Origin of the sequence: Chryseobacterium cheonjiense (genome assembly GCF_012927265.1) — a bacterium.
Taxonomy (GTDB): Bacteria; Bacteroidota; Bacteroidia; order Flavobacteriales; family Weeksellaceae; genus Chryseobacterium; species Chryseobacterium cheonjiense.
In genome coordinates this window covers 1-57671 of sequence record NZ_JABBGF010000005.1, presented here as the reverse complement: position 1 = coordinate 57671, position 57671 = coordinate 1, and the positions used below count along the sequence as shown (strand labels likewise).

The following is a 57671-nucleotide window of genomic DNA, read 5'->3' as shown; positions in this document are numbered from 1 at the left end:
TTTAATTTAAATTGAAAATATTAAGAAGGGCAGGAATATTATTGATTCCGAGCTTCTCAAAAATTCTTGTTTTATAGGTGCTTACGGTAGATTTATGGATATAAAGTTTGGCAGCAATTTCATTATTGGATAATCCGGCAACCAGAAGCCTTGCGATTTCCAGCTCACGGATGGAAAGCATTTCGATAGGTGATGCATTGCTTTTCCGGATCATATTGTCAAGAAGCCTTTCTTTAAGCTCTTCACTTAAATATTTACCCGATTCAAAAAATTTACTGAAAGCTCTTACAATTTCTTCCTGTTCAGAAAGTTTGCTTAAAAACCCGTGCGCTCCTGCCTTTATAAAGTTGAAGGCGTAAATCGTTTCTTCAAGCGCAGAAAAAATAAGTATCTTGATGCTGTCACCATATTCTATGGAGAGATTTTCAACAAAATTGAGACTATTACCTTCAGGAAAGTTGATATCCAGAATGATGAAATTTATTCCTCCTTTTTTGATGATTGCTTTCCCGTCATTTAAAGTAGAAGCTTCAAATATATCGGTATTGGCAAAATGCTTTCTGATAAGCAGATAGACTCCCTGCCTCACAATACTGTGATCATCAATAATCAGTACGCTTTTTTTGTTGGTCTCCATTATATAGTTTTCATCATGTTTATATATTCAAATATATTAATATTTTTTCTAAATCTTGTGAATCTTTGATTTTCTGTATGAATGAATCTCCTAACGATGGCAGAATATAAATAAGGTATATCTAATTAAAATCATAGGATCTGTGTGCTTTCTTTAATGCTGTTCATCACAAAAATACTTTTGGTCTGCCCGATTCCCTCAATTTCAGAGAGTTTATTCACAAAAAATTCATGGAACTCGTCCATATTGGGCGCCAGGATCTTCAGCATAAAATCAAAGTCCCCGCTGATGTTATAAAACTCAACCACTTCTTTCAGTTTTCCGACCTCTTCAATGAATTTTCCTGCTGTCTTCTTATTATGGACATTCAAAGCGATCATACAGATCACCATCATTCCTTTATTCACTTTTTTGCGGTCTACCACGGTCGTATATTCCCGGATGATTCCCAGTCTTTCCATTCTTTTAATGCGTTCGTGTGTCGGTGTAGGGCTTAGGTTAATTCTTCCTGCGATATCCCGAACACTCAGCTTAGCATCTTTCTGAAGAATTTTCAGAATGGAAAGATCTTTTTCATCGGGCGTATAATTTTCTGTTGTCATTTGTTCTGTTTTAGGCATTAATTTTTTAAATATAAGAGTAAATGTACTTTAAAAAATTTAATAATATAATATTTGTTCTAAAATTAACACTAAATTTTAACAAACGTTCTAATAATTGTAATTTTGCAGCATAAATGAACTATATGGATAGAAAAAAACTCATCTTGATGATAGCATCTGCAGGAACTTTTGTAGAAGCGTTGGATATTGCTATTGTTAATCTTTCTATTCCTTCTATTCAGGGGCAATTCGGTATCGGTACAGAGACGGTGCAATGGCTTCAGACGCTGTATGTGCTTTTTTTCGGAGGATTTCTTATTATTGGCGGAAAGCTTTCCGACCAGCTCGGGCGCCGGAAGATTTTTCTTCTGGGATCATTAATTTTCATGCTGACTTCGTTAGGAGCAGGATTATCATCCGGATTTGAAATGCTGGCGGTATTTCGTGCTTTGCAGGGACTGGGTGCGGCATTCATCATGCCTTCCGCGATGTCTATTGTTACCAATACCTTCACAGGAGATCAGGAAAGAAACCGTGCGGTGGGAATCTTCAGTTCATTTGCGGCAATCGGTTCCGGAAGCGGGCTTTCACTGGGAGGAATTATCAGTACATACCTCAGCTGGCATTGGGTTTTTCTGATTAATGTTCCCATTTTGGCTGTCACGCTTATTTTAGCTTATTATTATCTTCCGAAGGACACAGCAGTCTCAGAAAAGTCAAAGAAAACAGATGTCTTATCAGGTATTTTGCTTGTATTGGGGCTGTTGAGCCTTACTTACGGAGCACATGACCTCATTCATATTAAAGAACAGACCGTAACTGTTGTTTCTTCTTTTTTACTGGCGTTTTCATTATTAGCAATTTTATTTTATCGTTTAAAATCAACAGCTCAGCCATTGATAGACCTGTCATTAATGAAACACAGATCCCTTAAAGTTTCAGGAATAAGTTTCGTTGCACTGGGTGCATTTTTTATAGGATTTCTATTTCTTATTTCACTGATGCTCCAGAAAGATATGAATCATAGTGCGGCTTCGGCGGGATTAATGCTGGTTCCGTTCAGTGTCATGTCTGCGTTGGTTGCTAAATTTGCTTTACCGCATATTTCAAAAAGACTGGATTCTGCTCAGATGGCTGTTTTCGGGTGGAGCTTTATGTTGGCCGGCGCTTTACTACTGCTGATCTCGGTGTATACCGGACATCCTTTACCATTGGTTTTAATTGGGGCAGCCTGTATTTCCGGAATAGGAATGACATTTTGTTTTACCTCACAGTCTGTGTTGGGCGTTCAGGATATTGAAGCTTCAGATTACGGAGTAGCTTCAAGTGTGAGTTCCACAAGCTACTTTTTAGGAGCAGGAATTGGGTTATCTTTCATGACATTAATGAGCCAGGTTTTTCCTTCGGAATGGGCAGTGGGAAATTTAAGCTTATTTATTTTGCTTGGTTATGCTCTATCTGCGCTGGGAATATTGTTTTATTTTATCGTCAGAACTTTAAAAATCAGAGAAGCTGAAATCGCTGTTTCCTAAATTGACCTTCTTTAATTAAATTATATGAAAGAACCGGAAAAAACGCCGGTTCTTTTTTATTTTAGCAGAATGAAAATACAAGTCATCAGTGATCTGCACCAGGAATTTGGAACAACCGATCTGTTTTTTGATAATTCTGATGTTGTTGTGCTGGCCGGAGATGTGAATCTGGGAACGAAGGGAATTGACTGGATTAAAACTTATATTCCTAATAAGCCTGTAATCTATGTGCTCGGAAATCATGAATATTATAAAGACTCCTATCCGAAAACATTGAATAAGATAAAACAAGCAGCTGTAAAGTCCAATATTTTTGTTCTGGAAGACAGCTTTGTGGATATTGAAGGCATACGTTTTCACGGATCCACTTTATGGACGGACTTTTCAATTTTCGGAGATCCCAGATATTACGGATTTCTCTGTCAGAATGGAATGAACGACTATAAAATGATTCGCCGCGATCCTTCCTATTCAAAAATGAGATCGATTGATATTTTTAAAATTCATCAGTTTTCAAGAGCCTGGCTCACAGAAAGTCTGGAGGAATCTAAAGAGATGCGGAATATAGTTGTGACCCATCATGCGCCGAGCCTCAAATCGGTACCGGAACATTTTAAAAAAGATTCGCTGACCGCAGCGTACGCGTCAGACATAGAATATTTAATTCTAAAATATCAACCATTATACTGGATTCACGGGCATATTCATACGCCTTGCAGATACAAAATTGGTAGGACTGAAATTATTTGTAATCCGCACGGATATGTTACGGAAAAATACAACGGATACGAGAAGGAACTGATTATAGAAGTTTAAAATTATAATTAAAAATCATATCTTTGATAGTATCAAATGATACTATCATACTTTGAAACCGCCTTATATTACAAAAAAGATATTAAAATTAATTGCTTCTATTTCCGAGAAAATAGGAGAAATTAACGCGAATCATCTTCACAAACCCAATACTGAACTCAGAAAGAAGAATAGAATTAAAACGATTCAGTCTTCACTTGAAATTGAAGGGAATACACTTACGGAAGAACAGATAACTGCTTTGCTGGAGAATAAAAGAATTATTGCTCCGGCAAAAGACATTTTGGAAGTTCAAAATGCAATTGAAGTTTATAATGATTTAAAAATTTTTAATCCCAATAAAATTAAAGATTTAGAATCAGCACATTCAGTATTGATGAAAAACCTGGTTGAGAATGCGGGGAAATTTAGAACAACCAATGTTGGAATTGTAAAAGGGTCAAAGGTTGAACACCTCGCTCCAGGTGGGGCAATGGTAAAAGGATTGATGAATGATCTTTTTAACTATTTAAAAAATGATAAAGATTTGATCCTGATTAAGAGCTGTGTTTTTCATTACGAATTTGAATTTATACACCCTTTTACTGACGGAAACGGAAGAATGGGAAGGCTTTGGCAGACCTTGATTTTAATGCAGCAATATCCTGTTTTTGAATATTTGCCGGTTGAAAGTCTGATCAAAGAAAACCAGCAGGAATATTACAACAAACTTTCAGAATCTGATAAAGCCGGGCAATCGACTCCATTTATTGAGTTTATGTTGTCTATTATTTTACAATCTTTAGAACAGGTTCTACAATCACAAAATATCATCTTAAGCGTAAAAGACAGAATATTTTTATTCAAAGAAAAAATTGGAAATAAAAAGTTCAGCAGAAAAGACTATTTACAAAATTTTAAAAATATTTCGGCTCCCACCGCAAGCAGGGATCTGAAATGGGCGGCTGATGAGAACATTTTGATGAAATCAGGAGAGCAAAGAACAACAGAATATCAATTTAAATAATTATTGAGCCGCAAAAATATTAAACATAGTACTTATCAAAATATTCCTAATTTTTTAGACTCTTATACAATCCTAATATTCAAATATTTAAATTAAAATTAATAAAAAATGCCCGGACAAAATCCGGGCATTCACGTTTTTAGAAATATAAATAAGTAAAACTACTTTAAAGTAAACTTCACTTTGGTTTTAATAGCATCAGAAGAATTTCCCATTAAGGCTTCGAAATCTCCGGGTTCAGCAACCCAGTCGTGTTTATCGGCATCGAAAAAGCTTAAAGCTGTTTTGTCTATGGTAAACGTTACTTCTTTTTCCTCTCCCGGGTTCAGGAATACTTTTTCAAAACCTTTCAGTTCTTTGGCTGGACGCTGGACAGAGGATTTCAGATCACTGATGTAAAGTTGTGCAACTTCAGCTCCTGCTTTTTTACCTGTATTTTTAACTGTTACCGTAAAAGTGATGGTATCATCCTGTGACATTGTCTTTTTATCTGCTTTTGCTTTTCCGAATTCAAAAGTCGTGTAGCTCAGACCATGCCCGAAACTAAATAAAGGTTTGATCTTTTTCGTGTCATGCCATCTGTATCCTACCAGAATGCCTTCGTTGTATTTGATGTTGATCGGGTTTTTCTGGTCTTTTCCTTTTCCGGCAGCCAGCTCTTCTTTATTTCCAGGATATTCTCCCATTTGATGGGCAGCATTATCTTCAAGTTTTACAGGAAATGTAAACGGCAGTTTTCCGGAAGGGTTCGCATCACCAGCCAATACGGCTGCAAGTGAATTTCCTGCTTCGGAACCCAGATACCATGCCTGAACAATCGTCGGAACTTCTTTTACCCAAGGCATTGCCACCGCATTTCCGGATACCAGCACTACGGCAAGGTTTTTATTGGCTTTTGCCAGCGCAGAAATCACCTGATCCTGATTGTAAGGAAGTCCGTAGCTTTTTCTGTCATTGCCTTCGCTGTCCTGGAAATCAGCTTTATTTAGTCCGCCAACAAAAATGACATAATCTGAAGACTTGGCTAGTGCTACCGCTTCTTCAAGAAGAGCTTCAGGAGAACGTTCTTCTTTCAGGTTCTGCCCGGATTTTACCCCGTTATATTCGCCACCGATGTCTCCTACATATCCTCGTGCATACTGTACATCAGCCTGTTTCCCGAATCTGGCTTTAATTCCATCCAAAGGAAGCGTTTCATATTTTACTTTCAGAGAAGAAGAACCTCCTCCTACGGTCATTATCTTGATGGCATTTTCACCGATAACGGCAATTTTTTTAGCCTTATTGATGTCAATCGGAAGAACATTTCCCTGGTTTTTCAGAAGCACGATTCCTTCTTCACCAATTTCTTTTGCTACAGCTTTATGTTCTTCAGAAGCAATATTCCCAAAAGGCTTGTTCCTGTTCATGGTAGTTTTATAAGCAAGGCGCAAAAGTCTGGTAACTTTATCATCAAGCTCTTTTGTCCCCACTTTTCCTTCTTTAATTAATTTTAAATACGGTTGTGCCAGGTAATAATTGTCATAAGCATTGGAATGTCCGTCCGATAAACCGTTGGTCCAGCTTCCGAATTCAAGGTCAAGCCCGTTATGGATAGCCTGTTCAGTATTATTTACCGCACCCCAGTCCGAAACCACAACACCTTTATAATTCCATTCTTTTTTGAGGATGTCATTCAAAAGATATTGGTTCTGGCTTGCGTACTGCCCTTTGTACATATCATAAGCTCCCATGATCGTCCACGAATCTCCTTCCGTTACGGCAGCTTTAAAGGGTGGAAGATAAATTTCATACAACGTTCTGTCGTCCACGATCACATTGCTGGTGTGACGAAACATTTCCTGATTGTTTAAAGCAAAATGCTTTACTGAAGTTGCCACACCATTCGACTGCACACCTTTTATGTAGGGAACCACCATTTTTGAAGTTAAAAACGGATCTTCTCCCATATATTCGAAGTTTCTTCCGTTTAAAGGTGTTCTGTAAATATTGACGCCTGGTCCCAGAAGAATATCTTTTTTTCTGTAGCGGGCTTCTTCACCCAATGCTTTCCCGTAATTCCAGGACATGTTTTTGTTCCAGGTTGCGGAAAGTGCTGTTAAGGCAGGGTAGGCGATAATAGAATCGTTGGTCCAGCCGGCCTGGTCCCATTCGTCCCATTTTACTTCAGAACGTACTCCGTGAGGGCCGTCGGTTGTCCAGAATTCAGGAATTCCCAGTCTCGGTACTCCCGGAGAACTGAACTTCGATTGCGCATGAAGCATCGCAATTTTTTCTTCAAGCGTCATTTTGGAAAGAGCATCCTGAATACGCTGTTCAACGGGTTTTGATTCGTCTAAATAAACGGGAATTGTCTTGGTATTTTGAGCCATATACGAAGCGGAAATAAGAGTAAATAAACTTACAATGGCGGTTTTCTTTAACATAAAAAGCCTTTTTTAGATTAAAAACAAAAATAGGGAATTTTTTTATTATCTCAAATTGAGAAAATGTAATTTCGGAAAATTGGTTATTTCTCACCATTATAAAAAACAAAAACATCACTCCTTAAAAAGAAATGATGTCAGCAAAAATATATAAATAACAAAATTTATATCAATCTCGAAAACTTGAATAATTATAGATTAATGATTACTTTTAATTCCAGCCTTTAATAGCACCACCCTTGAAAATTTCCTCTGCTTTTTTTAACACCTCATCAGATTCATAGGCTTTTACAAATTTTTTCACCTTTTCAGAATTTTTATTATCCTCTCTGGAAACAATCACATTAACATAGGGAGAATCTTTGTCTTCTTTTAAAATTCCCTGCTTTTCTGCATCCAGTCCGGCCTGTGCTGCAAAATTATTGTTGATGATCGCCAGTACCACTTCTTTATCATCCAATACTCTCGGTAGCTGTGGTGCTTCAATTTCGATAAGTTTTAACTGTTTCGGGTTCTCAGTAATATCAGTTACTTTAGGCAGCAACCCAATGCCGTCCCTTAGTTTCAGCAACCCATTTTTCTGCAGCAGCAGTAAAGATCGTCCGCCGTTAGTCGGGTCATTGGGAATGACAACCGTACTGCCATTCTGAAGTTCGCTGATGTTTTTTATTTTTTTGGAATAGGCTACAATAGGGTAGACAAATGTATTTCCCACGACGGCCAGTTTATAGCCTCTCTGTTTTGACTGCTCATTCAGATACGGTACATGCTGAAAGGCATTGGCATCTATGTCACCATTATTCAGAGCTTCATTTGGCACAACATAATCGTTGAAGGCAACGAGTTCCACATCAAGGTTATATTTTTCTTTCGCTACTTTTTTAGCGGTTTCCGCAATTTCCTGCTCCGGTCCGGAGGTAATACCTACTTTAATCGAATTGGGATTGTCTTTACCGGAATTGCAGGCTGACAGTAATATTCCAACAGTTATCAGTCCTAAAATCTTTATTTTTTTCATTGTAAATTATTTTCTTTTTAAATGGTCAAAAAGCGAAGATCACAGAACGGTATTAATCTCAGGATGTCCCGGAAATTCGCCTTTTGCCATCAGTGACAAAGTTTTGCAATGCCACCACACTATTTCACATTCACATTACATATGTTAAATTTGAAGGACAATTATTATCCTTTTATCGATGATCAAACCGTTTAGCCAGTCGGTCACCGAAAAACTGAATAACAAATACAATCGCTACCAATAACGCAAGTACAAGATTCATAATGACGGCATCATAGCCGATGTAGCCGTACTGATACCCAATCTGTCCCAATCCGCCGGCGCCTACCGCTCCTCCCATCGCAGAATAACCTACTAAGGTTATTAAAGTAATCGTTGCATTGTTGATTAACGAAGGCAGCGCTTCCGGCAGGAGAATTTTCCTGATGATCTGAAAAGGGCTTGCTCCCAACGCTCTGGCGGTTTCTATCAGTCCGGCCGGAACTTCCAGCAGGCTGTTTTCGACCAGTCTTGCAATAAATGGTGCTGCGCCAATACTCAATGGAACCAGTGCTGCATTAACGCCAATGGATGTTCCTACCAGGCTCCTGGTGAAAGGAATCATCCAGACAATCAGGATAATAAAAGGAATAGACCGGAAAATATTAACCAGCACCGACAAGATTCTGTTATAAATCCTGTTTTCCAAAAGCTGTCCTTTTCTAGTCAGAAATAATAAAATCCCAACCGGCAGTCCTAACACAAACCCGAAAAATCCGGAAACAAATGTCATAAAAACTGTTTCCCAAACTCCCTTTGAAAGAAGATTAATTACCGTTTCACTAAGCATAACCTCTTACTCTGTTTTGGATTTTGTTTTGATTTAAATAATAAATCGCCTGCTGATTTTCTTCTTCATCCCCCTGAAGCTGAAGCAGAAGTTTACCGAAATTCGCATCTCCCAGATATTCCACATCTGCCTTCAGAACTTTATAAGGGATTTTGTATTTATCATATACAATAGAAAGAAGTTCTTCAACCGAAATATCTTCATTTACTTGTATTTCTATAAGAGGGAAAAGACCGTGCTGTGGTTCTTTTTGGAGTTTTTTATTAAGTTCTTGCGGTATATTCATAACACCAGGATTTAAAAATTGTTTGATGATGGGATGATCTTTTTGTGAAATAATCTCCCGTAAAGTTCCTTTGGTAATAAGTTTTCCTTTGTCTATAACAGCAACATGGTTGCAAACCGTCCGGATGACTTCCATTTCGTGGGTAATCAGCAGGATGGTAATACCCAGCCTTTTATTGATATCTCTCAGCAGTTGGAGGATGGACAGCGTTGTTGCCGGATCAAGCGCACTTGTAGCTTCATCGCAGAGCAGAAGGTAAGGGTCGTTGGCCAGGGCTCTTGCAATGGCAATTCTCTGTTTCTGCCCTCCCGAAAGGCTTTTAGGATAATCATTGGCCTTGTCTTCAAGACCTACGATTTTGAGAAGCTCACTAACCTTTTTTTGAATTGCTTCTTTATTTGCGCCATCAAGTTCCAGCGGTAAAGCAATATTTTCAGAAACGGTTCTTGATGAAAGAAGGTTGAAATGCTGGAAGATCATTCCTATTTTTTTTCTTTCCTTTGCCAGTTCTCTGGGTTTTAACCTGGTAAAATCTTTTCCGTTGATGATAATTTCCCCTTCGTCCGGTTTTTCAAGCAGGTTTACGGTTCTGATTAGCGTACTTTTTCCGGCTCCCGAAAACCCTATAATTCCTACGATATCACCTTTTTCAATGTCCAGGCTGACCTGATCCAGTGCTTTAAAAGACTGTTTTTTCTGATGGAAAGTTTTTGATATATTTTTTATCTCTATCATTTTTACGATGCTTCATTAAATAAAAAAAGGCTCTACAACGTGGTAAAGCCTTTAAAATATGTCATATAAAAGTAAGGTCAGTCACCACAATGCTCTATTTCAGGCATACAGCAATACATCATCTTTGTTCTGATGGTATGCTTCATGATGAAAATATTTTTCAAACCTGTATTCATTTTTTTATCTTCTGATTACGCTTGCAAATATAGAACATAAATTTTTATTAGTCCATAAAATAAGTAGACTTTTTATTAAATAAATTTTAATTCATTGACTTTTAAATATTTATTTTAAAAAATAATTCTTTTTATATTCTGGTTAAGATTGAAAATTTAATATAATATTTAAAATTAATTAAAAAATATATCGTAGAACTGCATTTCTAATGTATATGAAAAGCATTTATTAAACTAGTTAAATGTGCAGGATTTTATAAGCTCATACATTTGTCATATAAAATTAAACAACATGAATAATAGAATTTTAGGGCTGCACCATATCACTGCGATTGCAGACAACGCCAAAAGAAATTTAGATTTTTACACTCAGGTACTGGGAGTAAGACTGGTAAAAAAAACTGTCAATTTTGATGATCCCGGAACCTACCATTTTTATTTCGGAAACGAAGAAGGAACGCCAGGAACCATTCTGACATTTTTCCCGTGGGAAGGAATAGGAAAAGGCACCAACGGAGCGGGATTGGCCACCCATATCGGATATTCGGTTCCCAAAGGAAGCCTTGGTTTCTGGAAAAACAGACTGCAGCAGTTTAATGTAAGTGCGGAAGAGGGAGAAATATTCGGTGAAAAACTGATTTCATTTCAGGATCCGGATGGTTTACAGCTGCAGTTTATCGAATCCTCGACAGACAACAGAAAGGTGTGGACAACAGAAGATATCAAAGAAGAAAATGCTTTGAAAGGATTTCACAATGTAACGCTTTCATTGAAAAAAGCAGAGCCGACTATTAAAGTCTTAACGGATATCTTCGGATATGATCTTCAGAAACAGGAAGGTGAAAGATACCGTTTTGCTACAGACGCCATAGAAACAGCAAACATTGTTGATATCATTGAAAATGATAAATTGTTATTGGGAAGAAATGCGGCAGGAACCAATCACCATGTAGCATTCAGAGTGAAAGATGATAATGTGTTAATGGAATTCCGCGAAAAAGTGCTTTCCGCAGGTTTGAATATCACTCCGAAGATAGACAGAGATTATTTTTATTCACTGTATTTCCGTGAACCGGGCGGTGTTTTATTCGAAATTGCTACCGATAATCCCGGATTCACAGTAGATGAGCCGTTGAACGAATTGGGAACAAGCTTAAAACTTCCGAAACAGCACGAAGGCTTACGCCAAAAAATAGAAGAGGTATTGCCGAAATTATCATAGGTCATCATCCTTTTTTGATAAACAATGTACCTTAGCAATAAGCAATAAGCAATAAGCAATAAGCAATAAGCAATAAGCAATAAGCAATAAAAATTTAAACATATGGAAACAACGAAAGTAGTTTTAGGAAACGTAAGAGGTGAAATACAGCTTTTTTCAGACGACAACAAAGCCGGAAAAATGGATATTTCAGTAATGGGAAACAAATTGACCGTGTATCATACCGAAGTCAGCGAAGAATATGCAGGAAAAGGTTTTGCCAAAATATTATTGGATAAGCTGGTTTCGTATGCAAGAGAAAACGACCTTAAAATCGTACCCTTGTGTCCGTATGTTCATGCCCAGTTCAAAAGAAACCCCGAATTGTACAATGACATTTGGTTAAAAGCAGAATAACTCCATTTAACCTCAATCTTAACTTCAACCTCAAATCAAAACTATGAACCTCATCACAGGACTTCACCACGTTACCGCCATCACGGGCGATGCACAAGAAAATATAGACTTTTATACCGGAGTATTAGGACTTCGGCTGGTAAAAAAGACCGTGAATTTCGATTATTCCGATGTCTACCATTTTTATTTCGGAGACGAATTCGGAACGCCGGGAACGATTATGACGACTTTTCCATACGGAAAAGGACTTGTCAACGGAAGACACGGAAAGGGTATGCTGAATACAACAGCGTTTTCCATATCCATGGATGCGCTCGACTATTGGATGAATCGCTTGAATCAGTTTAATATTCCTTTCAAACATCCACAGCAAAGATTTTCGGGGGAAGTATTTATTTATCTTGAAGATTTTGATGGGCTCGGACTGGAATTGGTTTTTAATGATAAGGATGATCGTAAAGGATACAACAATCATTTTATCCCAAAAGATTTTGCCATCAAAGGAATTCATCATGTGGAAATCTGGCTGGATGCTTATGAAAGAACTGCAGCGCTGCTCATTACCCAGATGAATCATCAGCTTATTGCGGAAAGTTCAGACCGGTTCAGATACGCCGCGGAAGATGCCCCGGGAAAATATGTTGATCTCGTTTGCACCCCGAATGCTTTGAAAGGACTTGCCGGAAGAGGAACAGTTCATCACGTTGCCTTCGCTACTCCCGACGCACAAACCCAGCTTGAGATGATTGAAAAACTCAATACATTCGGATTGGAACATACTGAAGTGAAAGACCGTAAATATTTCACTTCCGTATATTTCAAAGAGCCGGGCGGTGTTTTGTTTGAAATCGCTACTTCAGGTCCCGGATTTGATGTTGATGAGGAACTTGCTTCATTGGGTGAACATTTAAACCTTCCTCAACAGTTTGAAGAAAAAAGAGAACATTTGGTAGAAGTTCTCCCGAAATTTATTTATCCAACAGAAAAATACAGATAAATCATGAGTCATATTTTAGATATAAAAACAGCAGGAAAACCATTGAATGAAGCAGCAAAAGTGTTGATTATGGTGCATGGAAGAGGTGGAAGCGCACAGGATATTTTAAGCTTGTCACAGTATTTAAATGTGAAAGACTATGCACTGCTCGCTCCCCAGGCTACCAACGGCAGCTGGTATCCGTTTTCCTTCATCGCTCCGGCCGAACAGAATGAGCCGTGGCTCTCTTCAGCAGTGGAAACGATTGGAAAAACCGTTGAAAAGGCTTTAGCCGAAAATATTAAACCAGAAAACATTTATTTCTTCGGATTTTCACAGGGAGCCTGTCTTACGCTGGAGTTTTTAGCAAGAAATGCACAGAAATTCGGTGGGGCGGCAGCCATTATCGGTGGGGTGATTGGTGAAAAGATCAACCGGGAAAATTACAGAGGAGATTTTGCACAAACACCTGTTTTGTTAGCAACCAGCAATCCGGATTTTCATGTACCGGTAGAAAGAGTATATGCAACGGCTAATATTCTCCGGGAAATGAATGCAGACGTTACCGAAAAAGTGTATCAGAATTTCGGACATTCTATTAATGAAGAAGAGCTTGAACTGGCGAATTCACTGATTTTTGTATAGATAAAATCTTAACATTTATTTTTTCCAATTTAAAAAGATGAAGATCACAAGAATATTTAGTGACGAAAAAGGCGAATCTCATTTTGAAGATCTTGAAATTCCTTTAGTCGATCAGGGTGAAATAGGATATTTATCCGAAAATTTTGAAGTTAAAAAATTACAGTTCAGAAAAGTTTCCGCAGATTATGATTACGATTTTCATCATGCCCCGCAGAAGCAATTCATTGTGCTTTTGGATGGAGGTGTTGAAATAGAAACCTCACTCGGAGAGTTCCGTCAGTTTCAGACCGGCGAGATTCTCCTGGTAGAAGACACAACCGGAAAAGGCCATAAAACCAGGAATCTCGAGAAAAAAGAGAGAACGTCATTATTCATACATTTGTAAGAAAAGACCGCAAGATATTAGACGGATAGATAACCAATAACAAAAGAGTAAATAAATTAAAGAAAATGACCGGGGGAAATGAAGCGTAAAGAAAATTACTTTTGCGAACGTAAAGAAATTCTACTGTCCGAAGCGCGACAAAAATATAAAACCGAAGGACCAATAGTGAACTCGCGCAAGTTTTAGAATTTTTAGAGCAAAAGGATTTTTAGCGTAAGGTTCCAGTCTTGAACTTTGTTTCTTTTGTTTCAAGACAAAAGAAAATGTAATTAAAAGAAGTTGAGATTCTTTTAGAATGACACAGTCACATAATATACTCTGTCATCCTGAACGTGAAGCAGTCGAAGGATCTTTATTCACAATAATATAAAAAACAACCTAGGAAACTGAAGCGTAAAGAAAATTACTTTTGCGAACGTAAAGAAAATTCTACTGTCCGAAGCGCGACAAAATATAACCGAAGAACCAATAGTGAACTCGCGCAAGTTTTAGAATTTTTAGAGAGCAAAAGGAATTTTTAGCGGAAGGTCCAGTCTTGAACTTTTGTTTCTTTTGTTTTAAGACAAAAGAAAATGTAATTAAAAGAAGTTGAGATTCTTCCAGAATGACACAGTCACATAATATACTCTGTCATCCTGAGCTCGAAGCAGTCGAAGGATCTTTATTCACAATAATATAAAAAACGACCTAGGAAGCTGAAGCGTAAAGAAAATTACTTTTGCGAACGTTAAGAAAATTCTACTGTTCGAAGCGCGACAAAATATAGAACCGAAGAACCAATAGTGAACTCGCGCAAGTTTTAGAATTTTTAGAGAGCAAAAGGAATTTTTAGTGGAAGGTTCCAGTCTTGAACTTTTGTTTCTTTTGTTTTAAGACAAAAGAAATTAACATATAGAAAATAAAAACCATGCACGAACAACTACTCCTTATACTAGGCCTCCTCCTCATCGTGATGCTTCTCGTGATGCTGGCGCAGCGAATAAAAATTGCCTATCCCATATTTCTGGTACTGGCAGGGTTGGGCATCAGTTTTATTCCAGGAGTTCCTGTTTTAAAATTAGATCCGGAAATCATATTCCTGATTTTCCTTCCGCCGCTTCTGTATGAAGCAGCCTGGTACACTTCATGGAATGACTTTTGGAAATGGAAAAGAACCATCAGTCTTTTAGCTTTCGGATTGGTTTTTCTCACTTCCCTTGTAGTAGCATTTGCTTCACAGGCTTTAATTCCGGGCTTTACCCTGGCGTTGGGTTTTTTACTGGGAGGCATCGTTTCTCCTCCCGATGCTGTGGCGGCGACTACTGTTTTAAAAGGACTTAAGGTTCCTAAACGTACCATTGCTATATTAGAGGGTGAAAGTCTGATTAATGATGCTTCTTCTCTGATTGTTTTCAGGTTTGCCCTTGCCGCGGTAATGACCGGAGCATTTTCTATGCAGGAAGCAACCGGGCAGTTTTTTCTTGTAGCAGGAATGGGTGTGGTAGTAGGAATTGCCGGAGCACATATCTTCTATGCCATTCACAGATTTTTGCCGACAACACCGGCCATTGATGCAGCCCTAACGGTCATTACACCGTATATTTTATTCCTCTCTGCAGAACACTTTCATTTCTCGGGGGTTATGGCTGTCGTGAGTGGAGGCTTATTCATGTCATTCCGTGCCCATGAAATATTCAAAACCGGAACAACAAGAGTCAACATGCTCGGAGTCTGGAATACCCTTATTTTTGTGATGAATGCATTGGTTTTTGTACTGATAGGTCTTCAGCTTCCCGATATTATCAACGGTCTCGGGGAAACCTCTTTAATGGAAGGCATAAAGTACGGACTCATCATCAGCGCCATCGTTATTGTGGTAAGAATGTTATGGATCTATCCTGTAGCGCACATCCCGAGATGGCTCAGTAAAAATATACGGAAAGATCCGACACCGGGCTGGAAAAATCCGCTGATTATCGGTTGGGCGGGAATGAGAGGAGTGGTTTCTTTGGCAACAGCGCTTTCGATTCCAGTTATGATGAATGAACAGTCGGAATTTCCTATGCGAAACCTCATCCTGTTTATCACCTTTGTTGTTATTTTTGTGACCCTGGTTTTTCAGGGGCTTACGCTTCCTTTAATTATCAGACTTACTAAAATTGAAGAGATTGATCCCATCCTGCCATCCCATGAACAGCAGGCGGGTATCCAGATCAGGCTTGATAAGCTCGCACTTAATACACTGCATGAAAAATACCAGATGAATATCAATAACAATAGTCTTGTTGAAAATTTTAAAAATACTGTTGAAAATGATATTGAGCTTCACAAAAATCATTTAAGCTCTATTGAGATGTGCGCCAACAGGCAGAATGACCTTAGAGAATATCATCAGATCATGTTGGATATCTTTTCACTGCAGCGAAAAGAACTGTTTAAAATGAAGAGAGAGAAACGCTTCAGTGATGATGAGATTCGAAAAGCAGAATCACAGTTGGATTTAAATGAATTAAAGATCACGGGAAGCAAGCATTTGTAGAGTAAATCGAAGGTTGAGGCTGTGATGTAGATTGAGGTAAGGTTTAGAATCAAATCTTTGTGTCCTCTTATAAGTAGAACGGCTTTGTGAAACTTGAATCAATTAGTAGATAGAAATCATTGTGAACTTCGTGTTCATAAGTACAGGCAAAGGCTGAAATTGAGAGGCTTCGAAAGATTCAACTCGAGAGTATTGAAAAAAAATAATCAATCAAATCTCTGTGCCTCTTATAATTAAAACGGCTTTGTGAACCTTAAAAACAGAAAGTATTAAAAAGTATCTTAGTGCCTTTAGTGTTCAAACCAACATAAAATAAACAATCAAAAATGAATACCTTACACTTCTTAGTCATCGGAAAAAATCAGGAGATTCTTGATACCCTGAAAAGAATCATTGAAAACAATGAAGGATGGAATGCAACCATCCAAACGGACGAGAATGCATGCTATGATACCATCAGAAATACGGATGTAAATATTGTTCTTTTGAGTTCAGGTTTGGAAGAACAATTTGAGGAAGACATCAAAACGTTTTGTGAAAAGCTGGATAAAAATGTAAAAGTTATTGAGCATTATGGCGGAGGAAGCGGATTATTAAAGAACGAAGTTTACACACTTTTTCCTAATTTGCAGCCTTAAACTGCATCTATGTCTGAAAACATCATCGGAAACGTAACACGATTCATTGATCTTGATCCGAAAGAAGAACAATTTTTTAACAATTTGCTTACCCTGCAGACCTTTCCAAAGAAAACGGTCCTGCTGCGCGAAGGCGAAATCTGCCAGTTCGAAGGGTATATCCAGAAAGGCTGCGTACGAGTTTACTATCTTGATGATAATGGTTTCGAGGTCACTATCCTGTTTGCTATAGAAGACTGGTGGATCAGTGATATTGCTTCTTTTCAGGATCAGAAGCCTTCCAGTTTATACATTGAAACACTGGAAGACTCGGAAATTTATATGCTCAATCCGACTACCAAAGAACAGCTATTAACCGAAATTCCAAAGTTCGAAAGGGTTTTCAGAATGCTTGTTCAGCGAAATCTTTCTACCCTGCAGCACCGGCTGGTCAATACCATTTCCAAAAGTGCTTCAGACCGGTACCTGGAATTTATAAAAGTTTATCCATCCATTCCGCAAAGAGTGGCACAATACTATATCGCTTCCTATCTCGGCGTTTCCAAAGAATTCGTAAGCACCATCCGAAAACGCCTCGCTTCCAAGCAAAAATAATTTTCAAAATCAAGATCCGCACAATTCCCCTCCTAAGGAGGGGTGGCAAAAATTTGCAGAATTTTTGACGGGGTGGTTTTATCACCCAATTTCTTTTCATGGTTAATGGTTTGACACTCTGTCATTCTGAGCGCGAAGCAGCGAAGAATCTCCAAATATCACACTATCAATCGACCTAGGAAACTGAAGCGTTAAGAAAAATAATTTTATGAACGTAAAGAAAACCCCACTGTCTGAGTGCGACAGCAATAATAAACCGAAGAACCCATAGTAAATTCGCACGAGTTTTGGGATTTTTAGAGAATAAAAATATTTTTTAGCATTCAGGTTCCAGTCTTGAACTTTTTGTTTCTTTGTTTTAAGGCAAAAGAAAAATTGTTTAAAAATATGTTGAGATTCTTTCAGAATGACAAATTCATGTAACATACTCTGTCATTCTAGGCGCAAAGCAATCAAACCCTAAACATCACACTATAAACCGACTTAGGAAACTGAAGCGTTAAGAAAAATACTTTTATGAACGTAAAGAAAATCCCACTGTCTGAGTGCGACAGCAATAATAAACCGAAGAATCAATAGTGAACTCGCACGAGTTTTGGGATTTTTAGAGAATAAAAATATTTTTTAGCATTCAGGTTCCAGTCTTGAACTTTTGTTTCTTTTGTTTTAAGACAAAAGAAAATAATCACATTTATTAAACTAGTTAAATGCACAGCAAATCCCACCAACCTAAATTTGTCCTATCAAAACGAATAAATACACACCAGATATGGACAGAAAAGATTTTTTAAAAAAAGGATTATTGGGAACAGGAATGTTTGTGGCGTCAGCATCCTTGGGAAACACCATGAAAAATGAGATCGATGAGATCGAACCGTTGGAACCGATTGGCTACAACCATCTTCCCAACCCCGAATCAAAGATCAAAGACAATTCCGTTATTCATAAAGCAGATACCAGAGGAAAAGCAGACCATGGCTGGCTGGTGAGCAATCATACCTTTAGTTTTGCCAATTATCACAATCCGGAAAGAATGCATTTCGGGGTGTTAAGGGTTTTAAATGATGATAAAGTGGAGGCAGGAAGAGGCTTCGGAACACATCCTCACGACAATATGGAGATCATCAGCATTCCGTTGGAAGGCGATCTGGAACACAAAGATAGCATGGGAAATTCGGCTATCATCAGAAGCGGTGATATCCAGGTGATGAGCGCGGGAACAGGTATCATGCACAGTGAATTCAATAAGAATCAGGATCAGTTGGTGAAATTCCTCCAGATCTGGGTATATCCGAATAAAAGAAACGTTACGCCGAGATATGACCAGATTACATTAGACAAAACGAAAAGCAAAAATAAATTCCAGCAAATCCTTTCTCCAAATCCCGATGACGAGGGAGTTTGGATTCATCAGGATGCATGGTTTCACTTAGGTAATTTTGAAGATAATATTGAAACCAATTATCAATTAAAGAAAAAAGGAAACGGTGTTTATGCTTTTATCATTAAGGGAAGTGCGGAAATCGAAGGTCAAAAGCTGGAAGAAAGAGATGGTTTCGGAGTTTGGGATATTAATGAGCTTCGCATTAAAGCGACATCCGAAAACACGGAAATTCTTCTCATGGACGTTCCGATGACAATGTAATATAAATAAATTCATGAACCTGGTTCATAAATATTGTTGGTGAGCTCTCTTAAAAAAGAGAGCTTTTTTTGAATTAATTAACCTTAATCGATCTAGATTCTTGTTGCAGTTAAATAATAAGCTTCATCGAATCAACTTGTTGATTAATTCTTTGCTCCTTAAATATGCTCAATTATAATTTCAACTTTGCGGAAAAGTACGTTTCTTTTAAACAAGCTGCCCATCGTAAGACATATTTTCTCTAACACTATTTATAATATTGGTGATGTAAAAGTATATTCTTGTATTGCAAGTTTACATTTTTGCGTTGTAAGATTGTATTCTTTTGATGTGGAGTTACTTTTTTACGTTGTAAGTTTACATTTTTATATTGTAGGGTTACTTTCTTCTGGTGTGGAGTTGCTTTTTTGCATTGTAAGTTTATATTTTTTCGTTGTAAGGTTACATTTCTTCAGAGTAAATTACACTTTTCCCTCCGTAGAACCATTTTACTTAAAATTTTATCATTCAGGCTATTAATAAATAATCAAAACTATCAATCCACAATCACAAACAAATTAGCAAAATCCAAAAAAAATCCCGATTTTTGCCCCTCTTCAAAACTCCGAAAAATTCATGAAACTTTGTATTGCCGAAAAACCTAGTGTTGCCAGAGATATTGCCAAAGTATTGGGGGCCACCACTCCCAAACAGGGATATATGGAAGGAAACGGCTATTGTGTAACATGGACTTTCGGGCATCTATGCACCCTCAAAGAACCTCACGATTACGGTCCGCAGTACAAATCCTGGAATTTATTTCTGCTGCCGATCATTCCTCATAATTTCGGGATTAAATTAATTCCGAACAAAGGTGTAGAAAACCAATTCAAAGTTATTGAAAGACTGGTAGCCGAATGCGATGAGGTCATTAACTGCGGGGATGCCGAGCAGGAAGGAGAACTCATCCAGAGATGGGTGCTGCAGAAAGCAAAATGCAATAAACCGATTCAGCGTTTGTGGATTTCATCTCTTACTGAAGAAGCTATCAAAGAAGGTTTTGCCAGTTTAAAACCTGCTGAAGACTATAAAAACCTATATCTCGCCGGAAATGCAAGAGCTATCGGCGACTGGCTTTTGGGGATCAACGCAACCAGGCTTTTTACCAAAAAATTCGGAGGAAATAAAGCCGTGCTTTCTATCGGAAGGGTTCAGACGCCAACATTGGCGATGCTGGTTCAGCGCCAAAAGGAAATTGATGCCTTTACCGTAGAAGAATATTGGGAACTGAAAACGAAATACAGAGATGTTGTTTTCAATGCCGCGATTGACCGTTTAAAAACATTAGAACGGGCCGAAAAAGGGCTGGAATATCTAAAAGAAAACCCTTTCGAGATCGTTTCTTTTGAAATTAAAGAAGGAAAAGAAAAAAATCCGAGGTTGTTTGACCTTACCGGACTTCAGGTCGAAGCCAACAGAAAATACGGCTATTCCGCAGAAAATACGTTGAATTATATCCAAAGTCTTTACGAAAAAAAGCATGTAACCTATCCTCGTGTAGATACGACCTATTTATCTGAAAGCTTATATCCGAAAATAGAGGGCATCCTCAGAAAAATGTACTTTTATCAGGAACTTGTGGCACCTTTGCAGGAAGCCCCGATTCCGAAATCCAAAACGGTTTTTGATGATACAAAAGTCACAGATCACCACGCCATTATTCCTACCGAAGTTCCACCTTCCCAGAATCTGAGCCGCGAAGAAAAGCTGATCTATGATTTAATTGCTAAAAGATTTATCTCCGTTTTTTATCCTGAATGTAAAATTTCCAATACTCTGGTGGAAGGTAAAGTAGGAACGATTCCTTTCAAAACCAGCGGAAAACAGATCCTCGAGCCGGGATGGAGAGCCGTATATGCAAAAGAGCCGAAAGACGAGTCGGAAAAAGACAAAGATAAAGAGGAAGAACAGACCATTCCGGAATTTACCGTAGGAGAAACCGGACCGCACGACCCGATGATCCATCAGGGAAAAACCTCGCCACCAAAACCTTATACGGAGGCAACCCTTCTTCGTGCCATGGAAACAGCCGGAAAACAGGTGGAAGATGATGAGCTCCGAGAATTGCTCAAAAATAACGGGATCGGAAGGCCATCAACCCGCGCTAACATTATCGAAACTCTTTTCAAAAGAAAATACATTGAAAAGAAAAGGAAAAACCTCATCGCTACCCAAACGGGAATTCAGCTGATTGATACCATTGAAGATGAACTCCTTAAAAGCCCGGAACTTACCGGTGAATGGGAACTCAAGCTCCGGAAAATTGAAAAAGGTGAATATGAAGCCAATCATTTCAAGGAAGAATTGATTCAGATGGTGACAGAGCTTACCGAAAAGGTAGTCTACGGAAAGGGAAAAGTAATCAATCTGGAAGAGGAAAAAGTGGTGGTGAAAGAAAAAAAGAAGCGCGAACCTGCCGTAAAAAAAGAACTGCAGTCCTGGGAAGAAACAAAATGCCCGAAATGCAAAGAACATCATCTCCTAAAAGGAAAAACAGCGGTAGGGTGTTCAGATTTCAAAAACTGCGGCTTTAAAGTTTCGTTTGAAATATTCGGTAAAAAATTATCAGACAAGCAGCTGATGGATCTCGTTCTAAAAGGAAAAACTTCAAAACTGAAAGGTTTCACGGCGCATCCTGAAAGTTTGGCAGAAGGTATTTTGTCTTTGGACGAACATTTCCAGATTATTTTAAACTAAGTATGCAATAAAATGCTTTGCCTCTGCACATAATGACACTGCAAAATCATGTTTAATAAAACTGTTAGCATTCGCAATGTCATGCTGAGCTTGTCGAAGCATCTGTTCAATAAAAATTATATTTTCAAAGATATCAATAGCAGCGGACTTTAGTCCGCTTTCCAATAATAAAAACATCAAATGGCTTTAGCCAAAACTTATTTCAGTCGATCTGTTAAATTAATTTAAGGCCAGAACCATATTTGCATTGTTTTTGAAATTTGTCTTTACATTTACATTTTAAAATCAAAAAATGACACCCGAAAAAAAACAGCTCATCACCGACAGCTTTCACCGTTCCGAAACATTGAAATTCTATAAAGCAGAACTTCTGGAAGTTGAAACCGATTTTATCTCCATGAAAATCCCTAAAATGGATCTGATGACCAGAAAAGCCGGAATGTTCAACGGAGCCATGATTGCTTCTTTAGTGGATGTTTCTTCAGGATACGCTGCGGTAAGTCATTATGAAGAAGATTGCTATGTGGTAACCGTAGAATTGAAGGTAAACTATCTGCGTCCGGCAATCGGCGATGCACTCGTCTCAAAATCGTATGTCATCAAGGGTGGCGCAAAGATCAGCGTTATCAGAACGGAAATCTATAGTGTTGATGAAAACAATGATTCGGAAAGCCATGTTGCCACTTCTTTGGTAACCATGATGAAAATAAAGTAAATCTTTTCGGAAATTTATGCTATATTTAATATAAGAATTTCTGAATAAGTGACTGACTAAAAAAATAAAAATATGAACTTAATTATTCGTCTGCTGGTAACAGCAATTGTAGCCTATCTGCTTACCATGATTTTACCGGGAGTCCATTTTTCCGGATTCGGTGGGGCTATTATCTTTTCCATTGTATTGGGAATTTTAAATCTGATTGTAAAACCAATCCTTAATCTTTTAGGATTACCGTTAACGATCATCACACTGGGATTATTTACACTGGTTATTAATGCAATTATTATTCTCATTGCAGATCGCCTGATTGACAGTATGGTAGTAGATGGCTTCTGGTGGGCTCTGATTTTCAGTATCCTTCTTTCTATCGTTACTTCTTTGGCTAATTCCATGTTTTCAGACAAAGATTAGATCATAAACATATCAAAGGTTGATAATGAGTGAGCTTCGGTTCACTCTTTTTTTTATATAACAGTACAAATTTTGACAGAATTTTATCTTTGAATATTCTCTTGCTGTATGGTAAAAATAAGTAACTTTGAAAACTTTGAAATAAACAGGATTATGAGCTTTATATCATAATCAAAAAATTCGATCAACAATATGAAACTTAAGTACAGTCTGCTGGCTTTGGCAGCTCCGCTCTTAATGAATGCACAAAAAGTAATGACGCCCGAAATCCTTTGGACTTTAAAAAAAGTTGGGGTGCAGGCCGTTTCACCCGATCAGTCTTCGCTTATTTATAAAGTGGGGCAGGTGGATCTTAAAACAGAGAAAACCAAAAACGAAACCTATTTTCTGAATGTTCTGAATAATCAGTCCGCAAAAATGGATTTAGGTAAAAAAGCCCTGATTCAGTGGGATAAAAATGGGATTTATGCCCAGGAAGGCGATAAAATTTTTCTTTCTAAAGACAATGCAAAAACCTGGACGGAATTTTATACGATCGGTGAAGCCGATAATGTTGTTATTTCTCCTGACGGTAAAAAAATAGCCTTCAGCAGACAGGTTCTGGTGGAAAAAGTAATGGGGAAAGACAAATATTCAGACACCCCGAAAACTACAGCACAGGTTTATACCGACCTCAACCACAGACATTGGGATTATTTCAATGAAGGTAAATACAATCATGTTTTTGTAGTAAATGTTTCGGATAAAGCAGATGCTGCAAAAGATCTGCTGGAAGGGAAAATGTGGGATTCCCCGCAAAGGCCCTTTGGCGGAGCTGAAGATTTTATCTGGAGTCCGGACTCTTCACAGCTTTTATACGTAACAAAACCTAAAAGTGGAAAAGAGTATTCCACCAGCACAAATACAGATATTTTCGCTTACGATCTTGCAACAGGAACAACCAAAAATTTAACGGAGTCCAACAAAGGATACGATGTAAATCCTAAATTCAGTCCGGACGGGAAATCGCTGATCTGGCAGAGCATGGCCAGAGATGGTTATGAAGCGGATAAGAATGATGTGAAAATCATGGACTGGAAAACATCTAAAGTGTCAAACCTTACCGCAGGATGGGACGAAAGTGTTTCCGGTGATGTGTTCTGGAGTGCAGATTCTAAGAATATTTACTTCACGGCGGCTTACAGAGGAACAAAACAGCTGTTTTCGTTAGATCCTAAAAATGCCAAAGTTCAGCAGATCACAAAAGGTGATTTTGACGTAAATGAGATCTTTGCAGATCAGAAAAAGTCATTATTGGTAGGAAGAACAGACATCAACCATGCAACAGACCTGTTTTCGGTCAATATCAAAAACGGAGAAATGCAGCAGGTAACCGATGCCAATAAAGAGATGTATGCAACTCTGGCACAGGGAAAATCTGAGCTTAAAATGGTTAAAACTTCGGACGGTAAGGAAATGGGGGTATGGTTCCATTATCCTCCCAACTTCGACCCGAATAAAAAATACCCGACACTGGTGTATTGCCAGGGCGGACCACAGTCGGCTTTAACACAATTCTTTAGTACAAGATGGAATTTCGCCTTAATGGCTGCCAACGGATATATCGTTGTAGCACCAAACCGTCGCGGAATGCCGGGCTGGGGAACAAAATGGAATGAAGAAATATCCAAAGACTGGGGCGGTCAGCCCATGAGAGATTATCTTGCCGCAACAGACTTTGCCAAAACATTACCTTACGTGGATGGTGAAAGAGTAGCAGCTGTAGGAGCAAGCTACGGAGGATACAGTGTATTCATGTTAGCCGGAATCCACGAAAACAGATTCAAAACGTTTATTGCTCACGATGGATTGTTTGATATGAAATCCTGGTATCTTACCACGGAAGAGCTTTGGTTTGCCAATTGGGACCTTGGTTCTCCGTGGGAAAAACCGCTTCCTAAAGCATACACGGAATTTAACCCAAGCAATTTTGTGGATAAATGGAACAAGCCAATTATGATTGTTCAGGGAGGAATCGACTACAGGGTTCCCTACGAACAGGGACAGGAAGCTTTCCAGGCAGCACAGCTGAGAGGACTGAAATCCAAACTGGTATATTTCCCGAATGAAAATCACTGGGTGCTTCACCCGCAGAATGGTCTCGTTTGGCAGAGGGAGTTCTTCGACTGGTTAAAGGAAACATTATAAAAATATCAATAGGAGCGGGCTTTAGCCCGCTTTTTGTTTGAAAATACAACAAGGCTTCAGCCGAAATTTATTAATTCAAAGTATGCAAAGCAGAATTTTCTCTTTCCCTCCAATCATTGACCATGATTCCAAAATTATAATCTTAGGATCGATTCCGGGTGTTAAATCCCTGGAGAAGCAACAGTATTACGGTCATCCTCAAAACAAATTCTGGAAGATTATTTTTGAATTACTAAATGAAAAATTTACGGAAGATTATAATCAAAGAATTCAGATATTAAAGAAACATCATATCGCGCTTTGGGATGTCATCGATTCCTGTGAAAGAAAAGGAAGTCTTGATTCTGAAATTAAGAACGAAGAAGCCAATCAGATTGGTGAATTGCTGGAAGATCATCTAAATATGAAAGCCATATTTTGCAACGGCGGAAAATCGTACAAAAATCTACAAAAAATTTTAGGTAAGAATTATAAAATTCCGGTATTTTTGCTGCCTTCTACCAGTCCTCTCCACACCGTGTCTTTTGAAAAGAAACTGGAAGAATGGAAGAAGATAAAACAATACCTATGAAAAAACTCCTCTTATTATTCCTTATTTTAAGCTTCGCTAATGCTTTTTCCCAGGAATATCATTTTGATTATAAATGTTACGATGTAGAAACTCAACTAAGAGGCAGGTATAAAGGAAATACAAGAAATAATATTATTTATTTCAATTCAGAAAATAAGGATTTTATAGCATACGATTATTCTTTTTCAGGAGAAGCTGAAAGAACATTTTTATTAGATGACTATGCAAAAAATAAACTTTATACCTACTCCATTAATCAAAATAGTAATTTTTCAAGTTTAAAGTTAAAAAAAGTATTTCCGATAAAAGTATATCAGGATGAAATAAAGATTGAAAGGGTTGAAGTGGAAAATAATGGTGGAAATTTATATACTGTAAAAACATATCCTAAAAATAAGAGTAAAGAAGCAAATCTCGAACTGAAGATTTTAGTTGAAAAAATCGGCTTTTCTGCTCCGAGAATTCGATTTATGGACCTTACTTCAAATATTCACTCTAAAATTTATAATGCGCTCTTTTCTAAATTGGATTCTGATAATTACAGAATTATACATGCTGAAATTGACTATAAAAACGGTGTAATTATGACGAATGATTTTTCAAAGTGCGAAAAAATTAATGTAAAGATCTTTACAGGTGAAAATTCTGTGTTGTAAAAATAAAAACAGAAGAAAAGCGGCTACTATTTTAACCGCTTTTATAAATTAAATTCCTTATTTTTCTAGTCTGTACACTTCCTCATAAGGCTGTATCAAAACCCATCCGTTTCCGGAAAACTTCATTTGAAACTCTTCACCGCTTCCTCTTCCGATAAGACTTTTAAAAGAAACATTGGTCTTTAATTCGGGTGTCAGGTTTCCGGACCAGGCTACCGTTGCATTCGGATCCGTAAAAACCGGTGCCTCCGGAGTTACCATTAAAGTTAAAGGCTCACCATGTGTCGTGACTGCAATATGCCCTGTTCCCGATAATCTTACCTGGAAAAGTCCGCCGGACATTACACCTGCAATGCTTTTCAGCATGGTGATATCACTTTTTACGCTTTGTTCATGAGCCAGAATATCATTTCCGTTTACACAAACCGATTCATTATTAAGGTAAAGAATGCGCACCTTTTTTCCCTCGTCCGCAACGTACAGTTTTCCTGTACCTTCCGCCTTCATCAGTCGCGCTCCTTCGCCGCTTATTGCTTTTTTTAGCAGATTTCCCAAACCTCCGGAAAGCATTCCCTGTCTTTCAAAATTAATATTACCGATATAGCTTACCATACTTCCGGTCTTCGTCCATACAGACTGATTGTTCAGGTTGATTTCCAGCAACGCGGGTTTTTCCAGTTCGAAGTAATCTCTGTTTTCGGGTTTTTCTTTTGTTTCGTTGACGAAAGATTCAATTGAATATTTGCTCATAGTGTAAATTAAAACTGCAAAATACAATTTTTTTTAATCTAATCTTTCCCGTAAAACCACGGTTTTTTGCCCTATTGCAAATAATACTTGACAAAGGGGGTACGAATGTCGTATATTTGCAGTCCGAAAATTACATCTTGTAATTGATAATTTTTAAACCGTAATTTAAAAAATGAAAACATCAGATTTTAATTTTGATCTTCCTGCAGAATTATTGGCAGAACACCCATCCGAACACAGAGACGAAGCGAGATTAATGGTTTTGGACAGAAAAACTGAAACCATCGAGCATAAACTGTTTAAAGATGTTGTTGATTATTTTGATGAAGGAGATCTTTTTATCTTTAACAATACCAAGGTTTTTCCTGCACGTCTTTATGGAAATAAAGAAAAAACGGGCGCTAAAATTGAAGTTTTCCTATTAAGAGAACTTGATAAAGAAACCCGCGTTTGGGACGTATTGGTAGATCCTGCAAGAAAAATCAGAATTGGAAATAAATTATTCTTTACTGAAGACGAATCTTTGGTTGCGGAAGTTATCGACAATACGACTTCAAGAGGGAGAACTTTGAGATTCTTGTTCGACGGTTCTTATGAAGAATTTAGAGCTAAATTAAAAGAATTGGGAGAAACACCGCTTCCAAAATATATTAAAAGAGAAGTTGAGCCGGAAGATGCTGAAAGATACCAGACCATCTACGCGAAAGTAGAAGGAGCAGTAGCAGCACCTACAGCAGGACTTCACTTCTCAAGACATTTGATGAAGAGACTGGAAATTAAAGGAATTGATTTCGCAGAAGTTACCCTTCATGTTGGATTGGGAACCTTTAACCCGATTGAAGTAGAAGATCTTTCCAAGCACAAAATGGAGTCTGAAGAGATCTTTATCGACGAGAAAAATGCGCAGATTATCAATAACGCAGTTGATGCACATAAAAGAGTTTGTGCGGTAGGAACCACCACCATGAGAACTTTAGAAACTTCAGTATCTTCAAATAAAAAGATTTCTGCATTCCACGGATGGACGAATAAGTTTATCTATCCTCCTCACGAATTCGGTGTTGCCAACTGTATGATCACGAATTTCCATACTCCGAAATCTACTTTAATCATGATGATTGCAGCATTTGCGGGGAGAGATTTTATAATGCATGCTTATGAAGAAGCTGTAAAAGAAAAATACAAATTCTACTCGTACGGAGATGCAATGTTAATCTTATAAAAAAGTAAAAAGAGCTAGGTTAAAAGTAAAAAGTTAAAGAACACAAAATGAAACAAAACGATTTACTTGCAAGAACTTTTATGTTTGGCGTGAACTGTCTTAAGTTTTTAAGAACACTTCCAAATGATCCTGAAAGTAAGTTAATTAGGTTTCAACTTGGAAAATCAGCCACTTCGATAGGGGCAAATTATGAAGAATCACAAGCCAGGTCTTCAAAAGCAGATTTTAAAAATAAGGTGAAAATTGCCTTAAGAGAAGCTCGGGAAAGCAATTTCTGGCTTCGGATTTTAAAAAATTTAGACGGTTATAATTCAGAAGAATTTCAAGTATTATTAAATGAAAGCGCTGAATTAAAAAATATTTTAGCAACAATAGTTAACAACACAAAGTTGTAAAAACTTTTTAATTTTTACTTTTAACTTGGCTCTTACCTATATGAAAGATATCAGAACTTTATCACTTGATCAGCTCAAAGACTATTTTATGTCATTGGGAGAAAAACCTTTCCGTGCGAAGCAGGTGTACGATTGGCTGTGGAGTAAAAATCTCCACTCGATTGATGAGATGACAAATCTTTCGAAAAACCTCCGTGAAAAAATATCAGAAGAATATACCATTAATCCGGTTTCTGTAGATCAGCTCCAGAAAAGCACCGACGGAACCATAAAAAATGGGGTGAAGCTGCACGATGGTTTATTGGTAGAATCTGTTCTCATACCTACCGAAACAAGAACAACAGCCTGCGTTTCCTCACAGGTAGGATGCTCCTTAAACTGCGAATTCTGTGCAACGGCAAGACTCAAAAGAATGAGAAACCTTGAAGTGGCCGAAATTGTAGATCAGGTTGCTTTAATCGACAGCCAGAGCAAAATGTATTTCAACAGGCCGCTTTCCAATATTGTCTTTATGGGAATGGGAGAGCCGATGATGAACTACAAGAATGTAGTGGAAGCAATCAGGAAAATTACGCAGCCGGAAGGTCTGGGAATGTCACCAAGAAGAATTACCGTTTCTACATCGGGAATTCCGAAAATGATTAAGATGCTTGCTGATGACGATTTGAGAGTAAAGCTCGCCCTGTCACTTCACTCTGCTATTGAGGCTAAAAGAAATGAAATAATGCCATTTTCCGATAAGTTTCCTTTAACGGAGATTATGGAAGCGCTGCAATACTGGTATCAGAAAACAGGTTCTGTTATTACCTTTGAATACTGTGTATGGAAAGGTATTAATGACGGAGATGAAGATATTAAAGCCCTCATCAAATACTGCAAGCAGGTTCCTTCTAAAGTTAATTTAATTCAGTACAATCCTATTGGCGACGGAAAATACGACCAGTGTAATAAACAGGCGGAAGAAAATTATATCCGTCAGCTTGAAAATGCAGGTATTGTGTGCGTGGTAAGAAAAAGCCGCGGGGGCGATATAGATGCCGCCTGTGGACAGCTTGCCAACAAAACAACGGATTAAAATTTCATTAAAAAAATTAAAAAAAATTCTTAACGCTTTCTTAAAATATTACCTTTGTACCAAATAAAAGTGACAATGGTAGATTACTTTTTTGGGAAAGATGGTCTTGAAAATATTTATGCATGGTCGATTCCGGTACATGCAACAATCATTCTGGCAGAAATGATTTACAGCCATGTTGCCGAAGTCAGGCTTTACAACGGAAAAGATCTTGCAACAAATATTTATCTTGCGTTACTCAACTTCGGGCTGGATATTCTGATGAAAGCTTTTGCCATGGGAGTGATGTTTTTCTTCTTCAACCACAGGCTTTTTTCATGGGAATATACAGTATGGTACGGATTGCTTTGCTTTATTATTACGGATTTCGCTTACTATGTCCTTCATTATGTAGATCATCATTCCAGGGCGTTTTGGGCGGTACATATTACCCATCATAGCTCGGAGTTCTTTAATCTCACCACAGGTTTCAGAAGTCCGGTTCTACAGCCGCTGTACCGGTATCTTTATTTTTCCCCGCTCGCTTTTTTAGGGTTTAATCCATGGCATATCATGGTCGCTTACGCAATCGGTCAAGTGTACGGAACCTGGGTTCACACACAGACCGTAAAAAGTATGGGTATTCTGGAATATATTCTCGTTACTCCCTCTCATCATCGCGTTCATCACGCTTGCAACATTAAATATCTTGACAGAAATATGGGCATGTGCCTGATTATCTGGGACAAAATCTTCGGAACTTTTGAAAAAGAAGATCCCAATGTTCCCGTAAAATATGGAATCTATCCCAAAATGCCTGATAATAAACCGGATACCGTTCTTTTATACGAATGGCGAAGAATATGGAAAGACATCAGGCAGCCTGGTTTGACCATCTCCGATAGGGTAAATTATATTTTTAATTCTCCCGGATGGCGACACGACGGAACCGGCAAAACGGTAAGGCAATATCAAAAAGATTATTGGGCAAAGAAAAATAAAAGGAAACAGGAGATACAGAAAAAAACGGCGTGAGTTAAATTTTTTCTAAATCAAAAATGAATTTTTCAATACAATCTATATAATCAATTCAGGCGGCTTGGTCCGTCTTTTTTATTGCCTTAATTATTTGATATTTATACACTTTTCTGTATAACATTAATTATCAAAAAATACAAATTATAATTAATATTAGGTTTTGCTATCATTTGCTGAGTGTTATTAGTTTATGCTGAGCCTGTGGAAGTACCTTTGGGAACAAAAAAATAAAAGCAATCATTTAAAATAAAAGCGTTGCGAAAGCAAATACGCTTAAACTTATTAAATAAGATTCTTCATTAGTCAGAAAAAAATTAGAAAATAAGGCAAAGAAAGTATTAGTGAAATCAGTGCAAAAATTAGTGCATTTGTATTTAAATAAATATTTTTACCTTATGAAAAAGCTTTTCTTTATTATTACCATCACAATTTTCACGTTCTCATTTTCCCAAAAATCTGAGCCCTTAAAGATCAGGAAGTTCAGAGTTGCTTATCTGGATGAAAAGATTAAAGAAACATCAGGTTTGAGTTTAATGAATGGAAAACTTTACACATTCAATGACAGCGGAAATTCTCCCGAACTTTTTGAATTAGATAAAACAACCGGAGCAGTTACCAACACCATAAAAATAAACGCCAAAAACAAAGACTGGGAAGCTTTAACCAATGACGGGAACAATTTCTATATCGGTGATTTCGGAAATAACGGAGGCACACGAAGAGATCTTGAAATCTACAAATTACCGTTTGATAATTCTTCAAAAGATGATTCTGTTCAGATTATCTCATTTGAATACCCCGAACAAAAAGAATTTGTTCCGAATTACTCTTCAACCAATTTTGATGCAGAAGCGATGATTTACCTCAACGGAAAAATTCATCTTTTTAGCAAAGAATGGACTGCAAAATCAACGACACATTATATCATTGATCCTGAAATTTCAGGAAAACAGCAGGTGCAGAAAACAGAATCTTTCAAAACCAATTTTTTAGTTACCGATGCCTCCTATTACAATAAGAAATTGTACCTCATCGGCTATACAAAGAAAACAGAAGTGTTTCTGAATATTTTCACGGAAACAGAACCGGGAGTTTTTTTCAAAGAAATTCCGGAAAGATATTACCTGGGAAGCGCCCTGTCAATTGGTCAGATTGAAGGAATTGCAGTTGATGAAGCAGGTGTTTATATTTCAGGGGAAAAGTTTCATTCGCCTTTGGGAACTGCAAAGCAAAGCCTTTACTTTTTACCTAAAGATAAATTTAAAAATTTTTAAGTATTGGCTCGGAAAATTTTTAAGCAAAATAAAAATCGGAAAAGTAAATATTATTGTCTATGATGTTAAAACTAAAACCGATATTCCTATTAATTTCTCTTAAAATTACCTGAAAAAAATTATCTTTGTGGTAATTAATAATTTATCCATCATCAAAGATTGTGGCGAACACTGTAGAAGAAATCAAGCGACCGATCAATGAGGAAATGAAACTTTTCGAGCAGAAGTTTTATGAATCCATGCAGAGTAAAGTACCTTTATTAGATAAAGTCACGCGTTTTATCGTTACTACAAAAGGGAAGCAGATGCGCCCCATGTTTGTCTTTCTTTGTGCCAAGCTTGTTGGAAACGTTAATGAAAAAACATACCGTGGCGCTTCTATGATTGAGCTCATTCATACCGCAACGCTGGTTCATGATGACGTGGTCGATGAAAGCTTTAAACGCCGGAATTTCTTTTCAATCAATGCTTTGTGGAAAAATAAAATTGCCGTTTTGGTAGGAGATTATCTTTTATCCAAATCGGTTTTATTATCAACAGACCATAAAGATTACGATTTATTAGGCGTTATTTCAAGAACAATCCGTGAAATGTCGGAAGGTGAACTTCTGCAACTGGAAAAAGCCAGGAAACTGGATATTACCGAAGAAGTGTATTACGAAATCATCCGCCAGAAAACCGCGACTTTAATTGCAGCCTGCTGTGAAATAGGCGTGCTTTCAAACGACGCCGATGAAATACTGGCTAAAAAAATGATGGATTTCGGAACCTTTACGGGAATGGCCTTTCAAATTAAAGATGACCTGTTTGATTACCTGAGTTCCAACGTAATCGGAAAACCTGTAGGAATTGATATTAAAGAGCAAAAGATGACGTTGCCTTTAATATTTACCCTAAGGAACGCCGACGAAAAGGATAAAAAGTATTATTTCAATACTATTAAGAGGCATAACAATGATCAGAAACGGGTAAAAGAGCTGATCAGTTTTGTAAAAAGTTCTGGCGGACTGGATTATGCCATTTCTGTGATGAAAGATTTTCAACAGAAAGCTAAAAATATTCTCAACGAATTTCCTGATTCTGAAGCCAGAAAATCTTTACATATTATGCTGGATTACGTAATTGAGCGAAAATTTTAAATTAAATTATTTTCATCGTTACAATAATAACGGCTAATACTATGCAAAATAAAGCGATTAAAAATAAATAATCCGCAATAGTTTCAAAACGGCTTATACGCTTTTCATGCTGGGATCTTATTGCCAAAAAAGAAAAGAAGCAGCTGAAGGCAAAGAACAGGCATGCCACGCCCGCAAATTCGTCCAAATACGTACTAGGACTGATCCTGGTAATCTTTAAAGAGGTGATGATGACCAGTGAAAAGCCTAAAAGATTGCTGGATGCATTCAGGATATGCGTGGATTTCTTTTCCATCTTTACAATTTTTTTTCAATATAAATACAATTTTTTTTATTATCAAATTTTTAAAAAAGATTATTAAAAATTAAAATTAATTTAAAAAGTGTATATTAGCGAAATACTTCAAGAATTTAAAATTTTTTTATCGGGCTATGCAGACAACCTATATTGAAACACAGCAAATTTCCTTTCAAGACTTTAGAAATCAGATACTTGAAGATTATAAGTTAGGAAGGGTTTCCCGTGAAATGTCTTATCTGGGCAGGAGGGAAGTTCTTACAGGGAAAGCTAAATTTGGTATTTTTGGGGATGGCAAAGAGCTTCCTCAGCTTGCAATGGCGAAAGTTTTCAGATATGGAGACTTCCGTTCGGGATATTATAGAGATCAGACCTTTGCGCTGGCGGTTGATGCATTAACTGTTGAAAGCTTTTTTGCTCAGCTGTATGCAGACACCAGTGTTGAAAGAGAGCCTGCTTCAGCGGGTCGACAGATGAATGGCCACTTTGCCACAAGAAGCTTAAATGAAGACGGAAGTTGGAAAGATCTAACGGCTCAGAAAAATATTTCATCCGATATTTCTCCTACAGCAGGGCAGATGCCAAGATTATTAGGATTGGCACAGGCTTCCAAAATATATAAGACAGTAAAATTTGAAGGTTCCGAGAAATTCTCAAAAGACGGGAACGAAATCGCTTTCGGGACCATCGGTGATGCTTCTACCGCAGAAGGTCACTTCTGGGAAACGCTGAATGCCGCCTGTGCGCTTCAGGTGCCGATGATCGTTTCAATCTGGGACGACGGCTACGGAATTTCCGTTCCTACCATGAAGCAGAGAGCCAAAGCAGATATTGCTGAAATGCTGAGTGGTTTCCAGAGAAAAGAAGGTGAATTCCAGGGATGTGAAATTATTCAGGTAAAAGCCTGGGATTATCCGTCACTATTGGATGCTTACGCCCGAGCTGAGCAGTTTGCAAGAATGGAAAGCATTCCGGTGGTAGTACACGTGGTGGAAGTTACACAGCCGCAGGGGCACTCCACGTCGGGATCTCACGAAAGATATAAAAATGAAGACCGTCTGGCCTGGGAATCCCAGTTTGACGGCTTGGTGAAATTCAAAGAGTGGATTCTTAATTATTCCATTGAAATTGACGGAAAAGAGCAAGTGCTTGCAACCGCCGAAGAACTGGATGCTATTGATGAAGAAGCCAAAAAGACTGTAAAAGCGGGACAGAAAAATGCCTGGGAAAACTATCAGAAGACCATCACGGATTTAATCAGTTCGGTATTGCCTTTCGTTGAAAACCTGAAAGGACAAAATTCTGAAATTGAAAACTATATCAGCCAGTTCAATAAACTGGTTTCCAAAGCGAAGAAAGATGTCTTCCATTTGGTGAGACGTTCTTTACTGGCAACCAGAGGAACAAATTCGGCAGAAAGAAATCAGCTGATGCAGAAATACAATGAGATTTTTGAAGTCGAAAAAGATAATTACTCTTCTCATTTATATTCTCAGTCTCAATGGAAAGCGGAAAATGTAAAAGAAATCAAGCCAGTCTATTCTGAAAATTCTGAAGATGTTGACGGAAGAGTAGTGGTAAGAAATAATTTTGATAAGATTTTTGAAAAATATCCTGAGACATTGGTTTTTGGTGAAGATGCCGGAAATATCGGTGACGTAAACCAAGGGTTGGAAGGAATGCAGGAAAAATACGGCGATGTTCGTGTTGCCGATACGGGAATCCGTGAAGCTACAATTCTTGGACAGGGAATCGGTATGGCGATGAGAGGTTTGAGACCGATTGCTGAAATCCAGTATTTAGACTATATTTTGTATTGTTTACAGGGAATGAGTGATGATCTGGCTACGGTTCAGTACAGAACCAAAGGAGGTCAGAAAGCACCGGTAATCATAAGAACAAGAGGTCACAGACTCGAAGGTGTTTGGCATTCCGGTTCTCCGATGGCGGGAATTCTTAATCTTTCTAAAGGGATTTTAGTGTTGGTTCCGAGAAACCTTACAAAAGCTGCCGGATTCTACAATACGATGCTTCAAAGCGATGACCCGGCCGTAATTGTTGAATGTCTGAACGGATACCGATTAAAGGAAAAGCAGCCTGACAATTTAGGTGAATTCACAGTTCCTGTTGGAAAAATTGAAGTTACCAAAGAAGGAAATGACGTGACACTTGTTACCTATGGTTCTACTTGGAGAATTGTTATGGAAGCTGCAGAAGAGCTTGAAAAATTAGGAATTTCTGCGGAAGTAATTGACGTTCAGTCATTGATTCCTTTCGATTTAACCCACGAAATTGCTGAATCGGTGAAGAAAACCAACCGATTGGTGGTGATCGACGAAGATGTGGAAGGCGGAACTTCAGCGTTTATTTTACAGCAGATCTTAGAAAAACAGAAAACCTTCAGATTCCTGGATTCTGATCCGTTGACGATCTCTGCAAACGATCACAGACCGGCGTATGCAAGTGACGGAGATTATTTCTCTAAACCATCTTCAGACGATATGGTAGAAAAAATCTACGCTCTATTTAACGAAACAAATCCTCAGAAATATCCTGCGATATTTTAATTGAGATTTTACATAAACTTTGAAACCGCTTCTTTTGGGAGCGGTTTTTTTGTTTATATTGTAAAGAAAATTTGATAACATGAATTTAAAGTTTGAGAAAGTTGATAATAGAATTTATGACTATGTTGCTTACCTAGATAACATTGAAATAGGTGAGGCCGATGATAATGTAGGTGAACCAAATAGTGAATTTCTTATTTTTTTCAATGACAGAATATTTGAAGTTTCAGAAAAATACAATATAGCTGATTTTTTTAAAGAAGATATATGTGATTTTTCACTACCACTAAATTTTGAGCAATTTGCTAATTTGAATTGGATTAATAAAGAACTAAGTTATTTATCGTTCGAAATAGAAGGAAAAATAATTTTTCAACTTATACCAGATTTTGTAAAATGGGATAAGCCTTATAATATTATAACATTCGCTGAAAAGTTGAAGTTAATATTATTGGCACATGATTTTTCAGTCGATTTTAAACAAGATAATAACTTTTTAGAACACGGCTTCCAAATCTCTTGTAATTTCAATTTTGACCAAAATATCAATGAAGAATATGAAAGATTTTTATCTGTAATTGATAAAGAAGTAAAAAATATTTTTGAAAACCCTACACTTGTAGATATAAATTCAATAGCCAACAAATATTCATTTCCTCAAGAAATCCGTCAAGCGTGTGAGCAATATTTAATTTATTTTTCGAAATTTTTAGAAGATTATGGAATAGAAATATCTTCTGCGTTAGAATCAAGAAATGGTGACACACTGTTTACTGTAAAACCAAAAAACTCAAATGAAGCATTATCGAATATACGGGATTTATTAGATTTTTATCTTTCTCTTCCAGATCTTCAAAATTTAGAAATTATAACAAAAGATTATAATGATGTTAGTATTCAACAACTATTATCAAATATTTACCATTTAAAATCACAATTAATTTTGGCACATTCAATAATTGAATCTAAAAATACTACTATTGAAAGTCTAAAGTTCAGCAATTTTCAAAAGCAAATTTACATTGAATCAAATTTAAAAAATGAAGAAAAAACCTTAGATGGTTTAGTAACAATTCAAGAATTTGAGTATGGTAGCTTTAAATTTAATTTACCCGAAATTTTCAGAAGATTAAAAAGAAAATTTAATAAATAATAAAACACTATCAATTACATAACACTCTTCTGCACCTTTTTTCCTTCCAAAATCATTTTACAATCCTTCTCTTTTTCCGGATCGTACACATGGTATTTTGTTTCCCATTCCTCAAGTTGGTACAAAATAGGAAGCAATGCCAAACCTTTCTCTGTCAAAGAATATTCAACCCTCGGCGGAATTTCTTTAAACTCTTCACGAATTACCAGTCCATCGGATTCCATTTCCCGAAGCTGGTCGGTAAGCACTTTTCTGGAAATAACATTAATGCGCACCGCAAGTTCCCCAAACCGCAGTTTACGGTCTTTTATTACCAGAACAATAATCGGTTTCCATTTGCTTCCCAAAGCCGACATAGCTTTACCGAGAGGACAGCTGTATTGCATTAATTCGTTCTTTTTCATAAAGGTTTATTTCTAATTTTGTTTGTCTTTGTTGAACACGAAGTTCACAAAGATTTTTTTTATACTAACTGTTTTAAGTTTCACAAAGCCGTTTGACTACGTTGAATCTTCGATTTCACTTATAAGAGGGTACAAAGATTTTAATTATACCAATTCTTTTAATATTGTCAAGCGAAGCCTTCGACATCAACCTTAGCCTTTAGTCAACCTTATCGTTACCTCCACGTTACCATCATCAGTTACCACAAAGTTACTACTTTTTTTTCGTCGAAAGATACAAATATGAACTATTATTAGTTACTTTGTGTAACAATTATAAAAAAGTAAATCTAAAATGAGCACAGAATCATTATTTACACCTTTCAAGTACAAAAATTTAGAACTAAAAAATAGAATTGTCATGGCTCCGATGACACGAGCACAATCGGACAACGGAGTACCGACACAACAGATCGCTGATTACTACGCCAGAAGAGCAGCTGCAGAAGTGGGATTAATCCTTTCTGAAGGGACGGTAATCAACCGTCCGGCTTCAAAAAATATGCAGAATATCCCTGATTTCTACGGAACAGCAGCATTAAACGGATGGAAAAACGTAATCGATGCCGTACATGAAAACGGCGGAAAAATGGGGCCTCAGATCTGGCATGTTGGAGATACCAGAAGCACTCCGGATTATCCGGCTGTGGAGATGGAAAAGGCCTCTACCATGACATTGGAAGATATTCAGGACACAATTGCTCAGTTTGCAGCGTCTGCAAAATCCGCTAAAGATCTCGGTTTTGACGTGATTGAAATTCACGGCGCTCACGGTTATCTTATTGACCAGTTTTTCTGGGACGGTACCAATACCCGAACTGATGAATACGGCGGAAAAACCATTAAAGAAAGAAGCCGTTTTGCGGTGGATGTTGTCAAAGCCATCAGAGCTGCAGTGGGAGAAGATTTCACGATTATCATTCGCCTTTCCCAATGGAAACAGCAGGATTATTCGGTAAAATTAGCCCACACTCCTGAAGAGATGGAAGAATGGCTGTTGCCTTTAAAAGATGCGGGAGTCGACATTTTCCACTGTTCACAAAGACGATTCTGGGAACCGGAATTTGAAGGCTCCGACCTCAACTTTGCGGGATGGGCGAAGAAAATTACCGGTCAGCCAACCATTACCGTAGGTTCTGTAGGTCTTGAAGGCGATTTTATGGCTGCTTTCGGAGGACAGGGAACGGAAAAAGCAGATTTAACGGAACTCACGAAAAGACTTGAAAGAGGAGATTTCGATTTGGTTGCCGTTGGACGTGCATTGCTTCAGGATCCGGAATGGGCTAAAAAAGTAAAAGAACAAAATACCGAGGCACTTCTTGACTTTTCAGCAGAAAGTCTCGGTGTATTATACTAAAGTTTAATTATCAATAGTGGGTCTGCTTCGCTGCCTGTTTGATTTTTACAACTTTTCTAAACGGGCAATTGCTATTCACTGACGAAGTAAAATTCACTGTTGATGATTTTACCATATCTTGATTACCTATTTAAATTTTTTTCCAAAACCGCCTGAGGATATTTCAAAGGCGGTTTTTTTCAAAAGCAAAACCACTTTCCGGAAAACGGAAAGTGGTTTTTTAACAGATTTAAATATCTAAAATGTCAGATTAATTCTGACAACGTGATCGTTTACAAACCTATATTTTTGGTAGGCTTCAGCTGTTTTCTGATGTTTTTCGGAAGAGCATCCTTGTGTATAAGAATTGCAGTGGATTTGTATTCTACATAAGGTCTCGTTACATAAATATATCCTTCGAAATCATTCGTTACACCCCAGGAATTTTTTACCATATAGTATTCTTTTCCACTCTGGTCTTTTGCCAGTCCTACAATATGCATCCCGTGATCGTCAGTTGTAGAAAGGTTGTTTAAAGCCTGCTGGCGCATATCTTCCGTAATCGTTTTATCTTTTTTAGGTTCAGTGAATAAAGTTCCTTTGTTCTCATTATTGATCTGATCAAGATTCATATCCGGAACATATGCCACTCCGTTTTTGTAAGAAAAATAAGGTTCGGAAACATCGGTTGCCCAACCTACGGAATATCCTTTATTTACGGCATTGTCAATAATTGCCGTTAGATCTTTCATCGGAACATTCCAGTCAGAGTCATGGCTCCAGTTGTCCGGAATCGGAACAACAAATTTCTGGAAGTAAGGATAATCTTTATAGGAAGAAATTTCAACATAATCTTCCGGATTGATGCCTACAACTTCTTTCGCAAAAGTCTGTGGCGTGTAGGATTTTCCTTCGTAGGTAAAGTTGGCGGGAACTTTTCCCAGATATTGGTCCAGAATTGCATCTACGGAAGACATCCAGTTGTCTGTTAATTTTCCTTTAGCGCCGGCCTGAACCAGACTGTCAAGAACAGGTTTCAGTTTACCCTGCATTTCAGAGAAATTATTTAGCGTCTGTCCCTGTCTAAGCCCTGTGTAAACGTCCTGTGGAACAGCTCCGTATTTTTTGTACATGTTGATGACATCATGCAGCTCTCCGCCGTCGCCCCAGCTTATTGCGCCGTTGTTCAGCACATATAATTTTGCTTTGTCATGGTAAGAATTTCTTGCCGTGAAGATTTCTGCAAGATCAACAGGCTTTTTACCCATTCTCTGCATTTCAGACTCCAGGAAAGAGTTCCCCGAATAGCTCCAGCACGTTCCCGAAGAACCCTGGTTTTTTACCGAAGTCGCACCCACATCTTTCAGCGTGGTAAACTGGAAATTGGCATTTTGAGACTGATTGTTTTTTAACTTATTGATTAAGTCATCCTGAGCAAACATCATACTTCCTGCAGACAAAACAAAAAGTAATGATACAAATTTTGAATTTTTCATTACTATAAAATATTATTTATACGAATAGTCGTTGGTAATAGAGATTTGTTACAGCTCTAAAGGTTAAATGCAAGGTTGAATTTTTTGGAGCTGTTTCGCGCTTTCGCTACTCGCTTTTTTCTGTTTTCGGCGGCGGCTTTGCCGCCGCCGAAAACAGAAAAAGAGCTCAAACATGCCGCTCAATCGCGGCTAGGGTAGAGGTCTTTCATAACCTTTCGGCAATGCCCAATACATCTTGTCATGATGAAAACATTCATAAATCTGTGCAGTTCATGAAATCCGTGGTAAAATAATCAGATTTAAAATATGAACAATTAGCTTAGATGCTTCCGGCATGACAAACCTCCGGCAATAATTTTTTAAGCAATCTGTGTGAATGAAAGGGAGTGATCTATTAATTCAAAATCAATAGTCATTTTTTACTTTGCCTCATTCGTAAGATTTCATTACATTTCAAAAAAAGTTTAGCATGTTTCCAACCTTTTTGAGTTTTTCTGCATCTGTACAGATATAAAGCCTGATTATGGAACGAGAGTTACTACTACAATGTCAGCGGAACGACCGCAATGCCCAGCGGAAAGTCTATGAGAAAATGGCGGGTAAATTATATGCGGTCTGCAGACGGTATCTTAAGAACGATGAAGATATCGAAGAAGTGCTTGCCGATACATTTTATAAGATCTTTACAAAAATAGAACAGCTTCACAATCCTGATATTTTTGAAGCCTGGGCAAAAAAAATAGCGGTCAATGAATGCCTGCAAAAGTTAAGGGCGGCGAAACGTCTTCATATCTCATTGGAAGAAAACCATTTCATAAGTTCCAATACCGACAGTGAAAATGTTTCTTTTGAAAAAGATATTCTGCATCTTCTCAACTTTCTTCCGGAAGGCTGCAGAGCAATTTTCAATCTTTTTGCCATTGAGGGGTATCCTCATAAGGAAATTGCTGTTATGCTTTCTATCAGCGAGGGAACGTCAAAATCCCAGCTCAATTTTGCGAGAAAAAAGCTTCAGGAACTTCTGGTGAATCAAAATGTTTAAACTTTACAACAATGGAAAATAATCACGATATCGATAAAACCTTTAATGAGGCCTCAAAATCCTTAGAAGAACCTGTAACTTTTCCGGGGTTTGATAAAGTTTGGGCTAAAGTTGAGGAAAAGCTTGATCAGAGAGAAGAGAGAAAACATAAAAGAATTCCTGCATGGCTTCCGTACGGAATCGCCGCCAGTCTGCTTATTGCTTCCGGAATTTTTTATTTTACTTCTACAAAAGATAATAATACAACGATTGACGAATCGGTTATTGCAAAAAATACAGTGGGTGAAAAAATTTCTTCTCCACAGATTTCTGAGCAGATCCGGAAGACCGACAGTGTTGTAAAAGTAAATATTCAAAAACAAATTGTATCATCTCCGGCTGTAAAATTAGCCCGAAATGAAACGCGAAAGTCTCCTGTTGCTTCATTAATGCCTCCTGCTTACGAAATCGCATCTGCATCGTCTTTCGATAAGACTGTACTGGAGATTAGAGAAGAAAGAGCGGTTATGGACAGCATAAAGCGGAACAATATAGAAGAAGTTATTGCAATGGGCATTAAAAAAGAAAAAGCTTCGATGAATGCACTGGCTTCCAGTAAGAAAATTTCTGATCTGAATAAAATTGCAGATACTGCAGATTATGAATATCAGGATTTAACATTCGGACATCGGGAAAAACTACAGGAACCTGAAATACTTTCTAAAAAATCTTCCGCAAAAGAATATAAACCTCTCGCATCGAATAGCGTGAAAAAAACTTTACTGGGTGAAAAACAGTCTGCAGCTTCTCTTAACGGGTTCACGCCGGGTCTCAGTATCAATTCTATTTCGGGAGCAACGGGTTCCGGAAGAGTGGATATTTCGGTAGGGTATCAGACAAATTCCAAAACGGGAGCCGAACCTTTGGTTTTGATCGACGGAGCGGTATCAGATATCGAAACCCTCAAAAAGATAGCGCCTTCAAAAATTGACAATATTTCCGTAATCAGTAAAGAAAAGGCCGGCGGTTTATTCGATGGGAAAGCAAAGAATGGTCTAATCGTCGTTATTACAAAAGATATTTCTAAAACCGAAAAACAAAGGCTGAAAAAACTTCTTGAGGAAAAAGTTTCTGAAAAATAATACTGTGCTGTTAAAAACTAATAACCATTTATCATACATCAGGAAATAAACTTTGTAAGAAGTATAGAATTACTGCAACTTTTTAGTTAAAATGAATCTTTAATAAGTTCATGTACTTTAGGATAAAATAACAAACAGGGACAAATACAGCTTCTGATATGTTGCGAAATGTGTACTGTATGACATCTTATCAATTAAGTAAAAAGGAGTAGAAGAACTGTAATATTAATACTAAAATATATGAAGAAGATCATCATTATTGCTTTATGCAATTTCTCCATCATTGTGCTGGGTCAAAAGCCGGTCTTTGCAGAAGCAAAATTAAAGTCGGTTACTTTATATGAACAGTCTGCAGAATTATACAGCAATACCTCATTTAAAATTGCGAAAGGAAGCTCAGAAGTTGTAATCACCAATATTGCACAGAATATTGATGAAAGCACCATAAAAATAGGCTCCAAGTCCAAAGTTTCAGTTCTTACCTATCGCTTTACAACAGATGAAAATTTTTATAAAGTAGAACTTGATAAGAAAAATCCTCAGCATAAAGTAGTCTTAGACAGCATTTCTTTATTGGAGAAAAAAATAAAAGATCTTGATTTTCAAAGAACTGCTATAGCAAACAGTATTGTTATTTTAGATAAAAATCAGACGATTAATTCCGGTTCTGGATCTTATTCCAAAGAACTGCAAAAACTGATTGATTACTACCAGAAAAAAAGAACCGAACTAAGCATCGAGCTCAATAAGGCTGAAATGTCATCTGCTCTTTTGTCTGAAAAACTGGATAAATTGCGCACTAAATTTGATCTCAATAATCAGGAATTAGAAAAATATCCTAAGGGAAAATTGGTGCTGCAGATTTCCAGCGATAGTTCGGAAGACGTAAATCTGGATATCAAATATGGCATTCGCGAAGCTTTTTGGAGACCATATTATGATGTCGTTATTCCTGATATAAATTCTAAAGCGCAATTGCTGTACAAAGCAATGGTGAGACAAAATTCCGGGCTGGACTGGAAAAATGTCGAACTTCATTTGGTTTCCGGATATCCGAACGTGAGAAAACAAATTCCGTCCCTGTCTGCATGGAGTTTGTTCTATCAGGAACCTGTGGCAGCTGTAACTCCGGGAATACAGGCAGACCGGGCCGAAAATTATGCTTCCGTACGATCACAATCTGCTGCAAAGGAAGTCAGTATTGCGGAAGTTGCGGTTGTAGGCTCCAGTGTTTCCAGGAATCAACTGAATGTAGCCTATGACCTGAAAGATCTTTACACTATTTTGTCCAATAATCAGGACAACAGTATTAATCTGGATCGTACGGAAATTCCTGCCACTTACACGTATTATACTATTCCGAAAGTTGACAGAACCGTTTATCTGATTGCAGAACTTGATAATCTTGATAAATACAATCTTATTAATGCTGAAGCTAATGTTATTTTTGAGAACACCAATGTCGGAAAAACAACACTTAATGCAGAAAGTACAGACAGTAAGCTTCTGCTCACACTTGGTGATGATAAAAGGGTCAGCATTAAAAGAGAGGTAGTTAAAGATAAAACAATGGAAAAGAGTATCTCTTCCTCTAACAAGGAACAGCAGTTTGCCTATCAGTTTACGATTCGTAACAACAAAAGTGAAAAGATAAAACTCAGAATTATAGATAGAATTCCTGTATCTCAGGATAAGCAGATCATTATAACGCTTGCAAATAAAGGAGGTGCATCTTATAATGAAGAAACAGGTGAGCTGATCTGGGATATAGTTTTAAATGCTAATGAAACAAAAAAGACCGAGTTTTCATTTAAAGTTAATTCATTAAAAAATAAAGTGATCTTAGGACTTTAAAATAGTTGTATAAATATTTCATAACAAGAGATTAAAATTAGTGTTAACAGGCATTCATAAAGGATGTCTGTTTTTATTTAAAATTAATTTTCAAAAATTATTGAAAGTTCAAAATATTTAATTATATTTGTAATAGAAATTAAATCAGACAATGAAACTTTCAGAAGCCAAAGAAAAATATATTCAGACCTGGGGAACATTTGCGACCAACTGGGGCATCAACCGTACCATGGCGCAGGTCCATGCCTTGCTTTTGGCCACCGGAAAACCGCTTTCTACCGATGAAGTGATGGAGCAGCTTGAAATTTCAAGAGGTAATGCCAATATGAATCTCCGTGCTTTAATGGATTGGGGAATTGTAAGAAAAGAATTTATAAAAGGGGACCGGAAAGAATATTTTGTTGCTGAAAAAGATGTTTGGTTTTTATTTAAGCAAATTACCAAAGAGCGAAGAAAAAGAGAAATAGAACCGGTTATTTCTTTTCTGGAAGAACTGAAAAATATTGAAGATAACGACTCTGAAGAAGCTAAAGAATTTATCAGATTGATGGAAGATTTCAGTTCGGTAACCGGTAAGATCAACAATATCATGGATCTCGCGATAAAGAGCGACGATCACTGGCTGGTGGGGAAAATAACCAATTTGTTGAAGTAAAAATATGTCATTCTGAACGCTGCAACACGATGTAAAGAATCTTAAAAAGAAAGTAAGATAAAAAGGAGTTATTCCTTTTTTATTTCAAATAAACTTTCAAAAATTATTGAAAATATAAAAACATTAAAAAATAAATCATGAAACCAAGAATTTTAAAAGCAGAAACTATATTCCAGACATTGGTGAGCTTTGCTGGTCTTATATACATCTATGCCGACTATCACCAAAAACCTATTGCAAAATTTTTCATCGCACTTTTTTTTGTTGGTGTCTCAAATATATTAGGTTTTTTGTTAAGGGTTTTGATTAGTAAAAGTAAATTTCATCAATATTATCTCTTCGGTGTTATTCTATTTTTCGTTATTATTTATTTTGCATCTGTATTTTCTTCAGAATCTAATAGAGATCAGGTATTATACTTAATGGGAATTGGAGGAGTTCTTTTCAATATTTATTATATCGCCTACGGATTTCATTTGATTAAATCTTCGCAGCCACATATTACAGATTAATTTTTTTGATTTGTTATTTCAAAATTTATTGAAAATATAAAAACTACAAGATGTTTAATATTATCTCATACCTGATTTTTCTCGCAGCCGCATCATATATCACAATAGATGTAGGAAGAAGATGTTATCATGCCGGGAAATTTTATCTGGAATATCTGATCCACGACAACAATCTGTGTTTTACGATTAACAGAATCCTTTTAGGATGCTATTACCTTATCAACCTGGGGATATATTGCCATCAGTCTGACAAGCTGGGACAGAATCACATCTTTCGAGCAGGTATTCGCAATAACCGCAATACGCATCGGAAATATTATGTTGATTCTTTGCGTATTACATTATATCAACATTTTTACCCTTTATCTTTTGAGAAAAAATTTAACCATAAAATAAACTATTATGACAGCAACAATCCTTACCGCAGCAACGTACAATTTTTCAGCGTACATGATCTATTTACCAATTGTACTTACACTTACCGTTTTTGTTTCCCAATTTCTGTTCAAAAATTCAAAAACTTTTATGCTTGATATTTTCCACCAGAAAGAGGACATCGCATTGGCAACCAATTCCCTTTTCAAAATCGGATTTTATCTCCTGAACGTTGGCTTTGCCTTATGCATCATCGAGTTCTACAGAATTGAAACTGTGGAAAGCCTTGTGGTAGACATGAGCGAAAAGATAGGCAAATTCTCTATTTACCTGGGAATCATGATGCTCCTGAACCTTCTTCTTTTCCTGAAAGGCCGTAAACATGCCATAAATAAAGAAAAAATCGCTAAAAATGAAAACATTCATCTTTAAAATCTGGATGTATTTTACATTCAAAGTACAAAACAAAAGAACACGAGGAGATTTTTTAAACCTTTAGAATCAATAACCATGAAAACTTTGCTTTCCTATGATCTCAGAATTCAACAGATATTAATCATCCTTTTTCTTGCCGCTATTATTGCAGCAGCCGTCACAGCTCAGGACTTTTTATATATCAGTATTTTCATAGAATTTTTTATAATTGCCATAGTTCAGTATTCTTTAAATATAATAAAGTTTTTGTCTAATGAATATGCAAAAAAAGATTCAAGAAAACTATATATTATTGTTTCAACATATGTGGTAATTACTTTTTTGCTTTTTATTCTGGGCAGTTTTATGAAAGTGAATTTTCACTATGATTTCCTCGAATGGATTCCGATATCCTGGATTGCGCTGTCTCCTGTTCTCATTATCCAATCTCTTGTTATTAGCTTTTATGATAAAGAATATAAAAAAATAAATCATCATGTCTAAAATTCAATTAATAACCGTAATACAATCTGATATTCAAACTGTTTTTAATTTGTCAAGAGATATCGATCTGCACCAGCAATCAACTGCGAAAACAAACGAAAGTGCTATAGCAGGAAAAACTTCAGGACTCATTGAAGAAGGAGAAACGGTAACATGGAAAGCCAGACACTTAGGAATTTATCAAACTCTGACCACAAAAATTGTCGCCATGAATACGCCTCATCATTTTACAGATATTATGCAAAAAGGTGCCTTTAAATCTATGAAGCATCAGCATATTTTCAGTCAGCAAGGTGAAAATACAATTATGACAGATATCTTCGAATTTCATTCTCCATTCGGAATAATCGGAAAGATTTTTGACAAAATTTTTCTTAAAAGCTATATGAAGAAATTCCTTTTGAAAAGAAATCAATTGATTAAATCAACTGCAGAGAAACTATCTGAGTGCGAGCGAAGCGAGCGTCAAAACAGTTAGTATTAGGACTGTCATGCTGAGCCTGTCGAAGCATTTTATTATAAAAACAATCAGTTAAAACAAGAAAAATGAAAATTATCATCGCAGCCGGAACCGGATTCCTAGGTAAAAACCTCAGAAATTACTTTACCGAAAAAGGGCATCATGTATATATTTTAACCCGTAACCCAAAACATAAAAATGAAATCTACTGGGATGCAAAAACGTTGGGCAAATGGAAAAAAATCCTTGAAAATGCTGACGTTATCATCAACCTTGCAGGAAAATCAGTCGATTGCCGTTACACAGACAAAAACAAAAAGGAAATTTATTCATCAAGGATAGAAAGTACAAAAGTTCTTCAGCAGGCAGTTAATGAATGTATCAATAAGCCTAAAGTTTGGCTGAATGCAAGTTCAGCAACAATTTATATTCATTCAGAAAAACATTTAAATAAAGAAGAAAACGGAGTAATCGGTGATGATTTTTCAATGAATATCTGCAAAAGCTGGGAAAGCGAATTTTTTAAAGCAAAAACTGAAAATGTGCGAAAAGTTGCTTTACGAACTTCTATTGTCTTAGGTAATAATGGCGGCGCTTTTCCGAAACTAAAAATGCTCACAAAATTAGGGCTGGGCGGAAAACAGGGCAGAGGAGACCAGAACGTAAGCTGGGTTCACATTGATGATTTTTGCAAAGCTGTTGAGTTTATTTTGGAGGATGAAAATCTTTCCGGTCCAATCAATATTACCGCTCCGAAACCATTATCTAACAAAGATTTCATGATGAAATTAAGAAAGGAAATGAAAATGCCTTTTGGGTTAAACGCACCGGTCTGGCAACTGGAAATTGCCTCCATATTCTTAAAAACAGAAAGCGAATTATTGCTGAAAAGCCGTAATGTTTATCCTGAAAAATTAATCAAAAAAGGGTTCGGTTTTCTGTTTCCAACGGTTGAATCTGCATTTCAAAATTTAATGCAGTCAAATGATAAAAAACGCACATTGTAACTTAAAGAGACCTTAACTCATTTGATCGAATCTGAAAATTTTTCAGCTTTAACTGATAATGTGTGATGTAATACTGCTTTTTGGATCAAATCTGCTACTCAATATAATGTAAAAGTAGGTCAAAAAAATGTTTGATTAGAATAAACCACCGGAGCTGTGACTGGAAGATATGAACGCTAAGAGATTAATCCGTCTGTAGAGATTGCTAATAAAATTGCTTTGGCTCTAGGTGTTTCTTTAGATTTCTTGTTGGCAATGTAGAACTGGAACTCAAGGATACTTTGGTGGAAAAAGTAAAGGAAGTAAATAAAATGTCAGATAAGGACAAAGATTATGTATTTACCCTCATTGACGCTTTTATCGCCAGAAACAAACTGAAAACTATTCTAAAATAAAACCCATCGCAATTGCGATGGGTTTCTTTATTTATGCGCTCAAAGTTACAAACTTTGCGCAGCGGGGAAGTATGAACGTGATGAGATGATTCCTTCTATTGAAGTCGCCAAAAATATCGTTAAGATTTTAGAAACTACAGTGGGTTATCTTTTGGGGGAAACAGAAGAAGTAAACATCTTTAAGATCCTGCAATGCTCAACCGTTTTAATGACATTGAAAAACTTGATCCTGAAAACAAAAAACATCTGCTCTCGGTTGTAGATGGGTTTATACAGGCTCTTAAAATTAAAAATATTGCTGCGTTATGAAAAAATATGTTCTGATATTAATAGCCTTTGTTCTTATAAGTTGTAACTACAATAAAATTTATGAAGATAGAGAATCTGATAAGCAGGATGCCAAAAAAATTATCAATAAGTTTTTATTTTTTAATACAACAAAACAATGATAAAAAAGAAGTTTTCAGATTGTTTAGTAAGCGATTTTTTCAAGAAGTAGAAAAAGAAAGATTTGAACAAATTTTAAATAAAACAGATAGTGATTTTGGAAAAGTAAAAGACTATGAACTTACAAATAGCTGGACACAAATAATTGAAGGATCTAATCCTATATCTAAATATGAACTCTCATATCTTGTTACAAGAGATTCTACCCAAACAAAAGAGTATTTTAGACTACAGAAAGAAAAAGATTCTATTAAGATAATCTCTTACAGACTCGATTTTGATATTATACCAAAAAATAAAGCGGTGAAGATTCCGCTTTATTTTTCTCAGAGTTTATACCTGTGGCTAATAATACTGTTTTTTATGGATACTAAAAACCAACTCGCCTTTCTTCTTCACAATAGTGTCACCAACTTCTATTTCATCTTTGTATGAGGCGGTTTCTAATAAAAGATTGAAAAACACGCCTACCAACGCTTTACAAGGAATATAAAACAAAACCGCCACTCGTTCGAGTGGCGGTTTTTATTTTAGGGATATTCAAAACCAAATAGAATTTTATAAAGTTTGTTGTCTTTTAGATAAAACTCCATAAAATACGGAGGCATTTCATATTGTTTTATTTTGGGGTCATCAGGATTATCAATTATATATTTTATAATTTCTTCATCAGATTTTTTTTCAACCTTATAATCACTACCTTTTAGATTGGTTATTTCTTCTAAAGTCATTCCTAATTTCAGCCCTGATTCTGTATTAAAATTATCGTATTTAGTTTCTGTAACATCTTTCTCAAGTTTAGGGTCATCTTTTAAATATCCTACCTCGAAGCAACTAAAACTATTCTTTACATCTCCCTCATATTGATACGCAAGTAAGTATTCTTTTTTTTCTTTATCTGTAAAAGCAATCACAGGGGAATATCGTAAGTTATCTAATAATCTTATATTTTGAGGATAAAAATTATTTACAGAACTTTCTTCTCTTAATTGTAATTGATTTATTTTAAAATCTGGTTTAGAAAATTTTTCTGTATTAAAAGTTTCATTTTCTATCTTTTCTTGTATCTTTTTTTCTGATTGATGACAGCTAAAAAACAGAAAAAACAATAACAAAAGACTATTCATTAACATTTGGTATTTTCGTTCCACTTCTACCATTATTATTAGGATTATTTTGAATATTAATATTTACAGGTACTGGACCTCCTGTTTTTATCATACTTCTTAGAGTATCTCTAAAATTGGTAAGAACAATTTTATCTCCGGACATTCCGATACAACCCAGAGTTCCTTCATTGTTTCCATCAGGATGTATTCTTAACAAACTTCTACCTGTACTAAATTGCGGATTAAGATTAAAGCTAAATCCAACTCCGTCCCGATTCATTCCTTTGTTATACCATCCATTTGGACTTCTGTCCTGATAACTATCAACAGTATATTCTCCATTTTCTGGCGCACCATTTCCAAAGCCTCCTGCAACAGCTTCATAAGAGCCTATGTTTTTTGTTTTGCCATTTTCAAATGTTGCATTCAACTTAACGTCAACATCACCAATTTTAGAATTTCTCATTTCTCCTGATATCTCTACATTTACTTCTTTTGCAGGAGAGTAATCCATTTTACCACTTGTATGATACATTTCTAAAACAAGCCCTTTGTGATGTTTGTTATCCCAGGTTTTTGCTCTTTCATAATAAGTTCCTCTATAAGTTTCACCTTTTTGAAGTACACCTTTATCCTTATAATTTTTGGCTGTAACATCGTCTCGCCAAGTAACATCTCCATTTTTAGACTCAACCCAATCCATTCCATCTGGGTCAACAAAACGTGTAGGGTTATTGTTTGCGTACATCATTGGATTCAAATCCGGATGTTTTTCAGAAAGCGGATCCACAACACCCCATCTCCCAATATCCGGCATATAAAACCTTGCGCCATAATCATACATTCCGGTCTCCTGCAACTCCTTTCCGTTGTACTTATAATTCTTATAACTTCCTGTTCCAAAATAAGCTTCTGCTTCAGGGTTTCTAATGAAATTCATTCCAAACGGATAATAATCGTTACTATCTGTGACTATAGGTTTTTCATTATGTTCATCACTTTTATAACTTACCCTTACATTTCCTAAATGATCTTTATATTGATAAATATACTCATTATTTTCAAAATCATAAAACCCTTCTGATGTAGGCACAAATTTTAAAATATTATTGTAAGATGAACCCTGAATCATATTAATAAAGGCTTCCGGCTCATAAGCTTCACCTGTCTCTTTGTACCAGGCCCACCAAAGTTCATCACCTGTGGAAGAAGCATAATGAAAGCCATCTAAATATTCTGTAGATGAAGAGTACATCGCACCGTTTCCATTTGATGTTATAAAGCTTTTTTTCAGTTTTGTGCCATCTGCTCTGTACAAATAGCTTAAACTTTTATTGTAACCATCTATATTGACATGATAAGGAAGGTTCAAAAAATTATAGCGAATTTCATCGATTTTTTTATCCGGCATACTGATCATATTCCCATTTATGTCATATCCGATACTGTTATTATTATTGCCACCTTCATAACCTGTGGGATTTCCAGTTGCATCGTCAATTTTGGTAAGCTTATTCCCATCGTAATAATATTCCAAATTATCGATCAGTTCTGGGTAACTACCGTAAAATGAGGGTGCATTTCTCAATAGATGAGTAATGTTGCCGTTCAGGTCATATTGTATTGCTTCGTTAAAAAAACCATTAATAGGTACTGTAGAATAAGGTGTGGAGAATGATGCATCTTGAAGCCTGTTTAAAGCATCATACTGAAAATCGTATCTTCTTAAAGTGCTTTCCTCTCCTGCAGTTATACTTTTCTTCCAGTCTATTGATGAAATGTTTCCATTATATCTTCCCCCTGTAGAGGCGGGATTTGCATATTTAATTTCATAACCAAATAACTTTACGTCCAAATTTGCAGGATCATTAATCTTTGTCATCCATCCTCGGATATTATACGTATAGCTGACATCCTGCAACGGAGCGGAAGGAGATATTCCCCCAACTTTTTTTCCGGAAAGCTGGGAAAGCTCATTATACGTATTCTGCGCTAAATATTCCACAGGGTTGCTGTCTACCTGATGGGTATGAGTCAATAATCTGTTTTGCGTATCATACGTAAAGTTTTCGGTAATCACTTTATCTGCATTTGTATTCAGCCTCTTGTGACGGGTAATGCTCTGCTGAACCACCCCTGCAAAATCCAATTTGGATTCCACCTGGGTACGGCCTCCCAAATGGTTGATCGAATAACTACCGATAGCTCTTCCTTTTTTATCGTAATAGATGTAATTTTTCGTCCAGTTGTCATCCTCTATATTTTTCACCAGGCTCATTACCGGAAGGCTCTTTGTGCTTAATCCTTCCACAGTAGGCGTTTCGGTAAGGGTGGCTTCTCCTAAAATACTTGTCGGGAACGTTGGGTTAAAACTGTATCCCGGGTAAGAATCATAATAATTAACAGACAAAAGGGTATAATTATACTGCGGATAGGCTGAATTGGTGGTATAATACACATCCATCCCCGTATTATTAAAGCTGGAAGTAGTCCTTACTTCATTATTAGATCCTAATCCTTCTACAGCAGCCACCTGCTGGGCTCTGCCCGGAGGGCTATACACCAAACCTGTGTAAATAGGCCGTGAAAACTGGTCGTATTTTGTAAAAAGCCATTTTCCCTGCGCTTCGAGGTTAGCATCACGGGTGAGGACCAATCTATCCTGCTTATCATACACCATATATTCCCAGCTTTTGCCCGGAAGCTTCTTTTCTACCAACCGGTTCCTGCCGTCGTATCTATATTGGTAACAAAGATTGTTTAATGTTGTCTCATCGGTAGCTCCGGAAACTGAAGCCAATGGCGGAATGACATACGCCAATTGATTAAATTCGTTGTACACATAATAGGTGTCGGCTTTTTCCGTGGCGCTGAGCATTTTTCTTACAAGCACAACCTGTCCTTCCCCGTTTTTGAATTCGAGGGTCTGGTTGCCGTCTTCATCCGTTACCGTGTTTTTATACAGCTGTGCAGCAGCGTAAGCAGTGGTTGGGATAAACCCGGACTTTGTAGCTCCGTTTTCCCAAGTGGTTACTAAGTTGTATTTTTTAACGGCATCTGCTGTGGTATTGGCATCGTAACTGAACTGTACGGGTTTATCATTCCACGCAGTACCCACCTGTTTCTGCTGTAAGATCCTGTCTAAAGGTGAACTTTCCAGAATTTTCTCCGAAAAGATTTTCTCCGGACCGTAAAGCGTTGGCTGGGTGGCATTGCTCAGCGGAGAGGTGTAAATGCCTCCATTCTGTGTTCCCTGCTGGGGAACCGGGAGATAATCTTTCACCTGTCTTCCGAAACCATCGTATTCGATATGGGTTACCACATCTTTCCCGGTTGGGGAAGCTTTGATATTCACCACCTGCTTGGGTCTTCCCAAACCGTCAAAGTACTGAACGGTTTCTGAAGTTTTGGCAGCGGTGGTTCCGTTATAATCTAAATAGGTTTTTGTATAGACGTAGTTTTCCGTATTGTTCAGCTGGGCATGGGATACACCTGACACCAGCAAAGCGCCAATTGGAATTAATATCTTTTTCATCGTTTTAGTTTTTGTAGTTGTACTTGAATTCTTTTAACAGTTTGCCGGTGGCAGAATTTTCTCTGATTTCTTTCAATCTGTTGGCAGCATCATAAATGTACACTTCCCTGATTCCCGATGGCGGGGTAATGCTGGTAACTCCAATTAGTGGATCATAGGTATAAGTGGTTACCTGATAATTTGCCATGTTAGAATTTTTTCTGAAATCATCCAGCGCTGTGATCAATGCCGGCTCATTCAATGGATTGGAAGCGTCCAGGTCGGAAGCATTTACAATACTGCTGATAAGAGACTGCTGGATATCGGATAGTTTAGCTCCTGTTATCTTGGCAATCGGTTGGGTTTGATTATAGCCCCAGATAATAACTGTTGAAATACCATCTTTTGTCGTGTACTGCTGTAAATTGCCTTTGCTATCATAGTGATCATAGGTAACTTCCGTAGAAGCTGTACTCTGCAAATCATAGGAAATTACAGAAGTTGGAAATAAATTGGCGGCATTGTCGTACTTCGTCTCAGTTCTGGATATGATTTTGCCCTGGTCAGAAGCATTCTGCTTTTTTATTACTGCCGTTTCCAAAGGAATACCAATCATATTGGCATTGATCAGCTTTTGGTTGTTCTTCTCGTGGGCGTATTGATAAGTATTTTCTGTTATGCTGCCGTCGGGAGAAGTGCTGGTTTGTTTGGTAACATAATCTTTTCCATTATATTTCATATTTAAGATCGTTTTAAATATTCCGCCACTAGGATAAAATTCTGTATTTTCTCCATAAGTTTGATTCGCTTTTCCCACAACCTCTACTATTGGAGTAATAGCAATCATACTGGCAGGATCATTTGTTCCGCAAAATGGATTTAGACCTCCGGTATTCAAACAGCCTGATATATAAGCATCATAGGTTTTAAAATGCCCTGCATATATATATTCGGTATATGGAGAACCAATATGCCTTAAACTTATTCCTGTCAGTTTTTTTGTATCATAGGTATTGTATTGAGTGCTTTTTTTATATTGTAGCACTCCATTGCTATCTTTTTTCTGTTCATCTATTAATAACCCTCTCTTATAATCATAATTGGCAACAGGTACAAAAGGTGGAAAAGTAGAAGATACCTGTTCGGGATTAGGGCTGTCAATTGGTGATCTATATGTATACAAACTCTCGCCATTACCTGTTTCATATACTTTCACATTCTGATATCCGACATCTGCGCCCTGTGTTTTTTGAACAGGAATGAAGTTTTCAGATGAAAAGATTGTAAACACATTTGAATAATTATATTTACCAAAGCCTGAACCAACTGGATAAACAAAGGTATTGTTATAATCGTATTTATAGGTATGTACAGGTTTGGAGAATATTAATGCTCCGCTGCTTTTTCCTGATCCAGAAAAATCGTTGTATACGAAATTCACTTTTTTCGCAGGGATTTGATTGGTTCCATATTGAGCGGGTTTGTCATAGTAGCTGATACTGTTAATTCTTATTCCTCCTCCCAATACATAAGGAATGATATTGCTGTTTTTTTTGTCTTTGTAAGTAGCGGTAAAATTCACCGTTCCGGTAAAATTTACATCGACTTCCACAAAAGAAAGTTGTGCATAATATTCCCCTGCTGCAAAATCCATAGAGCGATATTGAGGGTAATTAGGATCGGGGTCAGATACAGGACCAACAACTCCTGCCATTACATAACTGTTTCCTACTTTTCTATAAAAAGATAAATTCCATGCATAGTTTACAATCTGGCTGTTTATATTTTGTATTTCTACAGTCTTTGGAGAGTTAAGTGTAAAAAAGTATTTCTTAATATTTTTTTCTGTTTTTGTATAAGTTACCTCTTTTTCCGTACTATCCCAATTGTCAGGATTTTCATAGGGATCAACGGGTTCTGAGCCTACATAGGAATAAGTATTGCTTCCAAAGTCAAAAACTCTTAATCCTCCCGAAGGAAGCTTCATACTTTTTAGAAGATTGATTGTCATACATGATGAAGAAGGTTCTTTTGCAAGTAAATAATTATCAGTAGGTTTTATACAATTGAACCAATCCCAATGGTCTTTTCCCAATGCCTCATTAGCTGTGTTTTTATAGTAATCCAAGACGTAATCAAACTCCTTGATGGAATCTGCTTTATACTTGGTTATTTTAGATAATGAAAGACGTTTATCATCTATATCTCTTCCCAACAACCTAAACCAAAAATAATCATAGGAAAACTGGTAGCTTTCAATGATTTTTTCTGAAGAATCTATAATAGTTATTTTATCTAACCTTTGCAATTGTTGTGGATGGGTATAATTTGTATCTTCTCTTCCCTGTAAATAAGTAAAACTGATTTTACCCTTACCAAGAACTTCAATATCTTTTAAACTGCGGACGGAAGTATTGTTTGAAGTTACATTTAATTCCTGGGCAGCAGGAATCTCTGCATCAAATTGTATTCTTACAGGTTGAAGTGCAATATCATCATCTGGAAACTTTTTACTTCTGTCAATTTGGGAATAATCTGTATAAAATACCTGTTGAGCAGGATAATAGTTAAATTTAACAAGATCTATATCTGATGCATTGCTTATTTTGCTTAAATGAAAAGCCGAATTGATATCTCCTAAGTTAGAAAAATTGGTATTGATATATCCTGCAAAACCAGTTTTATTGGATAATATTGACCGTATTGATTTTTCTAATATCTCAAAAGAATATTTATTACCCATTTCATCGGTAATAATAAAGGCGGTTGCCTCAAGATTATTTGTAGGATTTGTAGCACTTATGGCAATTCTTATATTATTTTTGTCTAATTTTTCAACAAACAATTGGTTGTTAGAATCCTTTTTAATAATGAATCGTCCTGTGTAACCCATAAAATTATACTGATACAAATCGTATTCTGTATCGAACCTGCTCATAAATAAACCTTCATAAAAAAGTTTCCTGAACTGAACATTGGTAGGATCTATTCCTATTCCTGTTGTTTGAGCATCCAAATATTGTCTCGTATAGTTTTTATCTGCGAATCTTGAGGTAAACTCGTCATATAAAATTCCTATACTAGGCTGGCCTCCAGGAGCAGATAATACAGCTTGATCATCCGGTGTGCCTCTTACTGTCCTTGTAATGCTTCCTCCAGCAAACAAGCTCCATCCTAGTCCTACTTCGCTGGCTTTGTCATCAGGTCTTGCGTTCAGGGGATGGTAATTTAGAGAAACATTCATTGAGATCCCTTGATTATAAATAGGAATTTCAGCTATCGGGATTTTAATATCCGGAATACCTGTGTAATTGCTTACGGGGACTTCTTCAAATTTCATCAAATTGTTTGCTGTAGGTGCTGCAGGATATAATTTCTTGATATTATCCATAGGATCACTTATGCTGGTCGGAGGTTCGGTCGTTTGCAAGTGAAAATACTGTACAAAAAATAATGTTATAAGTAGTAAATATATTTTTCTCAATTTCATCATGTTATTTTTTAATCAGTTTAGCATTCGCCGTTTTGTTATCATTCGTTTTCACGGTCACCAGATATGCACCCTGAATTAGGTTCTGCGTATTGATCTTGGTAACTTTATTTTTAGTTTTTAAGCTCTGAAGCTGTCTTCCTCCCATATCATATACAATAATCTCTGCTTCAAACCCCTGTCCTGAGCCTGTCGAAGGAGTGGTCCCTGAGCTTGTCGAAGGGAAGCCGATTTCTACATATG

Annotated in this window: 51 protein-coding genes; 37 read left to right on the top strand and 14 right to left on the bottom strand. The window is 36.9% G+C overall.

Going from position 1 to position 57671, the window contains the following annotated elements:
- Position 1 precedes the first annotated feature (1 nt).
- Together HHL20_RS19240 and HHL20_RS19235 are read right to left on the bottom strand one after the other, a co-directional pair.
- Entirely contained in the window at positions 2-637 is a 636-nt protein-coding gene (locus HHL20_RS19240) for a response regulator transcription factor (RefSeq protein WP_169232774.1), read from the bottom strand.
- A gap of 131 nt (positions 638-768) precedes the next feature.
- The gene (locus HHL20_RS19235) at positions 769-1239 is read right to left on the bottom strand and encodes an Lrp/AsnC family transcriptional regulator (RefSeq protein ID WP_169232773.1); all 471 of its coding nucleotides are present in this window, start codon (positions 1237-1239) and stop codon (positions 769-771) included.
- 143 nt (positions 1240-1382) lie between these two features.
- Here HHL20_RS19235 and HHL20_RS19230 point away from each other — a divergent pair, with 143 nt between their 5' ends.
- Genes HHL20_RS19230 through HHL20_RS19220 form a run of 3 tightly spaced genes read left to right on the top strand, consistent with a single transcriptional unit; the run spans position 1383 to position 4593 of the window.
- Positions 1383-2771 (top strand): MFS transporter, encoded by a 1389-nt coding sequence (locus HHL20_RS19230; protein WP_169232772.1) that lies wholly within the window; start codon positions 1383-1385, stop codon positions 2769-2771.
- Positions 2772-2795: 24 nt separating this feature from the next.
- A complete protein-coding gene (locus HHL20_RS19225) occupies positions 2796-3587 on the top strand; it encodes a metallophosphoesterase (RefSeq protein WP_228463227.1) in 792 nt (263 codons plus the stop codon).
- A 52-nt stretch (positions 3588-3639) separates the two neighbouring features.
- Positions 3640-4593, top strand: a complete 954-nt coding sequence (locus HHL20_RS19220; RefSeq protein WP_169232771.1) for a Fic family protein — start codon at positions 3640-3642, stop codon at positions 4591-4593.
- Between the two features lie 161 nt (positions 4594-4754).
- Here the strand turns inward: HHL20_RS19220 and HHL20_RS19215 are convergent, their stop codons facing one another.
- From HHL20_RS19215 to HHL20_RS19200, 4 genes are all read right to left on the bottom strand, one after another.
- Complete coding sequence (locus tag HHL20_RS19215; RefSeq protein ID WP_169232770.1) at positions 4755-7019, bottom strand: glycoside hydrolase family 3 C-terminal domain-containing protein; 2265 nt, start codon at positions 7017-7019, stop codon at positions 4755-4757.
- A 211-nt stretch (positions 7020-7230) separates the two neighbouring features.
- Positions 7231-8037, bottom strand: coding sequence for a methionine ABC transporter substrate-binding lipoprotein MetQ (metQ, locus tag HHL20_RS19210; RefSeq protein ID WP_169232769.1), 807 nt, complete (start codon positions 8035-8037; stop codon positions 7231-7233).
- Between the two features lie 172 nt (positions 8038-8209).
- Positions 8210-8866, bottom strand: coding sequence for a methionine ABC transporter permease MetI (locus HHL20_RS19205; RefSeq protein ID WP_169232768.1), 657 nt, complete (start codon positions 8864-8866; stop codon positions 8210-8212).
- A complete protein-coding gene (locus tag HHL20_RS19200; protein WP_169232767.1) occupies positions 8859-9887 on the bottom strand; it encodes a methionine ABC transporter ATP-binding protein in 1029 nt (342 codons plus the stop codon). The genes HHL20_RS19205 and HHL20_RS19200 overlap by 8 nt, the downstream gene beginning before the upstream one ends.
- A gap of 468 nt (positions 9888-10355) precedes the next feature.
- Here HHL20_RS19200 and HHL20_RS19195 point away from each other — a divergent pair, with 468 nt between their 5' ends.
- The 15 genes from HHL20_RS19195 to HHL20_RS19125 all read left to right on the top strand — a co-directional run bounded on the left by HHL20_RS19195 (position 10356) and on the right by HHL20_RS19125 (position 26364).
- Entirely contained in the window at positions 10356-11285 is a 930-nt protein-coding gene (locus HHL20_RS19195) for a ring-cleaving dioxygenase (protein WP_169232766.1), read from the top strand.
- Between the two features lie 102 nt (positions 11286-11387).
- Entirely contained in the window at positions 11388-11681 is a 294-nt protein-coding gene (locus HHL20_RS19190; protein ID WP_169232765.1) for a GNAT family N-acetyltransferase, read from the top strand.
- Positions 11682-11724: 43 nt separating this feature from the next.
- On the top strand, positions 11725-12678 hold the full coding sequence (locus HHL20_RS19185; protein WP_169232764.1) for a VOC family protein: 954 nt from the start codon (positions 11725-11727) through the stop codon (positions 12676-12678).
- A 3-nt stretch (positions 12679-12681) separates the two neighbouring features.
- Positions 12682-13302: an alpha/beta hydrolase gene (locus HHL20_RS19180; RefSeq protein ID WP_169232763.1), complete on the top strand. Its 621-nt coding sequence runs from the start codon at positions 12682-12684 to the stop codon at positions 13300-13302.
- Between the two features lie 37 nt (positions 13303-13339).
- A complete protein-coding gene (locus HHL20_RS19175; RefSeq protein WP_169232762.1) occupies positions 13340-13687 on the top strand; it encodes a cupin domain-containing protein in 348 nt (115 codons plus the stop codon).
- A gap of 907 nt (positions 13688-14594) precedes the next feature.
- Complete coding sequence (locus tag HHL20_RS19170; protein ID WP_169232761.1) at positions 14595-16205, top strand: Na+/H+ antiporter; 1611 nt, start codon at positions 14595-14597, stop codon at positions 16203-16205.
- A gap of 326 nt (positions 16206-16531) precedes the next feature.
- Complete coding sequence (locus HHL20_RS19165) at positions 16532-16843, top strand: hypothetical protein (RefSeq protein WP_169232760.1); 312 nt, start codon at positions 16532-16534, stop codon at positions 16841-16843.
- Positions 16844-16852: 9 nt separating this feature from the next.
- Positions 16853-17437, top strand: coding sequence for a Crp/Fnr family transcriptional regulator (locus tag HHL20_RS19160; protein WP_169232759.1), 585 nt, complete (start codon positions 16853-16855; stop codon positions 17435-17437).
- Positions 17438-18206: 769 nt separating this feature from the next.
- On the top strand, positions 18207-19082 hold the full coding sequence (locus tag HHL20_RS19155) for a pirin family protein (protein WP_169232758.1): 876 nt from the start codon (positions 18207-18209) through the stop codon (positions 19080-19082).
- A 615-nt stretch (positions 19083-19697) separates the two neighbouring features.
- Positions 19698-21818, top strand: a complete 2121-nt coding sequence (locus HHL20_RS19150) for a type IA DNA topoisomerase (RefSeq protein ID WP_169232757.1) — start codon at positions 19698-19700, stop codon at positions 21816-21818.
- Positions 21819-22110: 292 nt separating this feature from the next.
- On the top strand, positions 22111-22533 hold the full coding sequence (locus HHL20_RS19145; protein WP_169232756.1) for a PaaI family thioesterase: 423 nt from the start codon (positions 22111-22113) through the stop codon (positions 22531-22533).
- 72 nt (positions 22534-22605) lie between these two features.
- A complete protein-coding gene (locus HHL20_RS19140; RefSeq protein WP_169232755.1) occupies positions 22606-22950 on the top strand; it encodes a phage holin family protein in 345 nt (114 codons plus the stop codon).
- A gap of 192 nt (positions 22951-23142) precedes the next feature.
- Complete coding sequence (locus HHL20_RS19135) at positions 23143-25137, top strand: S9 family peptidase (protein WP_169232754.1); 1995 nt, start codon at positions 23143-23145, stop codon at positions 25135-25137.
- An 82-nt stretch (positions 25138-25219) separates the two neighbouring features.
- Positions 25220-25708 carry a DNA-deoxyinosine glycosylase gene (locus tag HHL20_RS19130; protein WP_169232753.1) on the top strand — a complete coding sequence of 163 codons (489 nt, stop codon included), beginning with the start codon at positions 25220-25222 and terminating at the stop codon, positions 25706-25708.
- A complete protein-coding gene (locus tag HHL20_RS19125) occupies positions 25681-26364 on the top strand; it encodes a hypothetical protein (protein ID WP_169232752.1) in 684 nt (227 codons plus the stop codon). Before HHL20_RS19130 ends, HHL20_RS19125 begins: the two co-directional genes overlap by 28 nt.
- A gap of 57 nt (positions 26365-26421) precedes the next feature.
- On the opposite strand, the gene HHL20_RS19120 is transcribed toward HHL20_RS19125, so the two are convergent.
- On the bottom strand, positions 26422-27114 hold the full coding sequence (locus HHL20_RS19120; protein ID WP_169232751.1) for an AIM24 family protein: 693 nt from the start codon (positions 27112-27114) through the stop codon (positions 26422-26424).
- Positions 27115-27286: 172 nt separating this feature from the next.
- On the opposite strand from HHL20_RS19120, the gene queA reads away from it, so the two are divergent.
- The 6 genes from queA (at position 27287) to HHL20_RS19090 (ending at position 33236) form a co-directional block, all read left to right on the top strand.
- Positions 27287-28336 carry a tRNA preQ1(34) S-adenosylmethionine ribosyltransferase-isomerase QueA gene (gene queA / locus HHL20_RS19115; protein WP_169232750.1) on the top strand — a complete coding sequence of 350 codons (1050 nt, stop codon included), beginning with the start codon at positions 27287-27289 and terminating at the stop codon, positions 28334-28336.
- A 47-nt stretch (positions 28337-28383) separates the two neighbouring features.
- The gene (locus HHL20_RS19110) at positions 28384-28731 is read left to right on the top strand and encodes a four helix bundle protein (protein ID WP_169232749.1); all 348 of its coding nucleotides are present in this window, start codon (positions 28384-28386) and stop codon (positions 28729-28731) included.
- 40 nt (positions 28732-28771) lie between these two features.
- Positions 28772-29806: a 23S rRNA (adenine(2503)-C(2))-methyltransferase RlmN gene (gene rlmN, locus HHL20_RS19105; RefSeq protein ID WP_169232748.1), complete on the top strand. Its 1035-nt coding sequence runs from the start codon at positions 28772-28774 to the stop codon at positions 29804-29806.
- A gap of 75 nt (positions 29807-29881) precedes the next feature.
- Entirely contained in the window at positions 29882-30820 is a 939-nt protein-coding gene (locus HHL20_RS19100) for a sterol desaturase family protein (RefSeq protein WP_169232747.1), read from the top strand.
- Between the two features lie 398 nt (positions 30821-31218).
- Complete coding sequence (locus tag HHL20_RS19095) at positions 31219-32097, top strand: hypothetical protein (protein ID WP_169232746.1); 879 nt, start codon at positions 31219-31221, stop codon at positions 32095-32097.
- Positions 32098-32258: 161 nt separating this feature from the next.
- The gene (locus HHL20_RS19090) at positions 32259-33236 is read left to right on the top strand and encodes a polyprenyl synthetase family protein (protein ID WP_169232745.1); all 978 of its coding nucleotides are present in this window, start codon (positions 32259-32261) and stop codon (positions 33234-33236) included.
- A gap of 1 nt (position 33237) precedes the next feature.
- Here the strand turns inward: HHL20_RS19090 and HHL20_RS19085 are convergent, their stop codons facing one another.
- Positions 33238-33531, bottom strand: coding sequence for a hypothetical protein (locus HHL20_RS19085; protein ID WP_169232744.1), 294 nt, complete (start codon positions 33529-33531; stop codon positions 33238-33240).
- A 137-nt stretch (positions 33532-33668) separates the two neighbouring features.
- On the opposite strand from HHL20_RS19085, the gene HHL20_RS19080 reads away from it, so the two are divergent.
- Together HHL20_RS19080 and HHL20_RS19075 are read left to right on the top strand one after the other, a co-directional pair.
- Positions 33669-36101 (top strand): alpha-ketoacid dehydrogenase subunit alpha/beta, encoded by a 2433-nt coding sequence (locus HHL20_RS19080; protein WP_169232743.1) that lies wholly within the window; start codon positions 33669-33671, stop codon positions 36099-36101.
- 79 nt (positions 36102-36180) lie between these two features.
- Complete coding sequence (locus HHL20_RS19075) at positions 36181-37254, top strand: hypothetical protein (protein WP_169232742.1); 1074 nt, start codon at positions 36181-36183, stop codon at positions 37252-37254.
- Positions 37255-37268: 14 nt separating this feature from the next.
- Here the strand turns inward: HHL20_RS19075 and HHL20_RS19070 are convergent, their stop codons facing one another.
- A complete protein-coding gene (locus HHL20_RS19070; RefSeq protein WP_169232741.1) occupies positions 37269-37658 on the bottom strand; it encodes a winged helix-turn-helix transcriptional regulator in 390 nt (129 codons plus the stop codon).
- A gap of 334 nt (positions 37659-37992) precedes the next feature.
- On the opposite strand from HHL20_RS19070, the gene HHL20_RS19065 reads away from it, so the two are divergent.
- The gene (locus tag HHL20_RS19065) at positions 37993-39054 is read left to right on the top strand and encodes an NADH:flavin oxidoreductase (RefSeq protein ID WP_169232740.1); all 1062 of its coding nucleotides are present in this window, start codon (positions 37993-37995) and stop codon (positions 39052-39054) included.
- A gap of 272 nt (positions 39055-39326) precedes the next feature.
- On the opposite strand, the gene HHL20_RS19060 is transcribed toward HHL20_RS19065, so the two are convergent.
- Positions 39327-40529, bottom strand: coding sequence for a C1 family peptidase (locus HHL20_RS19060; RefSeq protein WP_169232739.1), 1203 nt, complete (start codon positions 40527-40529; stop codon positions 39327-39329).
- A 523-nt stretch (positions 40530-41052) separates the two neighbouring features.
- On the opposite strand from HHL20_RS19060, the gene HHL20_RS19055 reads away from it, so the two are divergent.
- The 10 genes from HHL20_RS19055 to HHL20_RS19010 all read left to right on the top strand — a co-directional run bounded on the left by HHL20_RS19055 (position 41053) and on the right by HHL20_RS19010 (position 49750).
- Entirely contained in the window at positions 41053-41571 is a 519-nt protein-coding gene (locus tag HHL20_RS19055) for an RNA polymerase sigma factor (RefSeq protein WP_169232738.1), read from the top strand.
- A gap of 11 nt (positions 41572-41582) precedes the next feature.
- A complete protein-coding gene (locus tag HHL20_RS19050) occupies positions 41583-42692 on the top strand; it encodes a SusC/RagA family TonB-linked outer membrane protein (protein WP_169232737.1) in 1110 nt (369 codons plus the stop codon).
- A 240-nt stretch (positions 42693-42932) separates the two neighbouring features.
- On the top strand, positions 42933-44546 hold the full coding sequence (locus tag HHL20_RS19045; RefSeq protein WP_169232736.1) for a DUF4139 domain-containing protein: 1614 nt from the start codon (positions 42933-42935) through the stop codon (positions 44544-44546).
- A 151-nt stretch (positions 44547-44697) separates the two neighbouring features.
- The gene (locus HHL20_RS19040) at positions 44698-45201 is read left to right on the top strand and encodes a GbsR/MarR family transcriptional regulator (protein WP_169232735.1); all 504 of its coding nucleotides are present in this window, start codon (positions 44698-44700) and stop codon (positions 45199-45201) included.
- Positions 45202-45338: 137 nt separating this feature from the next.
- Positions 45339-45713 (top strand): hypothetical protein, encoded by a 375-nt coding sequence (locus HHL20_RS19035; protein WP_169232734.1) that lies wholly within the window; start codon positions 45339-45341, stop codon positions 45711-45713.
- Positions 45714-46115: 402 nt separating this feature from the next.
- The gene (locus HHL20_RS19030) at positions 46116-46520 is read left to right on the top strand and encodes a hypothetical protein (protein WP_169232733.1); all 405 of its coding nucleotides are present in this window, start codon (positions 46116-46118) and stop codon (positions 46518-46520) included.
- A gap of 78 nt (positions 46521-46598) precedes the next feature.
- The gene (locus HHL20_RS19025; protein WP_169232732.1) at positions 46599-47006 is read left to right on the top strand and encodes a hypothetical protein; all 408 of its coding nucleotides are present in this window, start codon (positions 46599-46601) and stop codon (positions 47004-47006) included.
- Positions 46999-47484, top strand: coding sequence for an SRPBCC family protein (locus HHL20_RS19020; protein WP_169232731.1), 486 nt, complete (start codon positions 46999-47001; stop codon positions 47482-47484). Before HHL20_RS19025 ends, HHL20_RS19020 begins: the two co-directional genes overlap by 8 nt.
- A gap of 68 nt (positions 47485-47552) precedes the next feature.
- Positions 47553-48473, top strand: coding sequence for a TIGR01777 family oxidoreductase (locus tag HHL20_RS19015; RefSeq protein WP_169232730.1), 921 nt, complete (start codon positions 47553-47555; stop codon positions 48471-48473).
- A 764-nt stretch (positions 48474-49237) separates the two neighbouring features.
- Positions 49238-49750: a hypothetical protein gene (locus tag HHL20_RS19010; protein ID WP_169232729.1), complete on the top strand. Its 513-nt coding sequence runs from the start codon at positions 49238-49240 to the stop codon at positions 49748-49750.
- Between the two features lie 95 nt (positions 49751-49845).
- On the opposite strand, the gene HHL20_RS19005 is transcribed toward HHL20_RS19010, so the two are convergent.
- The 4 genes from HHL20_RS19005 to HHL20_RS18990 all read right to left on the bottom strand — a co-directional run.
- Positions 49846-50475, bottom strand: a complete 630-nt coding sequence (locus HHL20_RS19005; RefSeq protein WP_169232728.1) for a hypothetical protein — start codon at positions 50473-50475, stop codon at positions 49846-49848.
- The gene (locus HHL20_RS19000; protein WP_169232727.1) at positions 50435-53959 is read right to left on the bottom strand and encodes a DUF6443 domain-containing protein; all 3525 of its coding nucleotides are present in this window, start codon (positions 53957-53959) and stop codon (positions 50435-50437) included. Before HHL20_RS19000 ends, HHL20_RS19005 begins: the two co-directional genes overlap by 41 nt.
- A 4-nt stretch (positions 53960-53963) precedes the next feature.
- On the bottom strand, positions 53964-57329 hold the full coding sequence (locus tag HHL20_RS18995; protein WP_169232726.1) for an RHS repeat domain-containing protein: 3366 nt from the start codon (positions 57327-57329) through the stop codon (positions 53964-53966).
- Between the two features lie 103 nt (positions 57330-57432).
- The coding region (locus HHL20_RS18990; protein WP_169232725.1) for a T9SS type A sorting domain-containing protein at positions 57433-57671 on the bottom strand (239 nt) is incomplete at its 5' end.

Excerpts from the sequence above, each read along its gene's own strand:
- HHL20_RS19185 (WP_169232764.1), top strand. The coding sequence starts at position 11,725 with ATGAACCTCATCACAGGACTTCACCACGTTACCGCCATCACGGGCGAT.
- HHL20_RS19100 (WP_169232747.1), top strand. The coding sequence starts at position 29,882 with ATGGTAGATTACTTTTTTGGGAAAGATGGTCTTGAAAATATTTATGCA.
- HHL20_RS19110 (WP_169232749.1), top strand. The coding sequence starts at position 28,384 with ATGAAACAAAACGATTTACTTGCAAGAACTTTTATGTTTGGCGTGAAC.
- HHL20_RS19170 (WP_169232761.1), top strand. The coding sequence starts at position 14,595 with ATGCACGAACAACTACTCCTTATACTAGGCCTCCTCCTCATCGTGATG.
- HHL20_RS19215 (WP_169232770.1), bottom strand. The coding sequence starts at position 7,019 with ATGTTAAAGAAAACCGCCATTGTAAGTTTATTTACTCTTATTTCCGCT.
- queA (WP_169232750.1), top strand. The coding sequence starts at position 27,287 with ATGAAAACATCAGATTTTAATTTTGATCTTCCTGCAGAATTATTGGCA.
- HHL20_RS19075 (WP_169232742.1), top strand. The coding sequence starts at position 36,181 with ATGAATTTAAAGTTTGAGAAAGTTGATAATAGAATTTATGACTATGTT.
- HHL20_RS19200 (WP_169232767.1), bottom strand. The coding sequence starts at position 9,887 with ATGATAGAGATAAAAAATATATCAAAAACTTTCCATCAGAAAAAACAG.
- HHL20_RS19175 (WP_169232762.1), top strand. The coding sequence starts at position 13,340 with ATGAAGATCACAAGAATATTTAGTGACGAAAAAGGCGAATCTCATTTT.
- HHL20_RS19010 (WP_169232729.1), top strand. The coding sequence starts at position 49,238 with ATGAAGATAGAGAATCTGATAAGCAGGATGCCAAAAAAATTATCAATA.
- HHL20_RS19020 (WP_169232731.1), top strand. The coding sequence starts at position 46,999 with ATGTCTAAAATTCAATTAATAACCGTAATACAATCTGATATTCAAACT.
- HHL20_RS19155 (WP_169232758.1), top strand. The coding sequence starts at position 18,207 with ATGGACAGAAAAGATTTTTTAAAAAAAGGATTATTGGGAACAGGAATG.
- HHL20_RS19120 (WP_169232751.1), bottom strand. The coding sequence starts at position 27,114 with ATGAGCAAATATTCAATTGAATCTTTCGTCAACGAAACAAAAGAAAAA.
- rlmN (WP_169232748.1), top strand. The coding sequence starts at position 28,772 with ATGAAAGATATCAGAACTTTATCACTTGATCAGCTCAAAGACTATTTT.
- HHL20_RS19065 (WP_169232740.1), top strand. The coding sequence starts at position 37,993 with ATGAGCACAGAATCATTATTTACACCTTTCAAGTACAAAAATTTAGAA.
- HHL20_RS19095 (WP_169232746.1), top strand. The coding sequence starts at position 31,219 with ATGAAAAAGCTTTTCTTTATTATTACCATCACAATTTTCACGTTCTCA.
- HHL20_RS19130 (WP_169232753.1), top strand. The coding sequence starts at position 25,220 with ATGCAAAGCAGAATTTTCTCTTTCCCTCCAATCATTGACCATGATTCC.
- HHL20_RS19080 (WP_169232743.1), top strand. The coding sequence starts at position 33,669 with ATGCAGACAACCTATATTGAAACACAGCAAATTTCCTTTCAAGACTTT.
- HHL20_RS19180 (WP_169232763.1), top strand. The coding sequence starts at position 12,682 with ATGAGTCATATTTTAGATATAAAAACAGCAGGAAAACCATTGAATGAA.
- HHL20_RS19165 (WP_169232760.1), top strand. The coding sequence starts at position 16,532 with ATGAATACCTTACACTTCTTAGTCATCGGAAAAAATCAGGAGATTCTT.
- HHL20_RS19085 (WP_169232744.1), bottom strand. The coding sequence starts at position 33,531 with ATGGAAAAGAAATCCACGCATATCCTGAATGCATCCAGCAATCTTTTA.
- HHL20_RS19125 (WP_169232752.1), top strand. The coding sequence starts at position 25,681 with ATGGAAGAAGATAAAACAATACCTATGAAAAAACTCCTCTTATTATTC.
- HHL20_RS19025 (WP_169232732.1), top strand. The coding sequence starts at position 46,599 with ATGAAAACTTTGCTTTCCTATGATCTCAGAATTCAACAGATATTAATC.
- HHL20_RS19035 (WP_169232734.1), top strand. The coding sequence starts at position 45,339 with ATGAAACCAAGAATTTTAAAAGCAGAAACTATATTCCAGACATTGGTG.
- HHL20_RS19230 (WP_169232772.1), top strand. The coding sequence starts at position 1,383 with ATGGATAGAAAAAAACTCATCTTGATGATAGCATCTGCAGGAACTTTT.
- HHL20_RS19070 (WP_169232741.1), bottom strand. The coding sequence starts at position 37,658 with ATGAAAAAGAACGAATTAATGCAATACAGCTGTCCTCTCGGTAAAGCT.
- HHL20_RS19205 (WP_169232768.1), bottom strand. The coding sequence starts at position 8,866 with ATGCTTAGTGAAACGGTAATTAATCTTCTTTCAAAGGGAGTTTGGGAA.
- HHL20_RS19135 (WP_169232754.1), top strand. The coding sequence starts at position 23,143 with ATGAAACTTAAGTACAGTCTGCTGGCTTTGGCAGCTCCGCTCTTAATG.
- HHL20_RS19145 (WP_169232756.1), top strand. The coding sequence starts at position 22,111 with ATGACACCCGAAAAAAAACAGCTCATCACCGACAGCTTTCACCGTTCC.
- HHL20_RS19040 (WP_169232735.1), top strand. The coding sequence starts at position 44,698 with ATGAAACTTTCAGAAGCCAAAGAAAAATATATTCAGACCTGGGGAACA.
- HHL20_RS19015 (WP_169232730.1), top strand. The coding sequence starts at position 47,553 with ATGAAAATTATCATCGCAGCCGGAACCGGATTCCTAGGTAAAAACCTC.
- HHL20_RS19140 (WP_169232755.1), top strand. The coding sequence starts at position 22,606 with ATGAACTTAATTATTCGTCTGCTGGTAACAGCAATTGTAGCCTATCTG.
- HHL20_RS19000 (WP_169232727.1), bottom strand. The coding sequence starts at position 53,959 with ATGAAAAAGATATTAATTCCAATTGGCGCTTTGCTGGTGTCAGGTGTA.
- HHL20_RS19240 (WP_169232774.1), bottom strand. The coding sequence starts at position 637 with ATGGAGACCAACAAAAAAAGCGTACTGATTATTGATGATCACAGTATT.
- HHL20_RS19030 (WP_169232733.1), top strand. The coding sequence starts at position 46,116 with ATGACAGCAACAATCCTTACCGCAGCAACGTACAATTTTTCAGCGTAC.
- HHL20_RS18995 (WP_169232726.1), bottom strand. The coding sequence starts at position 57,329 with ATGGATAATATCAAGAAATTATATCCTGCAGCACCTACAGCAAACAAT.
- HHL20_RS19005 (WP_169232728.1), bottom strand. The coding sequence starts at position 50,475 with ATGGTAGAAGTGGAACGAAAATACCAAATGTTAATGAATAGTCTTTTG.
- HHL20_RS19060 (WP_169232739.1), bottom strand. The coding sequence starts at position 40,529 with ATGAAAAATTCAAAATTTGTATCATTACTTTTTGTTTTGTCTGCAGGA.
- metQ (WP_169232769.1), bottom strand. The coding sequence starts at position 8,037 with ATGAAAAAAATAAAGATTTTAGGACTGATAACTGTTGGAATATTACTG.
- HHL20_RS19055 (WP_169232738.1), top strand. The coding sequence starts at position 41,053 with ATGGAACGAGAGTTACTACTACAATGTCAGCGGAACGACCGCAATGCC.
- HHL20_RS19150 (WP_169232757.1), top strand. The coding sequence starts at position 19,698 with ATGAAACTTTGTATTGCCGAAAAACCTAGTGTTGCCAGAGATATTGCC.
- HHL20_RS19160 (WP_169232759.1), top strand. The coding sequence starts at position 16,853 with ATGTCTGAAAACATCATCGGAAACGTAACACGATTCATTGATCTTGAT.
- HHL20_RS19190 (WP_169232765.1), top strand. The coding sequence starts at position 11,388 with ATGGAAACAACGAAAGTAGTTTTAGGAAACGTAAGAGGTGAAATACAG.
- HHL20_RS19050 (WP_169232737.1), top strand. The coding sequence starts at position 41,583 with ATGGAAAATAATCACGATATCGATAAAACCTTTAATGAGGCCTCAAAA.
- HHL20_RS19045 (WP_169232736.1), top strand. The coding sequence starts at position 42,933 with ATGAAGAAGATCATCATTATTGCTTTATGCAATTTCTCCATCATTGTG.
- HHL20_RS19235 (WP_169232773.1), bottom strand. The coding sequence starts at position 1,239 with ATGACAACAGAAAATTATACGCCCGATGAAAAAGATCTTTCCATTCTG.
- HHL20_RS19225 (WP_228463227.1), top strand. The coding sequence starts at position 2,796 with ATGAAAGAACCGGAAAAAACGCCGGTTCTTTTTTATTTTAGCAGAATG.
- HHL20_RS19195 (WP_169232766.1), top strand. The coding sequence starts at position 10,356 with ATGAATAATAGAATTTTAGGGCTGCACCATATCACTGCGATTGCAGAC.